The following is a 57671-nucleotide window of genomic DNA, read 5'->3' as shown; positions in this document are numbered from 1 at the left end:
AGGTGGGCAGTGGCGACAAGGTGATTGCTCTGCGCGCGGACATTGATGCATTACCGATTGAAGAGGCGGTCGACGTGCCTTATGCCTCGCGCAATAAAGGGGTGATGCATGCCTGCGGCCATGACATCCATACCAGTGTCATGCTCGGCGCGGCACTGTTGCTAAAAGAGAAAGAATCCGCTTTACCGGGACGCGTGCGGCTGATCTTCCAGCCTGCGGAAGAGAATTTCGGCGGCGCAAAGCGGCTCATTCAGGCGGGCTTGCTAAACGGTGTCAGCGCTATTTTTGGCATGCACAATGAGCCTGGCCTGCCCGTGGGCACGTTCGCCACGCGCGGCGGCCCGTTTTATGCCAACGTTGACCGCTTTGTCGTGCAGGTCGGCGGTAAAGGGGCGCACGCCGCGCGTCCCCATGAAGGTAATGACGCCATCCTGCTCGCCAGCCAGCTTGTGGTCGCGCTACAAACCATCGCCAGCCGGAATGTGGATACCCTGGATTCGGTGGTACTGAGTGTTACCCGGATGCAGGGCGGTAATACCTGGAATGTGCTGCCGGAGCAGGTCGAACTGGAAGGCACGCTGCGTACCCACCGCAATGAGGTGCGTGAGAAAGTGAAGGTGCGCGTCAATGATATCGCTGCCGGACTGGCCCGCGCCTTTGATGCAGAGATCACCGTGCGCTGGTTCGAAGGCCCATCGGCGCTGGTTAACGATGAACGCTGGGCCGCCTTTACCCGCGACGTTGCGGACTGGCACGGCTATGACACGCAGGTCGCACAGTTGCATATGGGCGGGGAAGATTTTGCCGTCTATCTCGAACATATTCCCGGTGCGTTTGTCAGTATTGGCAGCGCCAGTGAATATGGCTTGCACCATCCGTCGTTTAATCCTGATGAAGCATTAATTGAAGACGCCGCACGCTATTTCGCGTTGCTGGCTGAAAAAGCCTTACTCCAGCCATAACGGAATAAAACAACCTGGGGCAACAGCTCCGGGGAACCTGTTGCCTGAAAATGAGGATGGATTATGTCACAAGCTCGTCAACTGCGCCTGGGCACCATATTGCATGGCGCATCCGGAAATATGTCCGCGTGGCGACACCCGGCAGCCAAAGCCGACGCCAGTATTAATTTTGCTTTTGTTCAGGAAACGGCATTAAAAGCCGAAGAGGGAAAACTCGATTTTTTATTTGTCGCCGATGGCTTATATATTAATGAAAAATCCATTCCTCATTTTCTAAACCGTTTTGAACCCATCACCGTATTATCGGCACTGGCGAGCGTCACCCGCCATTTAGGGCTGGTTGGCACGTTGTCGACCTCCTATAGCGAACCTTTTACCGTGGCGCGTCAGTTTGCCAGCCTCGACCATTTAAGCAACGGGCGCGCGGGCTGGAACGTCGTCACCTCGCCGCTGGAGGGCTCGGCAAAAAACTTTTCTCGCCAGCAGCACCCGGAACATGCGCTGCGTTATCGCATCGCCGATGAATATCTGGACGTGGTGAAAGGACTTTGGGACTCCTGGGAAGAGGATGCTTTTATTCGCGATAAAGCGACAGGGCAATTCTTTGACCCGCAAAAACTGCATACGCTTAATCATCGTGGCGATTTTTTCCAGGTCGCCGGGCCACTGAATATTGGCCGCACGCCACAAGGACGGCCCATTATATTTCAGGCGGGCGCATCTGATGATGGCAAGAAATTAGCGGCACGACACGCCGATGCGATTTTCACCCACCACGAGACGCTCGACGAGGCCAAACATTTTTATCGCGATGTCAAAGCGCAACTGATTAAAAATGGCCGTCGCGAAGATGAATTACATATCTTCCAGGGCGTCAGCGTGATTGTTGGTGATAATGCGCAGGACGTTGAGCAGCAATATCAGACCACCGCAGCGCTGGTCTCCATTCAGGATGCGCTCAATTACCTTGGCCGTTATTTCGAACACCATGATTTTAGTCAGTACCCGCTGGATGAACCTTTCCCGGACATTGGCACTCTGGGGCAAAACAGTTTTCGCAGTACCACCGATGAAATCAAACGTCATGCCCGTGAGCGCCACTTAACGCTGCGTCAGGTGGCGCTGGAGGCGGCCTCACCGCGCCCGCGTTTTTCCGGCACCCCGGAGCAGGTGGCAGACGGCCTGCAACAGTGGTTCGACGAGCGGGCAGCCGACGGTTTTATCATCCAGGGCGGTACGCCGGATACTTTCCCACGCTTTGTCGACACCGTGGTGCCGATTTTGCAGGCTCGCGGTCTGTTCCGTAAGGCCTATCCCGGCACGACCCTGCGCGAAAGTCTTGGTTTACAACAACCTGCGAATCAATTCACAAAACAATAAAGAGAATACGCTATGCAGAAATCATCGCTCCTCCTCGCAGTGACACTGGCGTTCGCGCCGCTGGTCTGGGCCAATGACGTCACGATTAACGGCACCGGCGTTAGCCTTGAAGCTAACAAAACGCCCATTAACACGCCGCGCAATGCCGACGCGGTGGCCCGCTTGCCGAAAGATTATCATCTGGCGGTACCGGGAAAATTTACGGTGGCGGTGGCCGCCCTTAACTCGCCGCCGCTGACGGTCTTTTCTGATGACAACAAAACCCTGCTCGGCAGTGAGGTAGATATCGCCCGTCTGGTTGCCGACAGCCTCGGTCTGGAACTGAACGTGGTGCCGACCTCCTGGGAGGACTGGCCGCTCGGGGTCACCTCCGGCAAATATGATGCGGCAATCAGCAATATCACCGTCACCAAAGCGCGCAAAGAGAAGTTTGATTTCGCCACCTACCGCAAAGATTCCCTCGGCTTTTACGTGAAATCCAGTAGCCCGATCAAAGCCATTGAGAAGGCAGAGGACATCGCCGGGCTGCGTATTATCGTCGGCTCCGGCACCAATCAGGAGGCCATTCTGCTGGCGTGGAATGCGGAAAACGAAAAGAAAGGGCTTAAACCGTTCACCCCGGTCTACACCAAAGATGATGCCGCCCAGACGCTGGCACTGCAGTCCGGTCGTGCGGATGCCTTCTTTGGCCCGAATGTGATTGGCGCCTGGAAAGCCGCGCTGACCAATAAAACCCGTCTGGTAGGCAGCGTGGACGGCGGCTGGCCGAAAGCGGCGCATATCGCGGTCACGCTGAAAAAAGGCAGCGGCCTGGTGGAGCCGGTACAGATTGCGCTTAATGGCGTCATTAAAAATGGCGACTACGAAAAAGTGCTCAATCGCTGGGGTGAGGGCGTTGAGAAGATCCCGACCTCAGAAATCAACCCCGCCGGATTGGGCGACTAAGGAGGCGCAGATGAGCGAACGTTTCCGTGATATCTCCCCCGACGCACCGGAATTGCAGCCCGTGATAGCCGGTCTGTTTGGCGAATATGCCGCCCGTTATGGCGATTATTTTTCTAAAGATGCCGAGGTGGAACTGACGGAGTGGTATCTGCCGCCGCAGGGGCTATTCATTGTGCTGGAGCGTGACGGGGCGATTATCGCCACCGGCGCGTACAAACCGAAAGATGCCCACACGGCGGAAATCAAACGCATCTGGACACAACACACCCTGCGCAAGCAGGGGCTGGCCAGTAGAGTGGTGGCCGAACTGGAACGGCGCGCGGTGCTGGCGGGCTACAGCCGCATCTTTCTGACCACCGGCTTTCGTCAGCCGGAAGCGGTGCAGCTCTATCTTCGCCAAGGGTATGAAGCGCAGTTCGATCTGACGCGCGACCCGGAGGAGTACAGCCAGCCACCGTTCGATGGCCGCCTGCGGTTTACCAAGACCTTAGCGGTCGACACGCTCAGTAAAACTGCCTGAGGGATAAACATGAAAACGACAGAGTCTATCAAAGTTGTCCCGGCACGCTACCCAATGCGGATCGTCGGGGCTGTTATCGCGTTGATCGTACTGGCGATTGTAGTCCAGTCCGTCGCCTTTAACCCACGCTGGGAGTGGCGCGTTTTTGCCCGCTGGTTCTTTGATCCCGTGATCCTGGAAGGTCTGGGTCAGACGCTGTTATTAACGCTACTCGGTACGGCATTAAGCGTTATCTTTGGCGGCGTGCTGGCGCTGGCGCGGTTGTCCAGCTCCTGGCTATTGAGCAGCCTGGCGTGGAGCTATATCTGGCTGTTTCGTTCACTGCCGCTGATTGTGGTACTGATTATTCTCTACAACTTCTCTTATCTCTATGACACGCTGACGATTGGCATTCCGTTTACGCAACTGAGCTGGGCGCACTACGAAACGGTGAATGTGCTGGGGCAATTTTCCACGGCGGTGGTTGGCCTGACGCTGGTGCAAAGCGCCTATACGGCGGAAATCATTCGTGGTGGTTTTTTAGGGGTCGATCACGGGCAGTATGAGGCCGCCGCCGCATTAGGGCTTCCTGCCTGGCGACGCACCTTGCGCATTATTCTGCCGCAGGCGCTGCGGACCATTTTGCCGTCCGGTTTTAATGAAATTATCAGCCTCGCTAAGGGAACGGCGATGGTCTATGTGCTGGCGATGCCGGAGCTGTTCTACACCATTCAGATGATCTACAACCGTACCCAGGAGGTGATCCCGTTACTGATGGTGGGTGCCGTGTGGTATCTGGTGATCACCAGCGTGCTGTCGGTGATTCAGCATCTGGTTGAACGCTGGCTGGCGCGCAGCGAACGTCGCTCCGCCGTCAATTCCCGCCGGGTGCGGGCTACGACACCTGCCCGTGTCGCGCAACCACAGGAGCCGATTCATGCCAGCCTCTCTTAATGGTCATATTTCGATTACCGGGGTCAGCAAATATTTTGGTCGCCATAAGGCGCTGGATGATGTGTCGCTTGAGATCCCGCCAGGCACCGTGACCGTGATTCTCGGACCTTCCGGCTCCGGCAAATCGACGCTTTTGCGCACCATTAATCATCTGGAGCGTGTCGATGAAGGCTTTATTCAGATTGATGGCGACTATATTGGCTATCGCCGCAAAGGGGATAAGCTCTATGAACTGAAAGAGCGCGAGATCCTGCGCCAGCGGGTAAACGTGGGCTATGTGTTTCAGAACTTCAATCTGTTCCCGCACCTCACGGTACTGGAAAACCTGATTGAAGCGCCGATAGCCCATCAGCGGCTCAGTCGCAAAGAGGCCATTGAGCAGGCGTATCAGTTGCTCGATGTGGTAGGGCTGCGCAATAAAGCGGATGCCTGGTCACGCCATCTTTCCGGTGGGCAGCAGCAGCGTATTGCCATTGCCCGCGCGCTGGCGCTGCGCCCACGGGTAATGCTGTTCGATGAACCCACCTCTGCGCTGGATCCGGAACTGGTTGGCGAAGTGCTGGATGTCATCAAAAAGCTGGCCCGTTCCGGTACAACCCTGGTGGTGGTTACGCACGAGATCGGTTTTGCCCGCGAAGTCGCGGATCAGGTGGTGTTTATGGTAGATGGCAAAATTGTGGAGCAGGGCGACAGCGACACGGTGCTCAACCATCCTCAGCATCCAAGGACAAGGCAGTTTTTATCGAAGGTGTTGTGAGAGACGAAAATGCTGCTTCGCCGGATGCGAAGCAGCGTACGTTCATTTTCAGGCGGCGGAAGGCGTAAGTTGAATACGCTCCAGCGAACCGACAATAAACAGATAAGAGAACAGGCCAATTAAGCCCATCGACCCCACATACAAAATGGCGTAATCAAACGACTGGGTACTGGAGAGAATCACCCCAATAACCAGAGGCGTAATAATACTGGCCAGATTGCCGCACATATTAAAGACGCCACCCGCAATGCCCAGCACTTCTTTCGGCGAGGTATCGCTCAGTACGCACCAGCCTAAATTACCGAAGCCTTTGGCGAAGAAGGCCAGGCTCATGGCGGCAATGACCACCACTTCTGACTGGGTGTAGTTTGCCACCACAATCACACAGGAGAGCAACATGCCGCAGATAACCGGGAATTTGCGCGCAGTGGTCAGGCTGTAACCGCGTTTTAATAACCAGTCAGAAAACACGCCGCCCATCAGGCCGCCAATAAACCCGGCGATCGCCGGAATACTGGCAATAAACCCGACCTTGAGAATCGACATCCCTTTTGCCTGATATAAATAGGTCGGAAACCAGGTCAGGAAGAACCAGGTGATAGACGTTACGCAGAACTGACCGATATACACGCCGATCATCATGCGATTCACACAGACGCTTTTGATCTGGGCAAGGGAAATCTTTTCCGATTTCTTCGCATTACCCAGCTCCGGTTCGCCGCCGCCTTCGCGGATATAATCCAGCTCCTGCTGGTTGATTTTCTTGTGCTGTAGCGGGTCGCGAATCTTTGCCAGCCAGACAATTCCCAGCACCACGCCGATAGCGCCGATGTAATAGAACACGTAGTGCCAGCTCATGTTATGCAGGATAAGTGTCATCAGCGGCGTGACAATCCCGAGCGAGATGTACTGTGCGGCCTGATAAACCGCTGTCACGAAACCGCGCTCTTTATTGGGGAACCACTGTACGCTCAGGCGGCTGTTCGCCGGAAAGGCCGGTGCTTCAATCGCCCCCATTAGCAGGCGCAAAATAACCAATACAATTAACGGACTGGCAAAAAGATAAATTGTTCCCTGAAACATGGTGACGATTGACCAGCCAATTAACGCGCAGCCATAAACAAGGCGCGAGCCATATTTATCCAGCAGCCATCCGCCGGGGATTTGCATAATGACATACGAAATGCCGAATGCCGAAAAGGCCAGTCCGAGTGCTTCTGGATCAAAGCCTAATTCTTTACTCATGATAGGGGCGACCACTGAAAGGGTCGCGCGGTCAGCATAGTTAAATACCGTAGCCAGAAATAAGAAAATAAGAATACCGTGGCGCACGCTGGTGCGCTTAATAACATTACTCATAATCGATTCCTCGACGAGGTTTCCCCCGACGTGTGTATTAAACGGGAATGGCTCCGTCGGTTATTTACTTCGTGGCGTTGACCGAACGGACAAGCAGGCCGGCCAGCGGCAGCACGCGGTTGCTATGGCAGAGTGGGTACGTTGTCTCTCGGCATAAGATGGCGCCAGTACAGGCACTCAAAGTCATGGAACACTCCTTTTCTTTATGTATGTTTGCGCTAACATTTATATAAAAATACCCAGAGCGGATCCATAATAAATGTATAAATGTGCCCTCACGATCACATATATTCTGCAATTGCATTATTTATGTGGGAAATTAAAAGATCTTAATCGGCTGCTGTTTTTTAAAGGTAAATGGGTAAGCGTAATAAATATATTTAAAAGTGACGGGCAGGGATAATGCCAGGATGTTGACGCAACCTGTGACTGTAACGGGTTATTTATATTGCGTGCGCGAGAAATAAAAAACGCTGCTCCGTCGGGAGTACAATAATATGGCGAAACAGCGGGGCATAACTATGCCAGTCTTCATGCTGCAATAAATAAAGACGGGAATATTTCCCGTCTTTATGACCTGTTACGGACGTTTGCCAAATTCACAGCTTAGCTGAGTCCAGGCGCGCGCTTGTTCACTCAGCGTGAAGCCCAGTCCATGACGGTCGGAGACGTACATGCGGCCATCGCGCAGTTCAAGCTGCTCATTAAACAGCGGGTTCAGCCATTCGAAGTGCTCCAGCCACGGCTCAAGCGGGTAGGCGGCAGAGAGGTGCAGGTGCACTTCCATGGCAAAGTGCGGGGCCAGTTTACGGCCATGCTTCGCGGCCAGATCCATGATTTTCAGGAACGGAGAGATACCGCCAACGCGTGGGGCATCCGGCTGAACGAAGTCGCTGGCGTTGCCCAGAATAAGCTGTTCGTGTTCGCGGAAACTGGTCAGCATTTCACCGGTCGCGATGGGCGTATCCAGTGCGGCGGCCAGTTGGGCGTGGCCTTCCACGTCGTAGGCGTCCAGCGGCTCTTCAATCCAGATCAGATTGAACTGCTCCATTTTACGCCCCATGCGAATGGCGGTCTCGCGGTCCCATTGCTGGTTCGCGTCAACCATCAGCGGGAAATCATCGCCCAGTGCTTCACGCACGGCGGTCAGACGACGGATATCCTCTTTGGTGTCCGGCTGACCGACTTTCAGTTTGATACCCCCGATGCCATTTTCACGGGAGATCACCACGTTTTTCAGAACCTGATCCAACGGTGTGTGCAGGAAGCCGCCTGAGGTGTTGTAGCACTGTACGGAATCACGGTGCGCACCAAGCAGTTTTGCCAGCGGCAGACCGGCACGTTTTGCTTTCATATCCCAAAGCGCGATGTCGATAGGGGAGATGGCCTGTACGGCCATACCGCTACGGCCTACGGATGCGCCAGCCCACAGCAGTTTGCTGTAAATTTTGTCGATATCGTTCGGGTCTTCGCCCAGCAGATTATCGGCAATTTCTTTGGCGTGAGCATAAATACCCTGGCCGCCTGCACGTTTCGAGTAGCTGAAACCGACGCCTTCGAAACCGTCACGGCTGCGAATTTCCGCGATGATAATGGCAACTTCGATCAGCGGTTTCTGACGACCGGTCAGCACTTTCGCATCACTTACGGGGGTAGCCAGCGGCAGGAACGCGAGGGAGAGTTTTACCCACTCGATACGGTCGCCGGTTTCGGCGGCAGTTTTAACACCCTGCGCTTTGGCATAGGTTACAGCAGCGGAATTCGCACTTACGGTCATGATTGACTCCTGTGAACGGTAATAATGTTTGCGCTAACATTTTTAATTCAGTTGAGAATAGACCGCCAGCATTTTGCCGTCAATATGTACAATTGATCACAATAAGAGACGTCAAAGAGAGGTTTTATTTGTGCTGGTTCACACTTCAAAACAGTTTGTGAAATTGTCCAACTCTAAATGATATCGCTAACATTACGGTGTGATTCTGTTTTTAATCTACTGATTTTAAAGCTGATTAAAATAATGAGAGAGAAGCGAATTAAGCTAACAAATCGCTTATAATCCCAGTCACAAAAAGAAGCCGTTGTGAGTTTACATGTCGAAAACCTCTCGTCCTGTGCCCCCCAGGGCCCCCACATTAGAAGATGTCGCCCGCGCGGCGGGGTTGTCATCAATGACCGTCAGCCGGGCACTGAACACCCCGCAACTGGTGCGTCCTAAAACCGTGGAAAAAGTGCTCGCGGCGGTCAAGGCCACCGGCTACATCCCCAACGCGCTGGCGGGGGGGCTGGCGTCCCGGCGCAGCAAACTGATTGCCGTTGTGGTCCCGCAAATCAATAACAGCATGTTTGTCGATACCATTCAGTCGATAAGCGATGAGCTGGCGGTACGCGGTTATCATATGCTGCTGTGTGTGGCGGGTTACGCCCAGCAAACGGAAGCAGAGCTGGTGGCTACGCTCTTATCACGTCGTCCGGACGGTATTGTCCTCACAGGGATCCACCACTCAACGGAATTAAAGCGTGTGATCCTCAATGCCAGCGTACCGGTGGTAGAAATCTGGGATCTCACCCCCACACCATTGGATATGCTGGTGGGCTTTTCCCATGAAAAAGTGGGGGAGGCAACGGCGGATTATTTGCTGCATAAAGGCTATAAACGCCCCGGCTTGCTGTGGACGGTAGATAATCGTGCGGCGCTGCGTAAAAGCGGACTGTGCGAGGCGCTGGCGCGTAATGATATTCGCGAGCCCGCTTTTGTGGATGTCTCGCTCCCGGCGCGTTTTGCCTCGGGGCGGCAGGGGCTTCGCGATTTGCTGAAAAAGGGTAGCTTCGATGTGATTGTTTGCAGTTCGGATACCCTTGCTCAGGGGGCGATTGTTGAAGCACAGGCCAGCGGATTACGGGTGCCACAGGATCTGGCGGTGATTGGCTTTGGCGATCTGGATTTTGCCGCCGATACCCATCCCTCCATCACAACGGTCAGCGTCGACCGGCAGGTTATCGGTCAACGTGCCGCTACGCTGCTGGCGGATCGCATCGAAGGGCTGCCTCAGCAAGAAACCATTGTGGATATTGGATTTCATTTTGTAGAAAGAGATTCGGCATAACGCTATGAAAATTAATGTGATCGGCACTAGTGGTAGCGGTAAAAGCACGCTTTCGCGGCGGCTGGCCGCGCAACTTAATGTGCCGTATATCGAAATGGACAGGCTTTACTGGCTGCCGGAGTGGCAAGGGCGCAGTGATGAGGACTTCTACGCATTGTTAGAAGAGACGCTGAATGCCACGCCAGGCTGGGTACTGGACGGCAATTACAACCGATCGCGGCCGATCAAATGGCGGGATGTCGATCTGGTTATCTGGCTGGATTACGGTTTCTGGCGTACCCTGCGCCAGGCGGTGCTTCGGGTGATTCGCCGGGCATGGCAGGGAAAAGAGCTGTGGCCTGGCACCGGCAATACGGAAAGTTTCCGCCGCGCATTCTTAAGCCGCGAGTCAATCCTCATCTGGACATTAAAAACCTGGCGCCATAACCGGGTACGTTACGCGGCCGATATGGCCAACCCGCAGTATCAACACATCCGCTTTGTGCGTCTTACCAGCCCACAGCAGGTCGACACCTTTCTTGCCAGTTTGACGTAGACTTACTGTTCACTCGCAAGAAAGGAGGTCATATGATCACCGTTTATGGCGCACCCGGCTGGGGTTCAGCCATCAGTGAGCTGATGCTGACGCTGGCGGATATCCCTTATCAGTTTGAGAATGTTGAAGGGTTCGATTCGCCGGGGCATAACCAGGAAAAATTGCTGAAACTCAACCCGCTTTGCCAGGTGCCTACGCTGCAACTTGACGATGGCAGCATCATGACGGAATCGGCTGCCATTGCGTTAATGATCCTCGATGAACACCCGCATCTGGCGCCGCCGACGGGCACGCCTGAACGTAATCAGTTCTGGCGGCTGTTGGTCTGGCTGGTGGCAAATGTTTACCCGACATTCACCTATGCCGACTATCCCGAACGCTTCGTTCCCGGTGCGGCGCAAGAACTGCGCGACCACTGTATCGCGTATCGTAAATCACTCTATATCTGGCTGGAACAGCAATTACACGCCACGCCGTACGCGTTTGGCGAACAGCTAACGTTGTTGGATATCTATATCTGTGTAATCAGAACCTGGGGGCCACGGCATGACTGGTTTAAGGAAAACACGCCGAAAATCAGCGCGATTGCCGATGCGGTTTGCGCGCAACCCAGGCTGCAGTCCGTTTTGCGCCGTAACGACATTATTTGATAACTGACGTTTTTTCAGTGTGGTAGGTTGGTTGTCCCACTATAAGGAGCACACCATGCCACATGTTGATATCAAATGTTTTCCCCGTGACCTGAACGATGAGCAAAAAACCGCGCTGGCGGCCGATATCGCCGATGTGATCACACGTCATTTAAGCAGCAAAGACAGTTCCATCAGCGTCGCGTTAACCGAAATCGACCCGGATGCGTGGAAAAGCGAAGTATGGGATACGGAAATCGGGCCGCAGATGGACACACTCATTAAGAAGCCCGGTTATCAGATGTAATGGCTTGCGGGGAAATGTCTGCGCACGCTTTTCCCCTCACCCCAACCCTCTCCCCAAAAGGGGCCGGGGGGGGTATCGGCGGGCACCGTGCCCGCCTTTGTTTTAGAACCAAATCTCCGTTTGCACCCCAAAGTTCCAGGTTCCGCCTGCCGTAAAGCCTTTGCTACCAAAGTCATCGTTGACTGCATAGCGGTCAAGCGCTTTATCCCAGTTCATCCATGTCGCGAAAAAGCGAATTTCCGGACGTGCTTTGATATCGAAAATATCACCGACTTTAAATGTCGGCGCGAAGGTCAGTTTGTAGAAGTCGCCTTTCACTTTCTGGTAGCGGTACAGCGTATCGTCGGAGCGGTAGGTGCGTCCGTTCGGGTCGAGGTCCATATACTGCCAGGACGCTTCATAGAGCAGGGCGAAGTTGCGCGTAATGGCCTGTGACGCACGCAGGTTAAAGGAAACCCAGTCATAACGGTCGCCGTCACGATAGCGATCCTCGCTGTGTTGGGCGATAACCGATGGGGCGATTTCCCAGTTTTTTGCCACAGGTAGAATACCGTACGAGGCAAAACGCACCGAGGTGGCGTTATCCGTCAGGTCGCCATCGCTACCCGGCTGGCGTGCTTCTGCGCCAAGGCCGCCACCGTACTGTAACGCCGTTTCCGACACCCCTGGCGCCAGCCCGTAGAATTGCTGCTTGTCATGCCAGGCCAGCATCGTGTAATAGCCGTTTTTAGCGGTATTGTCGCTGCGAAGCGCATAACTTCCGGTGGTCGATGTCCGGTCTTTCAGCGTGTCGTTGCCCTGGGCGGTCATGCCGGTGAGCATCAGTTGCAGGTGGTCACCAAAGAAGTGGTTAGCGGTAAACATCACGTTCTGGACGTCATTGTCGGCGTAATGATCGCTACCCAGATCGCCGAAGTTACGCGCATAGACCGAATAATCGCCGCGTACGTTTTCCCCCCATTGAACGTCATTGATCCCACCGCCGGTCCCGCCGAGGAACATGATATCGCTGTCGGTAAAGTGAATATCGAAGTTATCCCGGTCAAAGCGTTTACCTGCCCAGATAGAGGCATTTTTGACGGGACCGGAGAAATCAGCAAAATTACCCATCTCTACATATAGCTGACGCACGTTGATATGGTGGCTGTCGTTGTCCTGAACCCAGGGATCCGGGTTATTCGCACCGTCGGCAATCATGGTTTTAAAATGCGCCCATGAGCCATCATCAAAAGTCATTTTCTTGCCGAGACTCAGCTCGACATAGTTATCCTTTTCATTGCCCAGACGCCCGACATGCGCATCGCCGTTTAACGAGCTGGCAGGGGAGACGCCAGGGCCGCCTCGCCCACCTTTACCGTGGTTGTTCACCAGCATGCCGGAGCGGGCATAGGCATTAAATTCTACGCCGTCACCGAGCGTACTTTTGCTTGCCTGCGCGTTTACTTTGTTCTCCGTCGCCTGCATTTTTTGCTCACTGACGGTGGTGCGCGCGTTAAGAGCGTGTAATTGTTGCTCTGCGTTTTTGGCCCGGTTCTCGGCGCTGATGGTTCGCTGTTCTGCCGCTTTAGCTCTGGCATTCGCCTCGCTGGCCTGATTGACCGCGTCATTAAGCCGCGATTCCAGCAATGCCAGCCGCTGTTCAACCGTCAGAGCGGCGGCTTGCGCCGTATTTACCCCAAAAAAGGCGCAGCAAACCGCTGCGCTAATCAGTGTGATACGCATAAAAGTCCTTAAAAGTCAGAGGTTTTTTATATTTGAGTGTGGTTATATCGCCGTACGTTCACCCTGTAAGGCGGGTTTATCCGCAGGCGCGTGTTTTCCGGCATCCAGGTCGGCGCGGATGGCTTCGTAATGATCGTCCAGTCGATAAAAACGACCAATCCAGATCATCGAGGCGATGATGAGCGCGGCTGGAATGTAGAGATAGCAGGATTTAATGGCGAGCAGCGCCGTTTCATTCTGGGTGTGGTTGGCAACATAGCCGCCGGAGGAGAGCAGGATACCGGTGATCGCCCCGGCACCGGCCATCGCAACTTTGCCCAGGAAACCGTTGATGGAGGTTAAAATTCCGGCGGTATTGATGCCCGTTTTCCACACGCCGTAATCCACCGGGTCAGCCTGCATCGAAAAGTAGATTGCTGTACGCTGGCCTGCGCCGAGTGAGAGGATGACCGCACCAATCATCAGCCCCAGCGTCTGTACACCAGAGACAATCATCACCGCCATACCAATCAGATTGATGGAACTGGCCACCAGATAGACGTGCCGTTTTTTCATGCGGCTGGCAAGCGCGGGCACCGTTAAGGTTCCGAGCAGGGGAACGAAGGTGGAGATCCCGGCAATAATTGCGGTGAGTTCGACATTACCCACGTAGTAGTGGAAAAAATAGACCAGTGCGCCGGTCTGGAAAAAGAACGCACCCCACATCAGGAAGATATTCAGGGCAAAGACAAACCACGGTTGATTGGATTTCAGGCCCGTCCACGCGCGTTTTAAGGTCATCCGCTCCTGGGTAATGCTGATTTTCTCTTCCACATTGCGAAAGCTGATGAGCAAAAAGAAAGTCGCAATTACGCCAAACACAATCGCCGTGTAGAAAAAACCTTGTGTCTGATTGCCTTTGCCCAGTGTATTGACCAGCGGCAAGGTTGCCACGGCCACAATCGTTGAACCTAATGAGCCCAGCAAAATGCGCACCGTCGACAACGTCGTACGCTCGCGCGAATCATTGGTAATAAAGGGCAGCATCGCGCAGAACGGAATATTGACGATGGTATATAAAAACGACAAACACAGGTACGTTAAAAAGGCATAGATTAATTTACCGGTGGTGCCAAAATCCGGCACATAAAACGCCAGTACACAGAGTAAACCAAAGGGAACCGCGCCGATTAATAAATATGGACGGCAACGCCCCCAGCGCGTTGTCGTATTGTCGATGACCAGCCCCATTAATACATCAGCAACGCCATCGACCAGGCGAGTCACTAAAAACATAATCCCCACGTAATAAGCAGGTAGCTCCATTACATCGGTATAAAAAAACATCAAATAAAGCGAGATTAATTGCCACACAAGGTTACAGGAGAGGTCAGCGATGCCATAACCAACGCGCTGCCGCCACAGGGTAGATGTTATTTCAGCCATAGAAAAACTCACTGTTGTTGTGATTAAAGTCCGTACTGGCGAATAAACCAGGCCGGGGTACAACTCCACGCGTGGCAGTAGCTATTAATTATTTTACTGCCATACGGAGAATACTCAGGACGTTGCGGGTCATACAATTCCCAGAAGGTGTCCGCACCGTGCTTCACCATCGCCCCCCAGTACGCTTTAATTTCGGCCACCGCCTGTTGTTGCAGGCCCGTTTTGAGCAGGGCAGCAATAAAGTGATGACGCAGATAGGGGGTGTTCATGCCGATTTCCGGCGGCTGTGCCAGCAGGCGTTTCATAATCTGACGTTGCTGTTCAGCGCTGCCAACATCGGCCAGGACCAGCCAGACTTGCGAAGCGCAGGAGATCTGCCGATGTGCGCCGCTAACGTAGAAACCGCACGTCTCATCCCAGAATGCGCGGTAAGCCTCGGCTTTCAGGCGCTCCAGCGTTTTTGTCAGTAACGCCGCCTTGCTAACGTCGTAGTCTTTGGCCAGCGACAGGGCGCGCTCAAGGCAGAAGATCAGTACGCCTTGCGAGGCCGCCTGTTTATTCAGCTCGTCATGCCAGTCGATAAACGACCACCAGGTCTCATCGTCACGGACAATTCCACTGGTATCGCAACGCTCAAGCGCCAGCTCAACCTGACGCCAGGCTGTGGGCCACAGTTCTTGTGCGGTCTGCTTGTCGCCAGTGCTGCTGAGGTAGTTAAACAGCACATCGATAAAGAACAGGGCATAGTCGAAAAGAAAGGTGTCGTCGGCAATGACCTCAGGCTGGACGAAGATATTGGCAGACAGCATGCCATCTTCACGGGTGTTACCGGCAAACAGATAGAGGCAGCGGCGTACCAGATCGTGCCGGGCAAAGGTCACGTCGTTAACCAACGCCTGCAGGCGTAAATCTCCCAGCCACAAACGGCGGTCACGTTTGGGACCATCTTCAAAAACGTCCTGCATACAGTTGCGCAGGGTGAGTACCGAGACCGCATCGATTTGCCGCAGTAGCGGATCCGCTGAGTGACAGCGTAGACACTCAGCCGGCGCTGAACTGACGGTGGTGAGAGTCACATTGTCGACGCACAGGCGATATTTACGCGATACCGCCACCACCTCGATTTTCAGGTAGCGCAGGCAGTAGCGACGTGACAGTTCCAGCGTGGCGGGCAACAGATCGATAAATTCATCGTGCTGTTGTAACCAACTGCGACACAGCCACCCCTCATATTCGCTAAACGGTTCGGTGACTTCGCTGAGGGTTTCACCAAACGTCAGGCGGATGTGGGCCGGCGCATCCGGTGGGCTACCCACCGCATGACAGCGTAACGACAAATGCCCCACGCAGTGGGTCCCAAAATCAAGGATCACGCTATCGCCGGAATTCAGTTCCCGTCCATAGAATTCCTCCAGAGTACCGCTGTCTTCGGCGCGCCAGCCGTGAATGGCCTCCACATCAGGCAGGGCAATAACTTGTTGGCGCGGCTGTAACATTGCGCGGTGAAGTTGTGGCTTTAACGCCTCGGCCGTCGCCAGAAAATCGGCGTGGCGCACCATAGTGATACTGGGGTTTTGTTGTAGCGCTTGAGACATGCTGCATCCTCTGTTTTCATTGTGGAGGCAGGATAGAATGTGCAGTGCGCGGCGGGCCACTCCCGGAATGCCAAAGTAGATGCGACAATGGCAATGACAGTGTGGTGATATCGCCTGCGATCACAATTTATTAAACAGGGCTCGTTGTCCCTCCGGCTTTGCATTATTGTGCAGGAAGAGCGTTCCTCATTTTCGGTATCCTGAATGAATAAACTGACAGTTGAGTATTATTTTCCGACGGTAACAACCAAACTTGCGCGTTATTCCAGCGATCCGGAAGACAATGGCTGTGAGCATTGTCATGAGTTTGATGAGTTGGTTATTGTGGAAGAGGGGCACGGTTTGCACGTTATTAATGGCAAGCCTATGTATATTCAGCAAGGAGATGTATTTTTCGTACGCGGCCCTGATTTTCATTTTTACGATGAGCTGGGTACGCTTAAGTTGATTAATATCCTGATTAACCCGATGGTTAATTTCCATTATTTAACAGATATAACCCCATTATTGCTTTCGCTTTCCGGTCAGGAGGCGGCCCGTTATGGCTGGTTAGCCCCCGATACGCGCGCCCAGTGTAAGCTCATTATCGAGAAAATATTCGCATCTGCTATGCAGTCTGAGGATAAATGCGCGCTGCGCGAATCCTGTTTTTTTCAACTGCTCACTACCATTTTGCATGCGCAATCGGAGGCGGAATACAGCAACACCAAATATAAGCTGCATAAGCTTCTACATTACCTTCAGGAAAACTGTTTTCAGGAACATGACTGGTCGCTACTGCCCGAGCAGTTTCACCTGACCAGTCGTACAGCATTTCGTCATATCAAAGAGGCTACCGGCTTAACGCCCGACAGCTATATTAAGCGGCTGCGTTTGGTTTCTGCGCGGGTTAAATTGCGTGAGACTGACGCGACCATCACCGATATTGCCTATCTGTGCGGCTTTGCTAACAGCAACCATTTCACCACGTTGTATAAAAAAGTGTTCGGTATTACGCCGAGTGAAGAGCGACGCCGGATTTCTCGCATCTGATGGTGAAGGGCGGCTCGCCGTTAAGAAGGTCTTAGAGCGGGGGGATTGTCCCCGGTGGCGCTGCGCTTACCGGGGCGAGTTTCAGGTTAACCCGGAACTTTTATCGATTTGCCGCTGGTGACGAAATTGCCGCCACCCAGATGGTGAATGGTGTTCAACTGATCATCATCAAACTGCCAGTGGCCGTTGCTAAAGGCGCGTTCATCCGCAGCGGCGGAGACCACCTCACCAAACAAGGTGTCATACTTTTCCATTGCGGCAGTAGGCGGCAACAGGCGGCATTCCATCCACGCCAGACATTTTTCCTCTACGACCGGCAGCCCCAGTACCGGGCCAGCGATGGCCGGAATACCGTAACAGTTGAATTTATCCTCTTCGCGACCGCTAATGCTGCCCACCGCCCAGGTCCAGCGGGTGGCCGCCACGCCCGGCACCACAATGCCGAACATACCGCTGCGTTCAATTAGCTCACGCGACCAGGCGCTTTTGTCCACCACGATCGCGATGCGGGCGGGGGAAAATTCAACGGGCATTGACCAGGCCGCCGCCATAACATTGCGACGGTCGATACTCTCATCACGGCTGGTAATCAGTATGGTCGGGCCGTGATTCAGCAAGCGGCTGGCGTGATCCAGCGCCACCGGACGGAAAAAACTCATAAGCCACTCCTTCGTTCTGTCGTGCAGGAATTAAAGCACAGATGCCCGGTACTAACACTGTGCATTGCATGTTTATCCCGCACAGAAACAATCTTCAGGTCATTATTCTCTGTGCCCGTACAGTTATTGACCTCAGGCAAGCTCACATGCAGCATGGAAATGCAGACAACAACATAATAAATGGAGAATTATCAATGGATACAGGGCTTCGTCTTCATCCCCAGCGCTTACACCATTTTATCGAGAAAATCCTGCACTATACGGGCAGCGAACCACAGGAAGCTCGCCTGGTTGCGGACCATTTGCTGGCGGCAAACCTTGCCGGACACGATTCTCATGGCGTAGGGATGATCCCGAGCTATGTTCGCTCCCTTGAACAGGGCTACCTGCAACTTAACCGCCATGCCAGCGTGGTGAAAGATATGGGCGCGGTGGTCACCCTGAACGGCAATCAGGCTTTTGGTCAGGTCGCTGCGCATGAGGCTATCTCACTGGGCATTGAAAAGGCCCGACAACATGGCCTTGCCGCCGTTGCGCTTCACAATTCCCATCATATTGGACGTATTGGTTACTGGGCCGAACAGTGTGCCGCAGCCGGTTTTATCTCCATCCATTTTGTCAACGTCGTCGGCGATCCGATGGTGGCCCCGTTTGGCGGAAAAGACAGTCGGTTCGGAACAAATCCTTTTTGCGTAGTTTTCCCCCGGGAAGGGCAATCGCCCCTGTTGCTGGACTACGCAACCAGCGCCATTGCATTAGGAAAAACGCGCGTGGCTTACCACAAAGGCGAGCCGGTGCCCGATGGTTGTCTCATTGACGCGCAGGGGCTTCCCACTAACGACCCGGCGGTTATGCATCGTTCGCCGCTGGGGTCACTGGTGACGTTTGCGCAACATAAAGGCTATGCGCTGGCGGCACTGTGCGAAATTATGGGGGGAGCCTTATCCGGCGGACAGACCACCCATCAGGGCTCTTTGCAGGCCAGCGTCGATGCTATTTTCAACTGTATGACCACCATTATTTTAAACCCGGACATGTTTGCCGCGCCGGATATGCAGCAACAAACGCAGGCTTTCGTTGAATGGGTGAAACAGTCGCCGCATAGTAATGACGAGCCGATTCTGGTGCCAGGCGAGTGGGAAGAGAACAACCGCCGTCTGCGTAAGGCGCAGGGGATTCCGTTGGATCCAGGGAGCTGGCAGGGGATTTGTGCGGCGGCAGTGCGCGCCGGGATGCCGCAGGACGAGGCCGATCGCTTGCAGGCAGACTGTGAGCAAGTGACACTGTAACGAAATGGCTGCGCGCACTGCCGCGCAGCCGACATATCAGGAGGAAAGGTGCGTCTGCGGTGCGTTGGCGTTACGGGCGACCACAATCTGGCCGCGCCCCTGTTCTTTCGCCATATAAAGCGCAAGGTCTGCCGCCCGGATCAGATTTGCCGCCCGCGCATGCTGCGGCCAGGTAGCCAGACCGATCGAGATTGAAACCTGCCCGATATCATGCGACTCATAAAATATGCGATGGTCCAGTACGCTTTGCAGTAACCGTTCAGCCAGTTTTTTGGCATCGGTCTCGCTGGTATCCGGCAAAATAATCAGAAACTCCTCGCCACCGTAGCGGAAGGCAATCCCGTTATCGCCCACCGTATCCTGTAACAACCGGGCAATGTCGCGCAGCACTTTGTCACCCGCTTCGTGTCCATGGCTATCATTAAGCTTTTTAAAGTAGTCGATATCGATCATCAGGCAACTCAGCGAGGTTCCGTTTGCCATCGACTGATCAACCAGGCTGCGAAGGGTCTCATCCAGATTATGGCGATTACGCAACCCGGTCAGCGAATCATGGGTCGCTTTTTCTGTCAGGGTATCGCGCAATATCTGGTTTGCCAGCGCAAGCGCGATGGTCTCTGCCATCAGTTCCAGATAGGCGTAGGTCGGCTCTTTCTGCTGCTCATTATCGAAGGTGAGCAGGCCAATAATCTTGTTTTGCGCGATTAACGGAACACAGATGGCCCGTGCGGCCACCTCCGCCACAAGATGTTCGCAGGGCATATCTACCGAATCGTGCGACGGACAGTGCAGTTGTCCACGTTTTAATGCCCAACAGGCATCGGGGGTAAAGGGGGCATCCTCGCCGGGGGGCAGGAGCCAGCGGGCCGCGCATTTCATGCGGTTTGTCCGCGAATCCAGAATGTAGAGTCGCCCTCCCATGTCGGGGATGATTTTCGGCGCGAAACGGCCGACGACCCTGACAATGCCCGCATGGGAATCACAGCCCTGTAGACGTTGCGTCATCCTCGCCAGCAGTGTGCGCGAAGCCCACTCGGCATCACGTTCTTGCTCCAGACGCTGTCGGGCCAGACCGTTCTCACGAAAAATATGGATGGCCTGCGCCATATCGCCAATTTCATCTACCTGCGCCAGTACCGGTGTTTCCACCGCATAATCTTGTGTCGCCAGCCGGTTCACCACGTCGCTCAGCGTGACCACCGGGCGCAAGATGCGGTGTTTGATAATAAACCCAAGCACAAACAAGAAAAGCAGGGCGGTTATCGCCACCATCACCTCAGACACCGTGCGTAGCCGTTGCGATAGCGCCGTCGCCTCGGCAATGACGCTCGCAGTGCGTTGATCCGCCAGGCTGCGAAAATGGGCAAAACGGTATTCGGCCTGAGCAAGCTGGTCTTCATACTGCTGACCAAAGATGATATTCATGCCTTCATTAATATTGCCCGCTTCCACAGCGGCTATGGCAGCACGCTGCTCATCTTCAAGTTGATCAAAGACTTTAAGGCCATCCCGGAGGATCAATATTTCTGCTGACGTTGCGCCGTTATCATGTAAACCCAGCAGATGGTTTTCGAACTGGACATCGGTCTCCAGCATTTGTCGCCAGGCCTTGATGTTCTCCGGCTGCCGCTTCACCACTGCCTCACGCGCAAGGTCACTCAACGCATAAGCTTCTCGTTCAAGATCATCGGTCAGCGTATCGAAAAGGCGAATCTGGGCGACGGCTTCCCGTTCGGCCCGGTCCGCACCGGATGCGCTGAACAACGCAAAGCCGGAAGAGAGTGTCAGAACAACGGTTGCGATGTATGCAAAATTTGTGATCGTTGCGATACGCACGTAATCACCTTTTTATATTAGGGAAAATCAGGAGAGATCTTCTAAGGGTTTACTATTCTTCTATATAAATCAAGACGCAACATTACCGTAATTTATACGTCACATTTCCTGCCTATAGTCAGCCGCATCAAATCCCAAAGAGGATAACAATATGTATGCTCCCCTGACGTTCGTGCAGGTGGACGCGGCCCGTTGGATGAAGACCACGGGTATCAGACGCTTTCTCATTGTGGGAGAGCGCTAATGGACGCGTTCACAGAAATCCGCCTGGAAGGTGTGTCGTATGCCTTTGGCAGCAACACCGTTCTCAATCAGCTAGATCTCCTTATTCCCGCAGGCACTATCGTGGCATTGCTCGGCCCCTCAGGCTGCGGCAAAAGTACGCTCTTGCGTTTACTTGCCGGATTAACACAACCTGCTGACGGCACCATTACCTTCGGTTCGCGTCTGGTGGCGAAGGCCGGATGGGCGTTGCCGCCGGAGTCCCGTGATATTGGCATGGTTTTTCAGGACTATGCGCTGTGGCCGCATATGACGGTGGAAGAGAATATCGCTTTCCCGTTAAAGATGCGTAATGTCCCGCTCGGTGAACGTGAAGACCGTGTCCTGCAAGCGCTGGCGCGCGTTGGCCTTAGCGAGTTTGCTAAGCGCAAACCCTCCGGGCTCTCGGGTGGCCAGCAGCAGCGAGTGGCGCTGGCACGGGCCATTGTCGCCGAGCCGCGCGTGTTGTTGTTTGATGAACCCCTTTCCAATCTCGACAGTGAGCTGCGCGAATCTTTGTGCCGTGAGATGGCCTCTCTGCTTCGCCAGCTCGGTATAACCGCCGTTTATGTCACCCACGATCGCCGTGAAGCCGAGATCCTCGCTGACCGTATTGTTCATTTGTCTGCCGGTCGTGTAGACGCCATTCGTTCTATTACAACAACCTCAGGGGAAATTGCATGAAAATATCTTTGAAACAAGGAGTTGCTTTAGCCATGGTGTTATCGTCCGCTATGATGTCCAGCGCTCATGCGCTCACCGTTTATACCGCCGGTCCGGGCTCGCTGGCGAAAGGCCTTGCCAGCGGATTTGAGAAAAAAACCGGGGTGAAAGTGGATATCTTCCAGGCCACAACCGGCAAAGTCATGGCGCGCCTTGAAGCTGAGCAGGCCAACCCGCAGGCGGACATTCTGATTTCCGCCTCCTGGGACACCGCAGAAGATCTGCATAACCGTGGCTGGTTGCTGCCTTACCAAAGCGCCAACGCCGAAAAGGTGCCTGAGATGCTCAAAAGTACGGATTATGTCGCCCAGGGCGTTTCCGCGCTGGGTATCGTCTGGAATACCAAAAGCGGTACGCCAGAGCCGAAAGAGTGGAAAGATCTGACGGCGGCTGCGTTTAAAGACAAAGTCACTACCCCGGATCCGGCCCTGTCTGGCGCATCACTGGACCTGCTGATCGGTCTGCAAAACGGCATGGGCGAAGGCGCCTGGACACTGTTTGATGAACTCAAGAAAAACGGCATGGTGGTTAGCGGTCCGAACGCCCAGGCGGTCACACCGGTGATGCAAGGTGCAAAAGCAGCGGTGTTTGGCGCGGTTGACTATGTTACCTATGGCAACATTGAGCAGGGTGAATCACTGAAAGTCATCTTCCCGGCCAGTGGTACCGTGATTGCACCACGTCCCATGATGATCCTCAAATCCACCCAACATGAAGCTGACGCTAAAGCGTTTGTGGACTATGTGCTGTCGCCGGAAGGACAGAAACTGGTGGCCGATGCCTGGCTGATGCCAGCGCGTACCGATGTGCAGGCCAAACGTCCTCTCTTTAACGAGCTGAAAATTCTGCCGACCAAAAACGACGGCACCAGCGAGCGCGGCGCCGTGCTCAAGCGCTTCAACACACTTTTCGCTCAGTAATCATCATCTGACGGGGGCAACCCCGTCTTCTGGATACTCGCCGTGAACCAACGATTAATCTCGCTTGTGACCGTGGCCGTGCTGATGGTTCTGGTCGCGTTGCCGTTGCTGTTTATTGTTCTGCAGGCCGTTTTCCCGCAGTTTAGCGCTGGCTCCTTGCAGGGCGCGTTTTCCGGGTTACGCCCGCTGTTTTCTGAACCTCAACTCCCGGCAATGTTTGCCGGAACGCTGCAAATTGCCGCAGGCGTTGCGCTGCTGAGCGCCTGTATTGGCCTGCCGCTGGGGGTGGCGCGTGGACTGTTCGATTTACCCTGTCCACGGATGTGGGATCTTCTGTTTCTGATCCCGTTTCTGACGCCGCCCTATATTGCGGCGCTCTCCTGGATGCTGGTTTTGCAAACCAATGGCTATCTTGCCCAGTTACTGGGGTTCGATCTCAATGCATTGCTATTCAGCAAAAGCGGGATCGTGCTGGTCATGACACTCAATATTTTTCCGGTCGTTTACTTCGCGGTATCCCGTAGCCTGCTTGCCAGCGGGCAGCGTCTGGCGCTGGTTGCCCGCGTGCATGGCGCAACGCCCTGGCGTGCCTTTTGGCATGTCACGCTGCCTATGCTATCGCCTTCGCTGGCGGCAGGCATGCTGCTGGCCTTCACCCTGGCGATTGAAGAGTATGGCGTACCTGCCGCGTTGGGCACCCGTTCCGGCGTGGTGATGCTGACCGTTGGTATTGAAAAAAAACTGGCCGACTGGCCCATCGACTTGCCGGGCGCCTCCATGCTTTCGCTGATTCTGATCGTGATTGCGCTCAGCGCCTGGTGGTTACAGGGCAAGTTGACCGGTGGAAAGGACGTGACCAGCGTGACGGGTAAACCCACGGAAAATATGGGGGCGAAACTGGGTATCGCGACCGTGCCGGTGGTAGGGGCGATGGCATTTGTCGGCTTTCTGGCAGTGCTGGTGCCGGGGCTGTCCATGGCGATCACCGGCGTGATGTCGACCCTGTCGGGCGGCTTATCACTGGCAAACGCCACGACTGCCCATTATGCCGCGCTGTTTGCTCAGCAGGGCGATGCCTTAACAGCCCTGGGGACCAGTTTGTCACTGGCTTTTGCGTCGGCTTTGATCACCGGTTTTGTCGGGCTGCTTGCCGCCTGGCTTGTGGTGGTTCAGCGCATCAAAGGGCGCAGTGTTATAGACGCCCTGTCGTTGATGCCCGCCGCGCTACCGGGTATTGTGGTCGGGGTAGGGCTGATTCTCTTGTGGAACCGCACGTTCTGGCCCGTCTCGCCGTACAACACCTGGGCTATTTTGCTGCTCTCGTACTGTTGCCTGTTGCTGCCCTGGCCGGTGCGCTATGTCGGGAGTGCGCTGCGTCAGTTAGGCGGGAATCTGGAGCCAGCCGCCCGTGTTCATGGCGCCAGCCCCCTGCAGGCATTGCGTTTTATTGTTCTGCCACTGGTCTTTCCGGCCATGCTGGCGGCGATGCTGATGGTTTTTGCTATCGCGTCGCGTGAGCTGGTGACATCGCTGCTGCTGGCCCCGGCAGGAACGCAAACGGTGGCGGTCTTTATCTGGCGGCAGTTTGAACAGGGATCGGTTGGGCAAGGCATGGCGATGGCGACGCTGACGCTCATTACCGGGCTCGCATTGATGCTGACCGCGCTGGCGATTATGCAGCGGAGCACACAACGATAAATCCACGGCACAAAATCCCCTGTGCCCTGAAAAAAATGAGATATAACAGAAGGACATCTATTGCAGGAGCTTCTTATGACCTCGTTTTTGGACGACTATTTCGCCCGTATTGGCTATACCGCTGTCCCCGCTGTGAATCTGGAAACATTGCGTACATTGCATCTGCAGCATAACAGCAGCATTCCGTTTGAAAATATTGAGGTCGTTCTGCCTCGTGAAATCGAACTGAGCGATGAGGCCATCTTTAATAAACTGGTGATTGCCCGTCGTGGCGGCTACTGCTTTGAACAAAATGGCCTGTTTGAGCGCGTATTGCGCGAAATCGGCTTTGAGGTGCGCAGCCTGCTGGGGCGCGTGGTGCTGGCAAATCCGCCGCAGATGCCGCCGCGCACGCACCGTGTCGTGCTGGTGACGTTAGGGGATGAGCAGTGGATTGCGGATGTCGGCTTTGGCGGGCTCACGCTCACTGCGCCTGTACGCCTCAAGGCGGATATTGAGCAGGCGACGCCGCATGGTCTGTACCGCCTTCAACAGGCCGGGCCGGACTGGATTTTGCAGTTTCGCCACCACGATCGCTGGCAGTCTATTTACCAATTTGAGATGTGGCAGCAGTATCAGGCCGATTTTGTGATGGGGAATTTCCACTCGGCGCACTGGCCACAATCGCACTTTCGCCACCATTTGCTAATGTGCCTGCATCAGCCGGACGGCGGGAAATTGACGCTGACTAACTATCACTTCACCCACTGGCGCAACGGGCATGCGGTGGAGGAGAGGACCTTACCGGATACCCAGGCGTTGTATGACATCATGCAGCAACGATTCGGCCTGGGTACGGATGATCCGCATTATGGGTTCAGCGTTGAAGCGCTCGACACCGTGATGTCGCGTTTCGATCTTCACGGGGAAGGGGCGTAAAACAACTCGCGATGAATCATGGCATCCAGGTGTCGATCAAACGCCGCATCGTCGACATCTGGCATGCCAAGCATAGAGATGCCGTCAAGCCCGCAGACCAGGGCAATTAAGCGCCAGGCGATGTTTTCCGTCGAATCATGGCGGATAAACTCACCCGCTTTCACGCCCGCATCAATAATATCGACCACCTTTTCATGCCACATTTCCATCGTCAGCACATAAGCGCCTTTTAACTCGTGCTCTTTGCTTGCCAGCAGTTGGGCTTCCCGCCACAGACGGATATAGGGATCGAAGCCATCTTCATTGCTGCCAAGCATGACATGCAACCGTTCGCGCCAGCTTGCGGATTCGGGTAACAGATCCACATCCAGCAGTTCGCCCATCACCCGCACAAACGCCTGCGCTTTTAGCTCTGCGCCCGAGCTGAAATGGTGATGTACCTGGCCCGTGGCGACACCGGCTTCGCTGGCTATCCTGCGCACGGTCATTCCGGCAAATCCGTCGCTTAAGGCAACGCGTATCGCCGCCTGCAGGATCAATTCCCGGCGCTCATCCCGACTCAAATAGCCCATATATCCCCCTAAACGTGAAGGAAACGGAGTCTAACAAAAAGCTGGACAGTTGTTCAACTTTCCGTAGGATCGCCATTCTGGACGCGTGTCCAACATAAGTTATGAGGAAATTATGGTTCGTCAGTGGTTAACATTGGTCATTATCGTGCTGGTTTATATTCCGGTCGCTATTGATGCCACCGTCTTGCACGTGGCATCACCGACATTGAGTGCAGAGCTGGCAGCCAGCGGTAATGAGTTATTGTGGATCATCGATATCTATTCTCTGGTGATGGCGGGCATGGTGTTGCCCATGGGGGCACTGGGAGACCGCATCGGTTTTAAACGCCTGTTGCTGACGGGCAGCGGTCTTTTTGGGCTGGCCTCCTTTCTGGCGGCCATGTCTGCCAGCGCGGAGCAGTTGATTGCCTCGCGCGCCATTCTCGCCATCGGCGCGGCGATGATTGTTCCGGCGACACTTGCCGGTATCCGCAACACATTTTCAAAAACAGAACATCGCAATATGGCGCTTGGCGTCTGGGCCGCGGTGGGCTCCGGCGGCGCCGCGTTTGGCCCATTGATTGGCGGCTGGTTGCTGGCTCATTTCAACTGGGGCGCCGTGTTTCTGGTCAATGTGCCGATCGTGATGGTGGTGATGGCGTTGACCGCGCGTTATGTGCCTCGCCAGCCGGGGCGGCGTCAGCAACCGCTCAATCTCAGCCAGGCGGTGATGCTGATTGCGGCCATTCTCATGCTGGTATGGAGCGCCAAAACGGCGCTCAAAGGTAGCGTTGCCGCCTGGGGGGTGGTCGCGGTGTTCTTCGTAGGAGCGACACTGCTGGCCGGATTTGTGCGTCGGCAACTGGCGGCGCCTGTCCCGATGATCGATCTGCGCCTGTTCACGCATCGCATCATTCTGAGCGGGGTGTTAATGGCCGTGACAGCCATGGTTGCTCTGGTCGGTTTTGAGCTGCTGATGGCGCAGGAGTTACAGTTTGTTCACGGCTTTACGCCGTTTGCCGCCGGACTGTTTATGCTGCCGGTGATGCTCGCAAGCGGGTTCAGTGGTCCGATAGCCGGTATGCTGGTCTCCCGCCTCGGCTTACGCCAGGTGGCATCCGGCGGCATGGCGCTGAGTGCCTTTAGCTTTTTGGGACTGTCGGTAACGAACTTTTCCACCCAACAAACCCAGGCCTGGATCCTGATGGCGCTGCTGGGGTTTAGCGCGGCCAGTGCGTTACTTTCTTCTACAGCGGCCATCATGGCTGCAGCCCCGAAAGAGAAAGCGGCCGCCGCAGGGGCTATTGAAACCATGGCATATGAACTGGGGGCAGGGCTTGGCATCGCGCTGTTTGGTCTGATTCTCACCCGCAGCTTCTCGTCTTCGATTACGCTACCCGCGGGGTTAAATGACACGCAGGCAGCGCTGGCGTCGTCATCAATTGGTGAGGCATTCCAGTTGGCGAAAGAGGTCTCACCCCCCCAGGCGGAAGGGATTATGCATGCGGCCAGAAGCGCGTTCGTTTCGTCGCATAGCGTGGCATTAAGTACCGCCGGCATCATGCTGATGGTGCTGGCGGTCGGCGTGTGGCTGAGCCTTAAAGGTGTTGACAGACAGGCTAGCAAGGACGGCTAAGACGGGGATCCAGCATAAAGGGTTCGGACTTTACGCTTTTGAGGACTTTCGCCGCCTGTGGGTGTTCGGGGTTAAACAGCGCGTTCCATTCGCCGGTGATGGTACTGGGGACGCGCAGTACCAGCCCGTTTTGCTTTGATGCCAGCCACTCATCGCCGATGTGTTGCGTGGAAACAGGCGGCGGGTCAGCTTTCCAGTCTTCGGGCAGGGCGGTCAAATCCAGCGTCGCGATAAGATTACGCGGTACATCGAGCGTTAAGAAACAGTAGCCCTGGGCGATATCTTCAATCTCAAGATGTACCAGTGTTTCCAGCACGCAGAGAGCTTTTGATTCACCCAGGTAGACGCATTCATGCCCCGGTGAATTCCAGCGTCCGCCAAAGGTTCGCGCGCCGTAACCGTCGAAGGCGGTCAGCGCATAGCGTTCTTTGACCAGACGCCAGAAGGTGACAGTTTCCATTAGCCGATCACACCGTGCTCAAGGCGACCAATCAATGTCAGTACCGCTTCCGCACCGGCAGGGGTCGAGAGAAGCTCTGCGGGTTTTTTACCGCCAAGGCCTTTCGCGGGTTTATTGAGCCAGGTGGCCATACGCTCGCTGTCACCTTCAAATAACTCACGAGCGGCGCTGATCACTCGTGCGAGCGTGTAGACGCGCGCACTCTGTTCTGGTGAAAAGCGTTTTTCCGCGCTGTTAAGCCTGCGGCTATAGGTATTACGATCAATGCCAGCCATTCGGCACAGCGTGATTTCATCAAGAGAGACGGCGCCAGCGATATCACGCAACACACCTGCACTCAGACCGGCATTAATGCTGTCATGAGCGGCAATCGCCGTGGCGGGCAGCCCCAGGATGCTGAGCAGGTCGTGCGGGATCGCGCGTACGCCCGGTGTATAGAGTTGCATTTTTCTGCTCCATCTGTTCATTTGATATTAATTTTAGTTCAAATGAACAGGGGGTGCAATGATCACTACTGACGCCGTGTCGCCCACCAACAAAGCAGGGATCCGCCGCACACCATAAACGCGCCCTGCCAGAAGGAAAAGGAGAGCGGGGCGCTCAACACGGCGGCTGCCAGCGCCGAGGAGAGTACCGGTGTGAAGTACGACGCGGCAGCGAGTACGGCAACGTGGCCGTGTAAAATGCCGGTATTCCAGGCCGCGTAGCCGAAGCCCAGCGCGACGGCGGTCATTGCCAGTTTGATCACCACAGGAAGTGTAAAATGCATGGCGGGTTGATCGGTCAGGGCAAATTTTATCCATAAGGTTGCCGCCGTCAGCAAAATAAAGAGCGTAATGCCATTTGACCCTTTGGCATATTTACTGGTGACGGTACAGTAAGCTGCCCAGATAAATGCACCGGCAAAAGCAAGAGAATAACTTAACGGGCTTGAGAGAATATTTTGTGTAATATCGTGAAGATTCAATCCCTGTTCGCCGCCCAATACCCAGCTCACCCCTATGACAGCCAGAATGAGTCCCGGAATGACCCACAGAGTAGCTTTTTGTCCATTAAACAGGATCGCAAATAGAATGGTTAAGCTCGGCCATAAATAGTTAACCATGCCGACTTCTATCGCCTGCTGGCGTGTTGCGGCAAACCCCAGTGACAGGGCGAGGCAGAGTTCATAGCTGACAAATAAAACGCTGCCCATCAGTAAATAGCCGCGAGGGAAACGGCGAATATCTGGAAAACCGACCGTGAGAATAAGTAAAATGCCGCTCAGGGTATAAATCATCGCCGCACCGCCGACCGGACCTAAGCCTTCGCTGACTGCGCGAATCAGCCCCACCATCGTACTCCACAACACGATGGCTAACAGCCCGGTCAACGTGGCTCTCTTCTTATTCATGTAACTCTATTCCCTTAAAAAACAGCAAAGAGGGAATTTATAGCACTTTACTTAGCATGCCTACTAATAAATCACGATGCAATATCACCCCTTTAGGGGTAATTAAATGCGTCAGAAAAGACTATTAAGAAGTTGCTGCGTTGCAATATTGATTTGCCGCAAATTACGCAGGGATATAGCTGTTAGTTTTCCTCGCCAGTACACCCGTCATATTTCAAGTTGCCGATGTGTTGGCTGCGTTCGCTTTTCGTAAGCATCAGGGAATCCGTTCTCTTGCCGCCTTTGCGCAACTCGAATTATTCAGGGTCTCTCTTCATATAACGAGGAACACAATGGACGTCAGCCGCAGGCAGTTTTTTAAAATCTGCGCGGGTGGTATGGCCGGGACAACCGTTGCTGCGTTGGGATTTGCCCCCAAAGCGGCACTGGCGCAGGCGCGAAATTATAAGCTCCTGCGTGCGAAAGAGGTTCGAAATACCTGCACATACTGCTCCGTAGGTTGCGGGCTATTAATGTATAGCCTGGGTGATGGGGCGAAAAATGCCCGTGAATCGATTTACCACATTGAAGGTGACCCGGATCATCCGGTTAGCCGCGGCGCGCTGTGCCCGAAAGGGGCGGGCCTGCTCGATTATGTTCACAGTGACAACCGTCTGCGCTACCCGGAATACCGCGCCCCGGGGTCTGACAAATGGCAGCGCATCTCCTGGCATGACGCCTTCGAACGTATTGCCAGACTGATGAAAGATGATCGTGACGCCAACTTTGTAGAGAAGAATGCGCAAGGTGTAACGGTCAATCGCTGGCTCTCCACCGGGATGCTGTGCGCCTCGGCAGCCAGCAATGAAACCGGCATGCTGACGCAAAAATTTGTGCGCTCTCTCGGCATGCTGGCGGTAGACAACCAGGCGCGCGTCTGACACGGACCAACGGTAGCAAGTCTTGCTCCAACATTTGGTCGCGGTGCGATGACCAACCACTGGGTTGATATCAAAAACGCGAACGTCGTGATGGTGATGGGCGGTAACGCCGCTGAGGCACATCCTGTGGGATTCCGCTGGGCGATGGAAGCAAAAAACAGTAACGATGCGACGCTGATTGTCGTCGACCCGCGCTTTACGCGTACGGCGTCGGTGGCGGATATCTATGCGCCAATCCGTTCCGGTACCGACATCACTTTCCTGTCGGGCGTACTGCTGTACCTGATCGAAAAGAACAAAATCAATGCCGAATACGTCAAGCACTACACCAACGCCAGCCTGCTGGTGCGGGACGATTTTGCCTTTGATGACGGCTTGTTCAGCGGCTATGACGCGCAAAAACGCCAGTACGATAAATCCTCCTGGCACTATCAGTTCGATGAAAACGGCTATGCCAGACGGGATGAAACGCTGACCCATCCGCGCTGCGTGTGGAACCTGCTAAAAACGCACGTTTCCCGCTATACGCCGGAGGTGGTGGAAAATATCTGCGGTACGCCAAAAGAAGACTTCCTGAAAGTCTGCGAAGTGCTGGCCTCCACCAGCGCGGCAGACCGGACCACCACCTTCCTGTATGCGCTGGGCTGGACGCAGCACACCGTGGGCGCGCAGAACATCCGCACTATGGCGATGATCCAACTTCTGCTCGGCAATATGGGCATGGCTGGCGGCGGCGTTAACGCGCTGCGCGGTCACTCCAATATTCAGGGCTTAACAGACTTAGGGTTGCTGTCGACCAGTCTGCCGGGCTATCTGACGCTGCCGTCAGAAAAACAGGCAGATCTGCAATCTTATCTCACGGCAAATACACCGAAAGCCATGCTGCCCGATCAGGTGAACTACTGGGGTAACTATCCGAAGTTCTTCGTCAGTCTGATGAAATCTTTCTATGGCGATGCCGCGCAGAAGGAGAACAACTGGGGCTTTGACTGGCTGCCGAAGTGGGACCAGGCCTATGACGTTATCAAGTATTTCAACATGATGGATAAAGGCAATGTCACAGGCTACCTCTGCCAGGGCTTTAACCCGGTGGCGTCTTTCCCGGACAAAAACAAAGTGGTGCGCAGCCTGAGCAAGCTGAAATACATGGTGGTTATCGATCCGCTGGTCACGGAAACCTCTAATTTCTGGCAGAACCACGGCGAAATGAATGATGTGGATCCGATGGCCATCCAGACCGAAGTTTTCCGTCTGCCATCGACCTGTTTTGCCGAAGAGGAGGGTTCAATTGCCAACTCCGGGCGCTGGCTACAGTGGCACTGGAAGGGGCAGGATGCGCCGGGTGAAGCGCGCAATGACGGTGAAATTCTGGCCGGGATTTACCATCGCCTGCGCGAGATGTATCGAAGCGAAGGCGGCAAAGGTATTGAACCGCTGCTCAAAATGCGCTGGGCGTATAAGCAACCTGAAAGCCCCGAGCCTGAGGAAATAGCAAAAGAGAACAACGGCATTGCGCTGGCGGATCTCTACGACCCGGCGGGGGCGTTGATTGCGAAGAAAGGGGAGTTACTGAGCGGTTTTGCGCTGTTGCGAGACGACGGAACCACCGCGTCTTCCTGCTGGATTTATACCGGTAGCTGGACCGGGCAAGGCAACCAGATGGCTAACCGCGATAACGCTGACCCGTCAGGGCTTGGCAATACGCTGGGCTGGTCCTGGGCGTGGCCAATGAACCGCCGCGTGCTTTACAACCGCGCTTCGGCGGATATCAACGGTCAACCCTGGGATCCGAAACGCATGCTGATCCAGTGGAACGGCAGTAAATGGGCGGGTAACGATATCCCGGACTTCAACACCGCACCGCCGGGCAGCGCGACCAATCCGTTCATCATGCAGCCGGAAGGGCTGGGACGCCTGTTTGCGCTTGATAAGCTGGCAGAAGGGCCGTTCCCGGAACACTACGAGCCGATGGAAACGCCGCTCGGCACGAACCCGCTGCACCCGAACGTGATCTCCAGTCCGGTCGTCCGTCTGTACGAAGACGATGCCGCCCGTCTTGGCAAGAAAGACAGGTTTCCGTATGTCGGCACCACTTACCGTCTGACGGAGCATTTCCACACATGGACCAAACATGCGCGCCTGAACGCTATCGCGCAGCCGGAACAGTTTGTCGAGATAAGCGAAGGGCTGGCGAAAGCCAAAGGCATTGCCAACGGCGACCGCGTGAAGGTCAGCAGCAAGCGTGGCTTTATTCGCGCAGTGGCGGTGGTTACGCGTCGTCTGCGCACGCTGCACGTTGACGGCCAGCAGGTGGAAACCATTGGCATTCCGCTGCACTGGGGATTTGAAGGGGTGGCGCAGAAAGGCTACATCGCCAATACCCTGACACCCAACGTCGGCGATGCGAACTCGCAAACGCCGGAGTACAAGGCGTTTCTGGTCAACATCGAGAAAGCGTAAGGAGCGACGATATGGCAATGGAAACACAGGACATTCTCAAGCGCTCCGCGACAAATCCCATCACCCCCGCGCCACGTGCGCGGGATTATAAAGATGAAGTGGCCAAGCTGATTGATGTCTCTTCCTGCGTGGGCTGCAAAGCCTGCCAGGTGGCCTGCTCTGAGTGGAATGATATCCGCGATGAAGTCGGGCACTGCGTCGGGGTGTACGACAACCCGGCGGATCTGAGCGCCAAATCCTGGACGGTGATGCGCTTTAGCGAAACCGAGCAGAACGGCAAGCTGGAGTGGCTGATTCGCAAAGACGGCTGCATGCACTGTGAGGATCCGGGTTGTCTGAAAGCTTGCCCATCCGCCGGGGCCATCATCCAGTACGCCAATGGGATTGTTGATTTCCAGCAGGAAAATTGTATCGGCTGCGGCTACTGCATCGCCGGGTGCCCCTTTAACGTCCCGCGCCTCAATAAAGAGGATAACCGGGTCTATAAATGCACCTTGTGTGTGGATCGCGTGAGTGTCGGCCAGGAGCCGGCCTGCGTGAAAACCTGCCCAACCGGGGCCATTCACTTTGGTACCAAAAAGGAGATGCTGGACGTCGCGCAGGCGCGTGTGGAGAAACTCAAAAAACGCGGCTATCCGAATGCGGGGGTCTACAACCCGCAAGGCGTTGGCGGCACACATGTGATGTATGTGCTGCACCATAATGACCAACCGGCGTTGTACCACAACCTGCCGAAGGATCCGGCCATCGACACGACCATCAGCCTGTGGAAAGGGGCGCTGAAACCGCTGGCTGCCGCCGGCTTTATCGCCTCGTTTGCCGGGTTGATTTACCACTACATCGGCATTGGGCCGAATAAAGAAGTCGATGACGACGAGGAGCATCATGAGTGATTCGAAAATAATTGTGCGCACCCGGTTTATTGATCGCGCCTGTCACTGGACGATGGTTATCCTCTTCTTCCTGGTGTCGCTGTCGGGGATCTCGTTTTTCTTTCCGACGCTACAATGGCTGACGGAGACCTTTGGTACACCGCAGATGGGGCGCATCCTGCACCCGTTCTTTGGCGTTGCGGTCTTCCTGCTGCTGATGGTGATGTTTGTGCGCTTTGTGCATCACAACATCCCGGACAGGCAGGATATTCCCTGGCTGAAAGGGATTGTGGAGGTACTGAAAGGCAACGAGCACAAGGTCGCGAAAGTCGGCAAATATAACGCCGGGCAAAAGATGATGTTCTGGACCATCATGAGTATGATTTTTATCTTACTTGTATCCGGTATCATCATCTGGCGCCCCTGGTTTGCCCCATATTTTCCGATTCAGGTGATCCGCTATAGCCTGCTGATTCACGCAACCTCTGCCATTATCCTTCTTCACGCCATCCTGATTCATATGTATATGGCGTTCTGGGTGAAAGGCTCAATTAAAGGGATGATCGAAGGGAAAGTGAGCCGCCGCTGGGCACGCAAACATCATCCGCGTTGGTACCGTGAGGTCGAAAGACAGGAAGCCAAAGAAGAGAACATGCACGGGCTCAGATAGCGTTCGCCGGGTATGCCAACTGCGTATTTACCCGCTTACCCGGCCTGGCGCGTTCACAGGCGTCAGGCTGGGGAGGGTGATGGTCAGACATTGGTGATCAACGCGTCGATGGCATTGACGACGTCTCGCCTGGCCGACCTGAGGTTACAAATAAAATCTTTATGATGAATCCGCGACGTTTCCAGATTTGTCAGCATCGGTGAATAAAGCGTTAGCGATTCAAACTCGACATTAATTTTGGGTGCGACATTGAGATGCCATAAAGGCAGCTTTGGGTTTCGCATAAGAGGAATGATGACTCGGGTAGAAAAATCATCATAACAATCGTCCTGAACAATCATATAATATGGCAATACTTTATTGGTTTGCGAAGAAGGATTTCGATATACATTAAATTGTCTCAGCATTAAAGCACCCTAAAATATTCGTCATCCGTAATAGTTCCATGTTCTGCAACAAACTCATTCATCGCTCGAATAAATTCCTTTTCATTTTCAGATAGCTTCGTACCATTAGGCTTTCCTTTTGGTTTCGCCTGTGGCGCGTTGCTTCTGGCATGTGAACGAGGCGCCTCACTATGTACGGAATAATTTTTCATCAGTTCATCTCCCTTGTGTTTATGTAAACATTATCAATCCCCCCGCACAAAAAACAATACTGAACCCCCTGGTAATTCCCTTTCTGCGAGAACAATTCCAGAAAAAAAGAAACACGTGAAATAAAGGCAACTGCATCGGCAGCGGTAACCGATGCAGGAAGACACTTATTCAGAACGGTTCGGGAATAATACGGAAAGGATAATGGGTGGGTTTAACTTTACCTATTTTGCGTTTCGGGAACTCCACAGGATCGTCCGGAATATCCTCATAAGGGATCTGCGTTAGCAGGTGGGTAATGATATTCAGCCGTACACGTTTTTTGTCTTCGGAGCGGGCGACAAACCACGGTGCCCATGAGGTATCGGAGGCTTCGAACATCGCGTCTCGCGCAACAGTGTAATCATCCCAGCGGTCGAAGGATTTGATATCCATGGGGGATAGCTTCCAGGTCTTGCGGCCATCGTTCACGCGGTCGCGCAGACGGCGTTCTTGCTCTTCCGGCGTCACCTCAAGCCAGTATTTCAACAAGATAATGCCGGACTCAACCATAGCGCGCTCCATCATTGGGATGCTTTCCAGAAATTTATCTACTTGTTCCATTGTGCAAAAACCCATCACGCGTTCAACCCCGGCGCGGTTGTACCAGCTACGGTCAAAGATAACAATTTCACCTGCCGCCGGCAGATAGGGAACGTAACGCTGCAGATAAAGCTGGCTTTTTTCGCGCTCAGTGGGGGCGGGCAGGGCGACAACGCGGAAGATACGTGGACTGACGCGTTCAGTAATGGCTTTGATGGTGCCGCCTTTGCCCGCGCCATCACGCCCCTCAAAGACGATGCAGACTTTGAGCCCTTTGCTGACAACCCAGCGCTGAAGTTTTACCAGTTCAACGTGAAGCCGGCGTAACTCTTTCTCATATTCCTTGTTTTTAAGCGGCGCCGCAGGAGGTGCGTCAGCGATGGTGCTGATGTTTTTCTTCTTTCCCATGACTCTCTTCCTCTTTCAAATAAATAACGAGACGCCTAAGAAGTGTAATGGTCGGTTCAGGTGCGCGCGAAAATTACTCGTGTCATTGTATTTCAGGGGGTTCCGATATATCGCACAGGGTATGAAAACATTCACAGCCTGAGCTGAATGTATGGATGAATATGCCAGCAGGAGAGTTTGAACTGGTTCACACTTAACGAATGGTCGATAATGCTTGTTGCATTCTATTAACATGTGGTTGTGGTATGAAAAAGACGATTTTTTCGTTAGCACTGGGCACTTTTGGCCTTGGCATGGCGGAATTTGGCATTATGGGTGTGCTGACCGAACTGGCGAAAGATGTAGGGATCTCCATTCCGTCGGCGGGCAATATGATCTCCTTTTATGCTTTTGGCGTGGTGATCGGCGCGCCGATTATCGCCGTGTTCTCCAGCCGTTTTTCCTTGAAAACCATTCTGTTGTTCCTGGTCGCCATGTGCGCGGTGGGGAATACAATTTTTACCTTTTCATCGTCATATACCATGCTGGCCATCGGCAGGCTGGTGTCGGGGTTCCCTCATGGCGCGTTCTTCGGCGTTGGGGCAATTATTCTGTCTAAAATCGCTCCTCCGGGAAAAGTGACACTGGCCGTTGCGGGTATGGTCGCCGGGATGACGGTAGCTAACCTTGCGGGTGTACCGCTGGGAACCTGGCTTGGTCATGCCTTTAGCTGGCGCTACACCTTTATGCTGATTGCGCTATTTAATTTGCTGGTGCTCGTTTCCATTCTCCTCTGGGTTCCCCAACTTTTTGATAAATCCGAAACCCGTTTTACCGAACAGTTTCGCTTTCTGAAAAAGCCAGAGCCGTGGTTTATCTTCGCCGCCACCATGTTTGGCAACGCGGGCGTCTTCGCCTGGTTCAGCTTTGTGAAGCCATTTATGCTGAACGTTTCCGGCTTTTCGGAAATGTTCATGACAGTCATCATGATGCTGATGGGGCTGGGAATGGTCTTGGGTAATCTGTTAAGCGGCAGATTGTCGGGACGATATAGTCCGCTGCGTATCGCAGCCACCACCGATCTGGTGATAGTCCTGTCTTTGCTGCTGCTGTTTGCTTTCGGCGAAAACAAAGTCGCCTCTTTAACGATGGGGTTTATCTGCTGCGCGGGTCTGTTCGCTCTGGCGGCACCGCTACAAATTCTGCTGTTACAGAATGCCAAAGGTGGTGAATTACTGGGGGCGGCAGGAGGGCAAATTGCCTTTAACCTCGGCAGTGCCATCGGCGCTTATTTTGGCGGCCTGATGATCACGCTCGGTCTGAGTTGGGATTACGTCACCTTGCCCGCCGCAATCCTTTCGTTCTCGGCCATGTCAGCGCTGCTTATGTACGGGCGCGTAAAGGCGAAGCGGGTTCGGGCTGACGTTAGCGCACTGGCCTGAAAAAAACGCTCTCAAGGGAGCGTTTTTCGTCACATCACAATTAATCGCGCAGCCACGGCGTAATGCTTAAGCCCACCAGAATGCCTTCCGGGCTGAGAAAGCGGGTGATGCTTTGTCCCCAGGGCTCAAGGCGGTTATCCACGAGCAGGGCGTAGCCTTCCTCGCGCAGCACACGGGTTGCGCTGTCAAGATCGGCGACTTCGAACTCAATCCAGCTTTGCGGCGCGGGAATATCGGCAGGCCATACTTCTGTGCCAAAGCAGGACTGTGCCGCCTGATGCAACGGCCAGAGTGCAAAATGTTTTGCGCCGTCCAGCGCGCCATGTTCGGCTAACAGGTAATCTTCATTGCCCTCCATGGGCTTAATGGGAAGACCTAACGTCTCCTGGTAAAGTGCTTTACTGTCGCCCACGTTGCGTGGGACTGGGCCAAAACCTGCAATAAACAACACATCCAGGCCACGGGTCGAAATATCCATATCTGTTTCACCTCAGTCGGTATGCGGAAAAATATCAATAAGACAGCGCACGTATAACGGCATGCAAAAAAATATGCGGTTATGCGGGGCCATTTTTAGCGCTTACATTGCTTTTTACAACAGATAACGCCTCTCTCGCCATGAGAAAAAACAGGCGCAAAAGCGCCTGTTTAAGTAGGTGTCTTACATCAGTAACCGGTTGATTCTGGCTATCTCCTCTCGCCACTGCGCCTGTAGCAACGGTTTTTGATGCGCCGGTTTACGCGCCAGATCCTGCTCAAGGCGGGTTTCCAGCGCAATTAACTGCTCCAGTAACGCATCGCTTTCATCAACCAACTCCGTTGATGCCGCTTTTGCTGTCACCGGCGTCTCATCTCCCTGTTGTTGCTGGCGCAGACGTTCGTAGACCACCTCGACGTCGTGCCATTCGCTAAACTGCCCCTGTTCAACCAGCCAGAAACGGTTACAACTCTGACCAATCAGCTCACGATCGTGGCTGACCAGCAGTACACCGCCCGAGAACTGTTGCAGCGTTTGCATCAGTGCCTCTTTACCGCTCATATCCAGATGGTTAGTCGGTTCATCGAGCATCAGCAGGTTGTAGCGTGCCAGCGACAGGCCAACAAATAGCAGCCGGGAGCGCTCGCCGCCGCTGAGCGTTGCCACTTTTTGTCCGTGACGAGCCCAGGCAAACCCGGCGCTGATTAACGTCATTTTGCGCAATTCCGCCGACGGCGCGAACGGCTCCAGCGCGTCCAGAAGCGTCGCGTCATCGGGCAGTTGCTCCAGCGTCTGATCATAGTACCCGGCATGCAGACGTGGATGAACCGCCATCCCAGGAGCCGCGATATCACTGGTCAGTTGACGCCAGATAAGCCGAAGCAGGGAGGACTTCCCACAGCCGTTTTGCCCGATAATGGCAATCCGGTCGCCGGTTTTCACCCGCGCCAGCGGCACGGAAAAGAGCGGTGGTAAACCCGGCGCGGCGCTGACGGGAAGATGTTCCATCTCCAGCAAACGGTCGGCAACCAGCGGTTCGCCCTGGAGTGTTAAACGCCACAGACTTCCTGCCGTCAGTTGCGTCTGGCTCTCTTTGAGGCGTTCTACCTGCTTTTCCATTTGCTTTGCTTTGCGCGACAGATCTTCATTGTCGTAAACACGCCCCCAGGTCGCCAGCCGTTTGGCGCTGCTGGTAACCCGGTCGATCTCTTTTTGCTCTGCTTTGTGGCGCAATGCATCGCTGGCATCCCGCTCCTGCAGCGCCTGACGCGCGGCAGAGCAGGGAAGAGCGAAGTAATGCAGCCGGTTATCGCGAAGGATCCAGGTGCCATTGGTCACGGCATCCAGTAGCGCCCGGTCGTGAGAAACCAGCACAAAGCTACCAGACCAGCGCTGCAGGAATCGCTCCAGCCAGAGCATGGTTGGCAGATCGAGATGGTTACTGGGCTCATCCAAGAGCAATAAATCAGGATCGGTGATTAACGCGCGGGCCAACAATAGCCGGGTATGTTGCCCGCCACTGAGGGTTGCCGCAGGTAGGGCTATCTCATGTTCACTGAGTCCCATTCCGGCTAACAGCGCTTGCGCACGCCAGCGCTGAACGTCACGTTCGCCCGGCGCAAGTCGGGCCAGAACAGCGTCAAGCAGGGTGAGATCCAGCAGCGTGTCGGGCAGATGTTGCTCAACGCGCGCCATCAGGCAGTGATTCGCCACTGAAACGCTGCCCGCAGAAGGCAAAAGGGTGCCATCAAGAACTTTCAATAGCGTACTTTTGCCGCAGCCGTTGTCGCCAATGAGACCAAGCCGGTCGCCTTGTTTCAGGGTAAAGGAGATATCAGAAAATAACGGACCAAATGCCGTTTCAACACGTAATGATTGTGCAGACAGTAATGTGCTCATTGCTTACTCAAGAGTTACAGGCATAGGCATGCCTCGTCAAACATCGCTGACGATAACCCGGTAAGCCCGAGGAAGGGTGTTAGTTAGCTTCGCTCAAGCCGAAGTTATCGCAGCACGATACCGATAACGCTTGAGCTGGTGCGATCACCAAAGGCATGTGAAACGAGAAAACGTTCACAGTACGACATAATTATCCTCCTTTTATTTATCCGGTTAATGGGTAGCAGCAGTGTAGCGAGGTTTTACCGAGGATGCCAGCATCGGCGTCATGGGCATTTACAGTTTTTTTATGCCGGTAAACCTGCGCTCAGGAGCCCAGTCATCATGCACAATGATTACTATCGACTGGCCGGCGCCGATGCTAATCCCTATCTGGTTATGGCGACAATCCTGACCGGTATGCTGTATGGTCTGGAACAGGTTAACGATACCGAACTGCCGGATATTCTCGATAACGCGCCAGTGCTACCGCTTTTTCAACAGGACGCCCTCACTCTCTTCGCCCAATGCGACTACCTCAAGGCGGCGCTGGGCGCTGAATTTTCCCGTTACTGGATCCATAGCCGATTGATGGAATTAAGCGCTTTCGAAGGCATCGTGACGGCCGAAGAAACGCATTTCCCGTCATGACTCAGAGCATTCTTGTGAACAGGTCGTAGTGAAGAGGCCTGACCGGAAAAAACAAAAATAGCGGCGGATAAAAGGAAAGAAACCCGGCAACATGGCGCTGCCGGGTGAGTCATTAGATAGAGGTACGACGATAGTTGCGATATTCCGGCAACCAGAAGTTATCGTCAATCGCCTGCAACAGCGCCTCTTCGGACGTTTTCACAGCAACACCTTCTTGTTGGGCGACTTTTGCCACCGCGAAGGCAATTGCGCGGGAAACGATATGGATATCTTTCAGCTCCGGTAAGACCAATCCTTCACCGTTAATGACCAGCGGAGAGTATTTCGCCAGTGTCTCACTGGCGGACATCAGCATATCGTCGGTAATGCGCGATGCGCCGGAGGCAATCACACCCAGACCAATACCCGGGAAGATATAGGAGTTGTTGCACTGTGCAATAGGCCAGGTTTTCTCGTTCCAGGTTACCGGCGTGAATGGGCTACCTGTGGCGACCAGCGCCATACCGTTCGTCCAACTGATAATGTCCTGCGGTGTCGCCTCAACGCGCGAGGTCGGGTTTGACAACGGCATGACGATCGGACGCGGGCAATGCTTGTGCATTTCACGGATGATCTCTTCCGTAAACAGCCCCGGCTGGCCGGAAACGCCAATCAGAATATCCGGCTTAACGTTACGCACTACGTCGAGCAGCGACAGCGCATCGGTCTGCGCATCCCAGTTCTGCAGATTTTCGCGCTTTTGTACCAGCTTGTTCTGGAACGGCAGCAGGTTCGGCATCTGGTCGGTGAGCAGGCCAAAACGGTCCACCATGTAGACTTTCTGACGGGCATCGGCTTCACTTAACCCTTCACGCTGGGTCTGAGCAATAATCTGCTCGGCAATACCGCACCCGGCAGAGCCCGCGCCGAGGAAGACAATCTTCTGGTTGCTGAGCTGGCTACCCGCCGCGCGGCTGGCTGCGATCAGCGTACCGACCGTCACGGCGGCGGTTCCCTGAATATCATCATTGAAGCAGCAGATTTCATTGCGGTAGCGATTAAGCAATGGCATCGCGTTTTTCTGGGCAAAATCTTCGAATTGCAGCAGCACATTCGGCCAGCGTTGTTTCACCGCCTGGATAAATTCATCAACAAACGCGGTGTACTCATCGCCGGTAATGCGCGGATGGCGCGAGCCCATATATAGCGGGTCGTTAAGCAACTGTTGATTGTTGGTACCGACATCCAGGACCACGGGCAGGGTGTAGGCCGGACTGATACCACCACACGAGGTATAAAGGGAGAGTTTACCAATAGGAATGCCCATACCGCCGATACCCTGGTCACCCAGACCGAGAATACGTTCACCGTCAGTGACCACAATCACTTTGATGTTATGGTTCGGCACATTTTGCAGTATGTCATCCATACTGCCGCGGTCTTGCAATGAGATGAACACACCGCGCGCGCGACGGTAGATTTCCGAGAAACGTTCACACGCCCAGCCTACGGTCGGGGTATAAATGACCGGCATCATCTCATCGAGATGGTTCTCGACCAGACGATAAAAGAGAGTTTCGTTAGTGTCCTGGATATTTCGCAGGTAGATGTGCTTGTCGATATCCGTCTTAAAGCCCTGGTACTGTAACCAGGCGCGTTCAGCCTGTTCTTCAATGGTTTCCACCACGGCTGGCAACAGCCCCAGCAGGTTGAAGTGGCTTCTCTCTTCTACACTAAATGCGCTGCCTTTATTGAGTAGCGGGAACTCAAGTAATACAGGCCCGGCATAGGGAATATACAGCGATCGGTTTTTATTATGCTTCGTATGCATTTTACAGCTCCTAAGTCGACGATTCCGGCGCGAATGCCTGTTCGCGCGGGTACAGCGGCGCGCGCCAGTATAAAGCATACATATGGTAAATACTTCTTGTTCACGCGATTTGGGAGATGAATTTTACGAGGTGTAATGCCACCCCGGGCGGGGCGGCATGAAAGGGGAAATGTACGTTATTCAACGCGACGATGACGACCAGAACGGTGCGTCACGGTCACTTCCTGATCGTCCTTATTTACCACTTTCCTGATATTAGAGACTTTGTAATCCAGCCCCATAATATGACGTGCCTGACGGTTCGATTTCATGCTTACTCCTTAATCCAGTTGATGTTTCAAGGACAAGCCCGGCGCGATGACCGGGCGAAATATAACCTGATCCAGTGCGACTACAGGGTAGCCGCAAAAGTGATGGTCCCCTAATCCGCCAGCGAGTGCAATGACCGATGCCCGCTTTCGGAACAGTCCGGCTGCGGTTAATGGGCGGCAAAAAGCCAGCTCAGATCGCCGCCCAGCCGGGTACTGTGCAGCGGGCGCAGGGCGGAAATTCGCTGATTTGTCCGGGCATCGCAGGTTTGCAGCGCACACCAGCCCTCAAGCCAGGCAATGCTGGAGGCCTGCTGAGTAAAAGCGCTGTCCTGGGGGATACCGGTCTTACGGGTGAACACATCCGGATTGTCGAACCCGGACAAAATGCGCCGGGCCAGTCGCTGCAACGCGTTATCATTTTCCGCCGTCACCTCAACACCATTACTGCGCGCGAACAGGGCAATCATCACCAGCGGCTGAATGGCATAGTTGTGATAGGAAAAAGCGCGCTGCTTGCGGCGCAGTTCATTGGGTAAGAAACCCTCGCTATCCACCTGGTTTGCGGCGGTGCGGTACATCGCCAGCGACTGGTCAAAGAGATCGCGTCGGTCGGTGACAATCGCCGTCGCCATAATCGCCCAGGCCGCCCAGTAGCTGTGGTTGTTAACGCGTTTTAATGGCAGGTCACGCCACTCCGCCACTGTCAAATCGGCCAGATGACTGAGCCAGTGTTCAACGTCGGCTGCTTTTTGCTGCTGTCGGTCTAACGGATGCGTAGGGGAGAATTTCAACTGCAGCCAGGACGAAGAGAGCGTTGCCAGTGCCCACTTTCGCATCGATTTCCCGGTGTGGTTTTTGGCAACAGCGGTTAATGCGCCGGCACGTGCCCAGGCATCCAGGCCATTGACCACGCAATCTGCCCGCGCCGGGTTGCCATCGCGGGCGAATCCCGTCACGACCTGGCTGACCACTTTTTCCAGTTCAGTGATCGCCTTTGTCTGCTCATGGAATGCATGGTCGGCTTGTGGATTCAGCGTGGCGCGGGCGCTGTCCGACCCCTCATATTTACTGGTGAAATCTAATGCCCCGGTAAAGGGGGCCGGAAAGGAAGGGCAGGTAAAACGGGAAGCCGCATGGTGTTGCGGCGGTTGCTGGTAACCTGCCGGGGGTTGCAAACTGGCCCCGGCAGATGTCGCCGTGACGGCGGCAATAACCAAACACAACCTTCTGACCAAAGCGAACATGGGTAACCTTGCGCGTCAGCATAGTGAGACACTGACTATAGCATGGTCATGAAATAATTAGCCTTCGCTACTCCCGAACACATGCACGGCGCGATGCAGACGCGCTGCGCGCTCAGAGAGATTTTCTGCCGCACTGGTCACGTTTTCCACCATACTGGTGTTGTTGTGCGTCATCACCCCGACGCGGGAAACGGATTTATTGATAAGCTCCAGGGCCTGCGTCTGTTCATGCGTTGCGGTGCCAATCTCTTTGATCATCGTCGACATCGTCATGACGTTATCAATCATCGCCGTCAGGTGGGTTTCGGTGTTTTCCACCATCTCAACGCCGTTTTTGACATTCGCCACGTTCTGTTCGATAAGTGCCTGAATCTCCCGCGCTGCCGAGGCTGAGTGCTGTGCCAGGTTGCGAACTTCCGCCGCAACAACCGCAAAACCACGCCCTGATTCGCCTGCTCGCGCCGCTTCTACCGCGGCGTTCAGCGCCAGAATATTCGTCTGGAAGGCGATGCTGTCAATCACGCCGATGATATCGACGATTTTGCTGTTATCCTGGGAAACGGCCTGCATCATCGAGATTGTTTTCTTCATGATGGCGCCGCTGTTTGTCGCACTGACGCTGGTTTCATCTGCGCGGGTCATCGCCTCAGCGGCGGTTTCAGCGGTCTGCCTTACCGCGCTGGCAATCTCCTCAACGGCGGCGGCAGTCTGGTGCAGGTCCGCAGAGGTTTCTTCTGTGCGTTTTTGCAGGGACTCGCCTTCTTCGCTAATGCGCAGGCTAATGTCACGAATGCCATTGATCTGCGCGGAGACATCACCGACCAGTGAATTGAGGTTAAGGCCTGACTGATTGACCAGGCGCATCAGTAAACCAATTTCATCCACGCGATTAAAATGGCGATAATCGGCTTTACGCCCGGAGACCACTTTTTGCATCTGGGAGAGGATAACTTTCAACGGACGACAAATTTGCGCCTGTAAATAAACCGACAACAGGGCCATTATTCCGATTGTCGTACCGACTTTTTCCACCAGATTAAAGGGGGCAAATTGCATCGCCACGAATAATGCGGCAGCGATAAAAAGGCCAAAGTTAGCCCGCCGCGTTACACTCATGCGCTGGAAAATGGATAAAAAAGAGAGCAGGCCACGTCGTACTACCAGGCCTTTATAAAAACGATGTCCGCCTAATTTATTATCATTGACTAACTGGTAAAGTTTTTCACTGGCGGTAATTTCCTCGCGCGCTGGAATATTACGCACTGAAATATAACCAGTAAGTTGCCCTTGTTGATAAACAGGAGTGACGTTTGCACGAACCCAATAATGGTCGCCATTCTGACGGCGGTTTTTCACCATGCCGGTCCAGCTATCGCCTTGCTGAATGGTAAACCACAGATCGCCAAACGCGGCGGGGGGCATATCCGGGTGACGAATAAGATTGTGAGGTTCACCGACAAGTTGGTCCTCAGTAAATCCGCTGGCGTCTATAAATGCTGTGTTTGCATAAGTTATATGGCTATGCGTATTCGTTGTCGAAAGCAGTGTCGTACCTTCGTTAAGCAAATACTCTCTCTGTGTAACAGGAGTGTTACGCTTCATAAATAACCCCACAATGAACTGCGTACAATAAACAGGATTTTTTCTGTCGGTGAAGGTGTTTTTTTTATTAACCCGACAGAGAGTTTTTTGTTATTACCTGCACATTTTCCACGAACAGCCATACAACTGAAAGTAGCTGCGATAAATATTTTTTAAGCCATGCTTACGGTAATTTATTTAAATATTGTTATGATTTTGCAAAAGAAAAATGTCATGATGTTTTTCACCAGGATGAAAAACAAGACTTAATGCAAATTAAAGGCGGGAAATACAGGAAAGCATAGAAAATAAGCGATCAAAAATAGAAACATTAACATAGCAGACTAATATATTCGCAAAACTGTAATATTTTTGTCATTATCAGATCAAAATCTTCTGGTGGATATATAGTACATACTAAAGTGTAGCTAAAAGTCTGCTGGTGAGCGGTTAAAATGTTTATCTGTAGGTTAGGCAGTTTCTCAAGGTGGGTGGGCTAGTCCACGATAACAGGCACAGAAAAGGCTTTAATCAGTGAACGGAATTTGAGCTTCCTTGTTACACTATTACCATTGCGTCTATTCATGCAGTTTTTGTGTGGATATTTTTTTGAGGGAAGTACTCAGTGTTAGCGACTTTGATCTATCGTAGCCGGCTTAATTATGCGTTGGATCCTTCGCAACTGGCTGGGCTTGTACAGCAGGCAAGCCTACGGAATACGGCACTGCAGGTGACGGGTGTGTTGCTGTTTGATGGCAGACAGTTTTTACAGGTACTGGAAGGCCCCATCTCTGCAGTCAACGCGGTTTTTGAACGTATCAACAAAGATGTTCGTCATGCACACGTCGTAGAGCTGATGCGTGATTTTGCGCCACATCGCCGCTTCCTTGACCAGGGGCTGGTACTGTTTGACCTGAGAAATACCAGACCGAGCGCAGTACTGCGCATGGTGATTAAATTTGGCAGATTAAAATACCACCTTGCGCGCAATGATCGCGTCTATAAATTTATTCGCAATTTTGTCGCGTCACCGCTTCCGTCAAAACACGTTTTAAATTACCCCGCTGAACGCTGGCGATTGAATACCACACTTCCGCCGTTTGAGCTGGCGAACGTTCCCATACTACATAATCAACCCTGTCAGTTTGCGTTTCAGCCCATTGTTGACCCCGCGCGCGGCAATATATCCTCACTCGAAGCGTTAATCCGTGGGCCGGATGGTGGAAGCCCGCAGGACTATTTTTCAACCATTCCCGAACATAAATTGCACGAGGCAGACCTGGCGTCAAAAGGCTGGGCACTGGCGATGGCGCGGCGTCTGGGGATTGGAAATCACAAGGTGGCCATCAACTTGTTGCCGATGTCACTGGTAAAGATACCCGGCGCCGTGAACATTTTGTTGGATCACATTAAACGCAATCAACTCGATCCTGAGCAGGTCATTGTTGAAGTGACAGAAGATGAGATGATTTCCAGCTATGACGAATTTACCTCAGCTATTCGTCAGTTACGTGCGGCGGGAATTGGTCTGGCGATCGACGATTTTGGTTCCGGGTTTGCGGGGTTGTCTCTGCTTGCCAAGTTTCAGCCGGACAAACTCAAGATTGACCGCAGCATCGTCACCGATATCCATATGCACGGCCCGAAGCAGGCTATCGTCAAAGCGATTATCGATTGCTGTGCTGAGATGCAAATTACCGTAGTGGCCGAAGGCGTCGAGAAAGTGGAAGAGTGGTGCTGGCTGGAAGCCGCCGGGATTGAGCGTTTTCAGGGTTTCCTGTTTGCCCGCCCGATACTCAACGGTGTCTCATCTATTAACTGGCCGCAGCGCATAAAACGTTAAGCAGGGGCGACATAAAGAGACGGGAGAATACGATCAGGTCATTCTCGTTTTTATGTCGCCAGTGTCATCTTAATGGCTGAATAGCCAACGCGAAGCAGCGCCGGATATATCCTTTTAATAACGTCATCTAACAGGTTTTATTTCATTATAAGAAGACACTTCACTCGCTGATGATAGCGCGAGACATCTCAGTTCATCCTTAGCGCAACATGATTTTGCTTATAAATCATCGTATTTTCATGCTTAACTTAAAGAACGGGATGTGAAGCACGGGGAAAAAATGAACATCAATAAACATATTTCAGGCGCACTGGCTCTGGATTCCTCCCTTGGACGTAGCATCACTTTTTTCATGACCGCATTATTACTGGCGGGGGTGATGACCAGTAGCTGGACGCTGACCCGCTCCTGGAATCGTGCCGTCGAGGATATGGAACGTAATGCTATCAACTTGTCCGTTTCCCAGGCGCGTCAGGCAGAAGATACCGTTTTACAAACAGAGCTGGCGCTGCGTGATATTCGCCGGACCATACCGGCAGACAGTATTTCGACATTGGATGCCGGTCGCTTCGATGTGCTGTTAGCTGAGCTGAAAGAGCGCTTGCCGCAACTGCACGGATTGTTCATCTATGATGCGCAGGGAAATATGAAAGCCACGGCGCTTGGCCGGCTCCCGATGGTCACCAACAGCAGCGACCGCGAATATTTTAACTATCATCAGCGTAACGGGCATAACAACATTCATATCGGACGGGTAATTTCGAGCCGTTCAACAGGCGATCTGGTGATTCCCGTATCCATGCGCATCAGCGATTCCGCAGGCGGTTTTGCTGGCGTAGTGCTCGCCACCATCCGGGTAGATTACTTCCGTCACTTTTATAGCTATTTCGAACTGGAAAACCGGGATCTGCTGGCCTTAATGATCACTGACGGTACGGCGCTGTATGTCCGTCCTTTCCCGGATGATGTCATTAACCGCAACCTTTCAGCGAGCCCGCTCTTTACCCGTGAACTGGCGAAAAAAGATCGCGGTAATGCAACCTGGGTTTCAGCGCTGGATCACGTCGAGCGCATCTATGGCTTTGCGCGCCTTGAACGTTATCCGCTGGTCGTGGCCGCCGGTTATGACAAACCGGCACTCTGGTCACGCTGGCTGAAGGACAGTTTGCCGGACCTGGTGCTTAATGCCATGTTGCTGCTCGGCACCTTACTCATGGGAATTATCGTTTTTCGCCAGGTGCGAATGAATGTGCGTAATCAGACCGAACTGGCGGAACTGCGTGATGAGCTGACCAGCATCAACCACACGTTGCAACTGATGGCGCTGGCCGACGGTTTAACCGGGCTTGCCAACCGCCGTCAGTTCGATCTGTTTTTGAGCCAAAGCCTGAAAGCCTCTTCATTGAGTAAAAAGCCGGTTTCACTGGTGATGCTCGATATCGACTTTTTTAAACGCTATAACGACTTCTATGGCCATGTGGCGGGCGATAACTGCCTGCGCGCGGTGGGCGAAGTCATCCAGAAGCTCAAACTGCGTAATTCCGATTTGATTGCCCGATACGGAGGCGAAGAGTTTGCGATCATTTTGCCGGATACCGGGCCAGAAGCCGCGCTGTTTGTTGCTCGTCAGGCGGTGACGGCGGTGCGCAGCGCAAGAATTCCGCACGTCGAATCGGGGGCGACAAACAAAGTCGTCACCATCAGTGCGGGCTGTTTTTCCCTGATCGGCAGCGGTAATGAAGATGACGCGAATCGCCTGAAAGAGGGGGCTGATAAGGCGCTGTATATGGCAAAAATTCAGGGCAGGGACCGGGCGCTTGCCAACCCGGAGGCCCTCTAAAGATTACAGGCTGGCCAGCGTCTTGGTGAGGTAATGGCGCTGGATGCCTTTTTCCGGAAAGTCATCCAGCGTCATCTGCAGTACATAACCCTGCTTTTGGTAAAACGCTAATGCCTGGAAGCTGAACGTATCCACCAGTGATTGCTGGCAACCCTGTTTTACCGCTTCTTTCTCTGCGGCCTTTATCAGTTCTGTACCCAGCCCGCTACCGCGCAGGGTTTCGCTAACCCATAAATAGCTGATACACAGCCATTCGCTTTTACACGTGCCAATCAATCCGCCGGTCATTTTACCGTTTACATCACGACAAAAGACGCCAACAGGTCCCCATTCACGATTGCGGAGAAAGGGACGATTAAACTCCCGTAAACCGTCCAGTAACTCGTTTTGTTCTTGCTCAGTGACTTCCGTCGTTACGCGTAAAAACATAAGGCATCCTTTTTAGGGTGTTACCAGTTGGGGCCGTATTGTAGAGCGCCGCCATTCTCTCAGAAACGGCGGCGCTTAAAAAATCAATTGTTATACAAGATATCCTTTAGTGCGGGCTGGGCCTTGCCCGGTACAACCAACGTCCCACAACTGTCCGGTCGCGGTTTACCCGCCAGCACCGCCTGAACAAAGGTGAGTTCATCTGCAAACGCGGTATTCACAATGCCGTTATGGGTGATGCCCTGATAAGTTTTCCATTCAAGCGGGTTACCTGCCGCGCACAGTGCCGCCACGGCGGCATACTGGTGATAGGGCGACAGCGTGCGATCCGCCAGACCGGTCGCCAGAAACAGCGGCGCGGTAAAGCGTGCTGATGGCATATCCGTGACGGGTTTTAACACAGAGGTGATACGCTCGCTGCCGCCAATAAACGCATTGTTGGCATTCAGGTGCAGGCGGCGTTGAACATGCCCGAGTTCAGGCATGCAGGAAACCCTGGCCCGTGCCAGCAGCTTTGCCCCGTTGTTTGTCACCAGCGATTCAGACGCTGGCGCATCATCCGCCAGCGAACCTCCGATCAGGCGTAACATTTCCTGGCGGGGTGGTGTGCCATGAATTCGCCCGTCACCCGCCGCAACGGGGCCGTCAGGGAATGTCGCCACCAGACCGGTGGCAATGGTCGCCAGTAGTTTGAGTTCCGGCGCGTAGCCCGGGGCAATATAGCTTGCACCCAGTGAGGCCCCCGAGCCTTGTGATTGCCCGGTTATCACAAGGCGATTAGCGAGCTGCTGCGGGTGGGCCTGCAACGCCGCGCGGACGCTATCAAGCACAGAGCGTCCTTCGGCTTGCCAAATCAGATAAGGGTGCGGCCCCGGCCCGCCAAGCCCCTGATAATCCGTTGCGACGACGGCAAACCCCTGTTGTAACCATTTATTGATGTAGCTCGCGTCGCGCGGTGCATGTCCTGTCCAGGAGGGGGCGCAGGTGTCAGCGACACCCAATGTGCCGTGTGCCCAGGCAACCAGCGGCCAGCCGCCTGATGGCGCTCTGCCTTGCGGAAAATAGAGCGTCCCGCTCACGGGGACAATACCGGCATCCCAGCGCACGTCGCGGGAGGTATAGAGGATGCGCCGCGATTGTGCCGCAGCGATCTCCGGCTGGTGTTTCATGGGCTCTTCACGCAGCATAACGCCGGGTTTATCGGGGAGCGCACTATTCCAGCGGTAAAACGGGGATAAATCCTGGTCGCCGACCTGCGGCCCGACGGGTAAAGCGGCAAGGCTAACCACTGGCACCAGTATGCTTAACACAAGCGCAAGTCGCAAAAGGGGATAATATCTCACGTGATGTTCTCCAGACCCGGCATCAGAAGGGCGACATAATCATCGAGCAATATTGCGCCATTATTAACAGTATGCCGTAATCGTTAATGCACGCCGCGATAAAAAAATGAAAGATAGGGTAAAAATCTGTCGCTTAATCAAGGATGTCACTGATGACGAACACCACGCAAATTAACCAGTACGGTCAGCAGGTCGGTTTTGCGCTGCCAGACTGGCAACCCGTTGCCAAACCTGCACGCGTCGCGCTTACCGGCCAGTACTGCCAGTTAGCGCCCCTCGACTCAAACCATTGCGATGCGCTTTTCCAGGCTTTTTCGCTGGCAGAAGATGATCGGGACTGGACATGGCTGGGCGCAAATAAACCACAGACGCGCGAAGAGACGGCTGCCTGGATCGCTCACAAAATTGCGGATGACAGCCTGGTGCCATATGCCGTCATCAACTGCACCGATAATCGTGCCTGCGGCGTGGTGTGCTGGAGTGCGATTGATACCGTTAACGGGGCCATTGAAATCGGCCATGTGACCTGGTCCCCGCTGATGCAATGCAACGTGATGGGTACAGAAGCGCTCTATTTATTGCTGAGCCAGGCCTTCGCGCTGGGTTATCGCCGGGTGGCATGGCGCTGCGACTCAACGAATATCGCTTCACGACGCGCCGCTGAGCGCATCGGGTTCACGTTTGAAGGCCGTTTTCGCCAGGTGATGACCCGCAAGCAGCGCAATCGCGATACCGACTGGCTATCCATTATCGACAGTGAATGGCCTCCGCTGCGTGCAGCGCTCGAAGCCTGGCTTAACCGGAAGAATTTCGATAGCAAAGGGAAGCAAAAACGTGCGCTTGAGAGTTTTAAATAGACGGAAGCCCCGTGCAGGGCTGCCATAAATCATGCTATGTTTTCGCCAGTCAAATAAAATAACTTACTGATAATTAAATTTAATTAATGATTTTAGCGGGAAGGAAATGAAAAACATTTTGATGCTCGTCGTCCTGGCGGGTGCGGTTGCCGGGTGTACACCGTTTCATCCGGATAACTGCCATAAAACGATCGCGCTGAGCGACTGCGATTCCGGACGTTATACCGACCCGGATGAATACGGAAGACAGGCACTTGCCATAAAAGATGCTATTGAATCCCAGTTAGCCGACCGCCACGCCTGGAAGAATAAAAAATGCCGACTGCACATGGATTTTGCTTACGATGGCAAGCTTCACAATGTCGAGTCGCGTGATGGGAATAAAGCCTACTGTGAGGCGCTGATCAGTGCGGCAAAAAAAGCCACTTTCCCGCCATTCCCTAATCAGCATGTCTATGAGGCTTTTGCCAGCTCGCGGTTTGTTATTATGGGTGAGTAGGGTAAAAATGCCGTTCAGCCTCTTCTGCGAACGGCATTTCAGATCTGACTTACATTACGGGCCGGGTTTTTAAACGACTGACGCTCACCACGATCGCCAGCAGCGTCGCGCCCGCCGCCAGCCACAACCCCAGACGTACCGCGAACGCCTCCTGGGGCAGCGTGCCTGACGGCGCGTAAACTGACAAAATCACGCCAATAAAAGCCGCCCCCAGACACTGACCAAACGTGCGCATGATAGCGAGAATACCCGACGCATAGCTGCTGTGTTCCCGGGAGGCGCTGGCAAGCATCTCCCGGTTATTGGGGCTTTGAAAACAACCAAACCCTATCCCACACACCAGACCACGCAGGCTGATATCCCACACCGGCGCGTTTTCCGGCAACAGCGCTAACAACAGGAGCCCGACGCCAAAGAGGCATAATCCAACAGTGGAGATAACGGCCGGGGCATAGCGATCGGCCAGCCGTCCGGCGTGGGGAGCAACCAGCACAATCCCGACGGGCCAGGCGGTAAAAAGCAGTGCTGAGGTAAACGCGCTGTAGCCATAAACGCTCTGAAACAGAAACGGCAGCGCAACGAAGGTCATCCCCTGGCTGACGAACGACGCGAGCGAAGTTAAGGCGGCCAGAGAGAAGCGGGCAGAGGCAAAAAGCGTAAGTGGCAGTAAAGGTTGTGCCGCCCGGCGCTGACGGTAAACAAAAGCGATACCCGAGACAACGGCAACAAGCCCGTAGATCGCCGGGGTTAATAGCGAGCCCCCGGCTTCACCGGGCCGCGAGAAGGCGTTTGAGGCCATGATCACGGCACCCAGCATGATGGCTGAAAAGAGGGCGCCGGCAACATCAAAGCGCCCGCGAATGATAACGCGATGGACAGGCACCACGCGCAGCGTCAGTAACAGGGCGATGACACCAAAAGGGAGATTTATCGCGAACAACCATTGCCAGCCGAGGGAGGAGAGTAAGGCACCGCCGATCACCGGGGCGATGGCCGTATTGGCGGCGATGAGCAGGGCGTGGATCCCCAGGATCCGCCCCAGTAAACGGCCAGGGAAAATGGAGCGCAAAATGGCAGGCGCAATACTTAATGTCGCGGCACCGCCAATGCCCTGCAACAGTCGCATCGCCACCAGCATCTCCAGTGAGGTCGACAGCGCACAGCCCAGAGACGCCAGCGTAAAAAGGCTTATCCCGGCGGCAAAGAGGGCACGAAAGCCCGTCCGGGGAGCCAGTGCGGCGAAAATGGCCAGCGTCATGGCGGCGGATAACAGATAGCCATTGGCAACCCACACCGCATCGCCGGAGGAAACCTCAAGCACACGGGCAATTTGTGGCAGGGCGATATTGACCATCGAGCCGTCAAAAACAGCCATCGTGGTACTGGTCATTACCGCCACCATCGCCAGACGGCGTTCGTGTCCCGGCAGTCCTTCATCACCCGGCTGGTCAGAGAACAAATGCATAAAAAACCTCTGCGAAATAGATGCGAGAGGTCACTATAATGACTGGATATACAGGGCGGAAGACGCAGCATTTGCACTTATAACCTGCACCAAACGCCTTATCTCAATACAGGACATATGATGACCGAACCCGATCTGAACCTTCTGTTTGCACTGGACGTTCTGCTTGCTGAAAAAAGTGTTGCGGGTGCGGCACGCCATCTGGGGCTAAGTGCCTCGGCGATGAGCCGCACGCTCGGCCGCCTGCGGGAGACCACCGGCGATCCCTTACTGGTGCGGGCGGGGCGCAACATGGTGTTAACGCCCTATGCCGAAGGGATCCGCGCGCGTACGCAAAACGCGGTTTTCGAAACCCACGCGTTACTGCGCCCGGCACAGACCGAGCTGAACATCAGCACCCATGAACAGCTTTTTACCCTGCGTGCCAACGACGGCTTTGTGGAAGTGTTCGGCCCGGCACTGGTTGCCGAAGCCGCGGCCATTGCACCGGGTATCACTCTGCGTTTTGCCGCAAAGCCGGAGAAAACGCCGCATCCTTTACGTGAAGGGCTGGTGGATCTTGAGATTGGCGTGCTCGGTGAGATGGGGCCGGAGATCCGCGTCCAGGCGCTGTTTCGCGACAGGTTCGTCGGCGTGGTGCGAAAAGGGCATCCGCTGGCCCAGCTTAAAGAAGTGACAATGTCACATTACAGTGAATGGAAGCATGTCGTGGCCTCGCGCCGGGGAACACTTTCCGGCCCGGTGGATGACGCACTGGCAGAGGTTGGCCTTACGCGCAAAGTGGCAGCCCTCGTTCCCGGTTTTCCCGCTGCGCTGGCTGTGGCCCGGGCGACGGATTTGGTGGCGCTGGTTCCGGCTTCGTTTCTCATTCATCGGTCAGCGGTCGCCGATCTTTCGGTATTCGAACTGCCGGTGAAAACACGCGGGATCACCGTATCGCTACTGTGGCACCCCCGAACAGAAGGCGACCCGGCACACCGTTGGTTACGGACGTTTGTACGTGACGTATGCCAACGCCTGCTACCGGAAAACTGAACTGTCTTGCAGGGAAAAACAGGCGTACTATCGCTCCTCGCATGATATTTCAAAAGGATAAAAAATGGACGTGGAAGTACGCGAGGCCAGACCCGACGATTATGCTATGTGGTCAGTGCTGTGGCAGGGCTATCTTGATTTTGCAGGCAGCACGCTAAGTGATGCCGTTACGCGCGCCACCTGGGCGCGCATTCATTCCCCCGAATCCACACTGTTATGCCGTGTCGCCGTTATGGATGGACAACTGGTGGGTTTTGCCCTGTGCGTCATGCATGAAGGTACCTGGGTCACGAAGCCCATCTGTTATCTGGAAGACCTTTATGTGGATGCACAACTGCGCGGTCGCGGTGCGGGACGAGCGCTGATTGAGGCAATTCGTCAGGAGGGTGAAAAAAGCGGCTGGACAAAACTCTACTGGGTGACCCGGACAAACAACCCAGCCCGAAAACTGTATGATCAGGTTGCGGAACTGGGCGATGTCGTCCGTTACAGCATCAGTCTGTGACTACAGGCCGAAAAAATAGCGCAGGCCAGAGTAGGCTACCATCCCGGCAATAACGGTGGCAAAAAGCCCACGCGTGATAATCCCGGTAATGGCGGCGATCGCAGCCGCCAGTAACGATATGCTTATTCCGTTGCTGGTCAGGGCCGGTTTTTCGATAAGTTCCGCCGCAATAATGGCAGCCATAATGGCGGCGGGAATAAACCCCAGCCACTGCTGAACAACCGGAGCCAGACGAAAGCGGGAAAGCAGTAAAATCGGCACCGTGCGCATCAGCGCCGTCACCAGGGCCGCGATCGCAATCGTCAGTAAAATATTTCGCTCCATCTTATTTCGCTCCTTTCTGCGTCACGCGTAACAATACCGTAGCCAGTGTTGCCGACAGAGAAGCGGCGACAATCACAATGACACTTAACTCCATATGACCGGCGGCAAAGAGCGTAACGAGTACCGCTATTGCCACGCTGAACGTTTCGAGTTTTTTCTGCCGACTGGCGAACCAAATCATCAGCACCAGACCGATAAACATCGATACCAGACTGAAACTTAATCCTTCCATTAATGCAGGTGGCAGCGCCGAGGCCAGGCATCCACCCACCACACAGGCGAGGATCCAGTTCAGCCACGCGGCCAGGTTAAGTCCAAACATCCAGGCAAAGGGCACCGTTCCCTGATGGCCGCCGCGCTGAACCGCCACGCCGAAGGTTTCATCGGTCAACAGTAAGCCACTCACGATTTTCTGCAGCGTTGTCTGCTCGCGAAAGAACACGCTCATTGCCGAGCTCATCAGCAGGTAGCGTAGATTCACCAGGAACACGCTCAGCACCACCGAAGCCATTTCTGCCCCCGCAGCCCAGAGTGAGTAAAACAAAAACTGGGCCGAACCGGTATAGAGCGCGGTCGCCAGAAACGCCGTTTGCCAGACGGTAAACCCGGACAACGTGCCGATAGCACCGGCGGCGAAACCGATACTCCAGTAGCCGGGGATGGTTGGCAGGCAAGCGGCAACACCGCCACGAAACAGGGCTGTAGGGTCATCCTTGCGCATGGCGTCACTCTTCATCAACATCACTTTTCCCTTTCTTTCTTGTCCGAATGTGCAATCTTAAGGATCCTGAAAAATCGCGATAGTAAAATCCTGCGCATTTATAAAAAATGGCGGTAGAGCGGGCTGGAGAACGAAGACGTGACGCAAAACAGACGGGATGACATCAAGTTGTGGCGTGATAATGAACTGCACGGAGGAATGGAGATCCTGCGGGCCTCATGTTATGAGCACAGTTATCCGCCTCATTTCCATGACGAGTTTGTGATTGCGGCATTTGCCCGTGGCGCCCAGCGCACCCGAATATGCCGACAAAAAGGGATCGCGGCGGCGGGAACGGTAATGGTGATTATGCCGGGCGAAGTGCACACCGGCGAGGCGGTGCAGCGCGATGAAGGCTGGGATTATTGCGCGTTTTATCCGTCGCAAAGCCTGATCAATGACGTCGCAGAAACCGTGCTGAAAGGGCGAGGAGACGTCAATTTTGGTACCGAGGGCATGCGACACGACCCGCGGATTGCCCGACGAATGCTGCATGCCGCCCAGGTGCTCAATGCCAGTGATGACCCGCTGGAAAAAGCGTGCGTGATGTACCATATACTCAATATTCTCATCGGCAATTATGGTGAACGGACAGTCAAAGGTGCACGTCAGGATGTGATGCGCGCCGACATCCGCAAAGCCATTGAATTTCTGCATAGCAGTTACGCGCAAACGCTGACCGTGAAAGAGATTGCGACCGTCGCGGGCTTAAGCGAGTTCTATTTTATGCGTACCTTCCAGGCCATGACCGGTTTGTCAGTGCACCAGTATCTGACGCAGATTCGCCTGGTCAGAGCAAAAGGGCTGCTTTCCCGTGGTATAAGCGCATCGCAGGTCGCCAGCGATGTCGGTTTCTTCGATCAAAGCCATCTGATAAAACACTTCCGCGCACACTTTGGCACCACGCCGGGCTTATTCGCTGCGGCCTCGGCCTGACGTGCTCACCTATCCAGGCACAAACAGATGATAAACAGAGAGTATTTTGACGTTCCCTTTGCCGGACACACCCTGCGTGGCGACTCCTCTTATGGCAGCAATGGTCACATATTAATGATCCACGGCGGTTCGAAAGACCGGGAGGTCTTCGCCCATTACCGCCAGCTACTCGATGAAATGGGCTACGGGACCACCGCCTTTGACTGCCTCGGACATGGCGCATCGACAGGTTCGATGAGTGAGTCCTCGCTGGAAAGCCGCACCCGGCAGGCGCTGGCGGTCATCGCGCACCTCAATGTGCCGCTCACCGGCTGTCTTGGCTCCAGTATGGGTGCGTACAATGCCATACAGCTCAGTGCGCGGGTGGATTTTCGCTCGCTTATTCTTCTCGTGCCCGGTGT

At 54.2% G+C, this 57671-nt stretch carries 53 protein-coding genes and 1 pseudogene (2 of these 54 running past the window's edge); 29 read left to right on the top strand and 25 right to left on the bottom strand.

Translation table 11 applies throughout. From position 1 onward, the window contains the following. From C5523_RS13715 to C5523_RS13690, 5 genes and pseudogenes are all read left to right on the top strand, one after another. Positions 1 to 962 carry the 3' portion of an amidohydrolase gene (locus C5523_RS13715; RefSeq protein ID WP_108701340.1) on the top strand. Its footprint begins 160 nt before the window's first position, so 962 of the gene's 1122 nt are visible here — the last part of the coding sequence; its start codon lies off the left edge, out of view; its stop codon occupies positions 960 to 962. 63 nt (positions 963 to 1025) lie between these two features. Continuing rightward, positions 1026 to 3287: pseudogene (locus C5523_RS27425) on the top strand (NtaA/DmoA family FMN-dependent monooxygenase). A gap of 10 nt (positions 3288 to 3297) precedes the next feature. After that, the gene (locus C5523_RS13700) at positions 3298 to 3807 is read left to right on the top strand and encodes a GNAT family N-acetyltransferase (RefSeq protein WP_107223090.1); all 510 of its coding nucleotides are present in this window, start codon (positions 3298 to 3300) and stop codon (positions 3805 to 3807) included. A 9-nt stretch (positions 3808 to 3816) separates the two neighbouring features. After that, positions 3817 to 4740, top strand: a complete 924-nt coding sequence (locus C5523_RS13695) for an amino acid ABC transporter permease (protein WP_079497464.1) — start codon at positions 3817 to 3819, stop codon at positions 4738 to 4740. After that, positions 4724 to 5497, top strand: coding sequence for an amino acid ABC transporter ATP-binding protein (locus tag C5523_RS13690; protein ID WP_079497463.1), 774 nt, complete (start codon positions 4724 to 4726; stop codon positions 5495 to 5497). Before C5523_RS13695 ends, C5523_RS13690 begins: the two co-directional genes overlap by 17 nt. Before the next feature lie 48 nt (positions 5498 to 5545). Here the strand turns inward: C5523_RS13690 and C5523_RS13685 are convergent, their stop codons facing one another. After that, positions 5546 to 6856: an MFS transporter gene (locus C5523_RS13685; RefSeq protein ID WP_071194157.1), complete on the bottom strand. Its 1311-nt coding sequence runs from the start codon at positions 6854 to 6856 to the stop codon at positions 5546 to 5548. A 580-nt stretch (positions 6857 to 7436) separates the two neighbouring features. Then, positions 7437 to 8633: an L-talarate/galactarate dehydratase gene (locus C5523_RS13680; RefSeq protein ID WP_108701338.1), complete on the bottom strand. Its 1197-nt coding sequence runs from the start codon at positions 8631 to 8633 to the stop codon at positions 7437 to 7439. 316 nt (positions 8634 to 8949) lie between these two features. Here C5523_RS13680 and C5523_RS13675 point away from each other — a divergent pair, with 316 nt between their 5' ends. From C5523_RS13675 to pptA, 4 genes are read left to right on the top strand one after another with little or no spacing between them, the layout of a single operon-like run. Further along, on the top strand, positions 8950 to 9963 hold the full coding sequence (locus tag C5523_RS13675; RefSeq protein ID WP_108701337.1) for a LacI family DNA-binding transcriptional regulator: 1014 nt from the start codon (positions 8950 to 8952) through the stop codon (positions 9961 to 9963). Between the two features lie 4 nt (positions 9964 to 9967). Continuing rightward, positions 9968 to 10498 carry an AAA family ATPase gene (locus tag C5523_RS13670; protein WP_039079071.1) on the top strand — a complete coding sequence of 177 codons (531 nt, stop codon included), beginning with the start codon at positions 9968 to 9970 and terminating at the stop codon, positions 10496 to 10498. A 32-nt stretch (positions 10499 to 10530) separates the two neighbouring features. Next, positions 10531 to 11148, top strand: coding sequence for a glutathione S-transferase family protein (locus tag C5523_RS13665; RefSeq protein ID WP_107223093.1), 618 nt, complete (start codon positions 10531 to 10533; stop codon positions 11146 to 11148). Positions 11149 to 11203: 55 nt separating this feature from the next. Continuing rightward, positions 11204 to 11434 (top strand): tautomerase PptA, encoded by a 231-nt coding sequence (gene pptA, locus C5523_RS13660; RefSeq protein WP_039079069.1) that lies wholly within the window; start codon positions 11204 to 11206, stop codon positions 11432 to 11434. Between the two features lie 102 nt (positions 11435 to 11536). Here pptA and C5523_RS13655 read toward each other — a convergent pair whose 3' ends face one another. Genes C5523_RS13655 through C5523_RS13645 form a run of 3 tightly spaced genes read right to left on the bottom strand, consistent with a single transcriptional unit; the run spans position 11537 to position 16176 of the window. After that, positions 11537 to 13156, bottom strand: coding sequence for a carbohydrate porin (locus C5523_RS13655; RefSeq protein ID WP_108701336.1), 1620 nt, complete (start codon positions 13154 to 13156; stop codon positions 11537 to 11539). A 42-nt stretch (positions 13157 to 13198) separates the two neighbouring features. Next, positions 13199 to 14581, bottom strand: coding sequence for a glycoside-pentoside-hexuronide (GPH):cation symporter (locus tag C5523_RS13650; RefSeq protein WP_108701335.1), 1383 nt, complete (start codon positions 14579 to 14581; stop codon positions 13199 to 13201). A gap of 23 nt (positions 14582 to 14604) precedes the next feature. Next, positions 14605 to 16176: a family 78 glycoside hydrolase catalytic domain gene (locus C5523_RS13645; RefSeq protein WP_108701334.1), complete on the bottom strand. Its 1572-nt coding sequence runs from the start codon at positions 16174 to 16176 to the stop codon at positions 14605 to 14607. Between the two features lie 204 nt (positions 16177 to 16380). Here C5523_RS13645 and C5523_RS13640 point away from each other — a divergent pair, with 204 nt between their 5' ends. Further along, positions 16381 to 17208: a helix-turn-helix domain-containing protein gene (locus C5523_RS13640; protein WP_108701333.1), complete on the top strand. Its 828-nt coding sequence runs from the start codon at positions 16381 to 16383 to the stop codon at positions 17206 to 17208. An 86-nt stretch (positions 17209 to 17294) separates the two neighbouring features. On the opposite strand, the gene C5523_RS13635 is transcribed toward C5523_RS13640, so the two are convergent. Continuing rightward, positions 17295 to 17867, bottom strand: coding sequence for a flavin reductase family protein (locus C5523_RS13635; protein WP_039079068.1), 573 nt, complete (start codon positions 17865 to 17867; stop codon positions 17295 to 17297). 194 nt (positions 17868 to 18061) lie between these two features. Between C5523_RS13635 and C5523_RS13630 the strand changes: the two genes are divergently transcribed. Beyond that, entirely contained in the window at positions 18062 to 19156 is a 1095-nt protein-coding gene (locus tag C5523_RS13630) for a malate/lactate/ureidoglycolate dehydrogenase (protein ID WP_108701332.1), read from the top strand. Between the two features lie 36 nt (positions 19157 to 19192). Here C5523_RS13630 and C5523_RS13625 read toward each other — a convergent pair whose 3' ends face one another. Next, on the bottom strand, positions 19193 to 20992 hold the full coding sequence (locus C5523_RS13625) for a diguanylate cyclase (protein ID WP_108701331.1): 1800 nt from the start codon (positions 20990 to 20992) through the stop codon (positions 19193 to 19195). A 243-nt stretch (positions 20993 to 21235) separates the two neighbouring features. Between C5523_RS13625 and C5523_RS13620 the strand changes: the two genes are divergently transcribed. From C5523_RS13620 to C5523_RS13605, 4 genes are all read left to right on the top strand, one after another. Then, positions 21236 to 21937: an ABC transporter ATP-binding protein gene (locus C5523_RS13620; RefSeq protein ID WP_108701330.1), complete on the top strand. Its 702-nt coding sequence runs from the start codon at positions 21236 to 21238 to the stop codon at positions 21935 to 21937. After that, positions 21934 to 22896: an ABC transporter substrate-binding protein gene (locus C5523_RS13615; RefSeq protein ID WP_079497456.1), complete on the top strand. Its 963-nt coding sequence runs from the start codon at positions 21934 to 21936 to the stop codon at positions 22894 to 22896. The genes C5523_RS13620 and C5523_RS13615 overlap by 4 nt, the downstream gene beginning before the upstream one ends. 42 nt (positions 22897 to 22938) lie before the next feature. Continuing rightward, positions 22939 to 24594, top strand: coding sequence for an iron ABC transporter permease (locus C5523_RS13610; RefSeq protein WP_108701329.1), 1656 nt, complete (start codon positions 22939 to 22941; stop codon positions 24592 to 24594). A gap of 75 nt (positions 24595 to 24669) precedes the next feature. Next, on the top strand, positions 24670 to 25512 hold the full coding sequence (locus tag C5523_RS13605; protein WP_108701328.1) for an arylamine N-acetyltransferase: 843 nt from the start codon (positions 24670 to 24672) through the stop codon (positions 25510 to 25512). Here the strand turns inward: C5523_RS13605 and C5523_RS13600 are convergent. Further along, positions 25494 to 26084 carry a TetR family transcriptional regulator gene (locus C5523_RS13600; RefSeq protein WP_108701327.1) on the bottom strand — a complete coding sequence of 197 codons (591 nt, stop codon included), beginning with the start codon at positions 26082 to 26084 and terminating at the stop codon, positions 25494 to 25496. The two genes, C5523_RS13605 and C5523_RS13600, sit on opposite strands and share 19 nt — an antisense overlap. 112 nt (positions 26085 to 26196) lie before the next feature. Here C5523_RS13600 and C5523_RS13595 point away from each other — a divergent pair, with 112 nt between their 5' ends. Next, positions 26197 to 27699 carry an MFS transporter gene (locus C5523_RS13595; protein WP_108701326.1) on the top strand — a complete coding sequence of 501 codons (1503 nt, stop codon included), beginning with the start codon at positions 26197 to 26199 and terminating at the stop codon, positions 27697 to 27699. Here the strand turns inward: C5523_RS13595 and C5523_RS13590 are convergent. The 3 genes from C5523_RS13590 to yddG form a co-directional block, all read right to left on the bottom strand. Next, positions 27683 to 28159: an RES family NAD+ phosphorylase gene (locus C5523_RS13590; RefSeq protein ID WP_039079059.1), complete on the bottom strand. Its 477-nt coding sequence runs from the start codon at positions 28157 to 28159 to the stop codon at positions 27683 to 27685. The two genes, C5523_RS13595 and C5523_RS13590, sit on opposite strands and share 17 nt — an antisense overlap. Beyond that, a complete protein-coding gene (locus C5523_RS13585; RefSeq protein ID WP_071194172.1) occupies positions 28159 to 28605 on the bottom strand; it encodes an antitoxin Xre/MbcA/ParS toxin-binding domain-containing protein in 447 nt (148 codons plus the stop codon). The genes C5523_RS13590 and C5523_RS13585 overlap by 1 nt, the downstream gene beginning before the upstream one ends. 65 nt (positions 28606 to 28670) lie before the next feature. Then, on the bottom strand, positions 28671 to 29552 hold the full coding sequence (gene yddG, locus C5523_RS13580) for an aromatic amino acid DMT transporter YddG (RefSeq protein WP_079497452.1): 882 nt from the start codon (positions 29550 to 29552) through the stop codon (positions 28671 to 28673). 332 nt (positions 29553 to 29884) lie between these two features. Between yddG and fdnG the strand changes: the two genes are divergently transcribed. The 3 genes from fdnG to fdnI are packed head-to-tail and all read left to right on the top strand — an operon-like array spanning position 29885 to position 34474. Continuing rightward, positions 29885 to 32932, top strand: a complete 3048-nt coding sequence (gene fdnG, locus C5523_RS13575; RefSeq protein ID WP_103245619.1) for a formate dehydrogenase-N subunit alpha — start codon at positions 29885 to 29887, stop codon at positions 32930 to 32932. An 11-nt stretch (positions 32933 to 32943) separates the two neighbouring features. Beyond that, positions 32944 to 33825, top strand: a complete 882-nt coding sequence (fdxH, locus tag C5523_RS13570; protein ID WP_071194176.1) for a formate dehydrogenase subunit beta — start codon at positions 32944 to 32946, stop codon at positions 33823 to 33825. Next, positions 33818 to 34474, top strand: a complete 657-nt coding sequence (fdnI, locus tag C5523_RS13565; RefSeq protein ID WP_108701325.1) for a formate dehydrogenase-N subunit gamma — start codon at positions 33818 to 33820, stop codon at positions 34472 to 34474. Before fdxH ends, fdnI begins: the two co-directional genes overlap by 8 nt. 83 nt (positions 34475 to 34557) lie before the next feature. Here the strand turns inward: fdnI and C5523_RS13560 are convergent, their stop codons facing one another. The 3 genes from C5523_RS13560 to ppk2 all read right to left on the bottom strand — a co-directional run bounded on the left by C5523_RS13560 (position 34558) and on the right by ppk2 (position 36060). Continuing rightward, complete coding sequence (locus C5523_RS13560) at positions 34558 to 34881, bottom strand: CcdB family protein (protein WP_071194178.1); 324 nt, start codon at positions 34879 to 34881, stop codon at positions 34558 to 34560. Further along, entirely contained in the window at positions 34881 to 35072 is a 192-nt protein-coding gene (locus C5523_RS13555; protein WP_108701324.1) for a hypothetical protein, read from the bottom strand. Before C5523_RS13555 ends, C5523_RS13560 begins: the two co-directional genes overlap by 1 nt. A gap of 169 nt (positions 35073 to 35241) precedes the next feature. Further along, a complete protein-coding gene (gene ppk2 / locus C5523_RS13550; protein WP_039079050.1) occupies positions 35242 to 36060 on the bottom strand; it encodes a polyphosphate kinase 2 in 819 nt (272 codons plus the stop codon). A gap of 245 nt (positions 36061 to 36305) precedes the next feature. Between ppk2 and araJ the strand changes: the two genes are divergently transcribed. Beyond that, positions 36306 to 37481: an MFS transporter AraJ gene (gene araJ, locus C5523_RS13545; protein WP_039079049.1), complete on the top strand. Its 1176-nt coding sequence runs from the start codon at positions 36306 to 36308 to the stop codon at positions 37479 to 37481. A 40-nt stretch (positions 37482 to 37521) separates the two neighbouring features. On the opposite strand, the gene C5523_RS13540 is transcribed toward araJ, so the two are convergent. Both C5523_RS13540 and C5523_RS13535 read right to left on the bottom strand, forming a co-directional pair. Further along, positions 37522 to 37959, bottom strand: coding sequence for a VOC family protein (locus C5523_RS13540; RefSeq protein WP_108701323.1), 438 nt, complete (start codon positions 37957 to 37959; stop codon positions 37522 to 37524). Between the two features lie 183 nt (positions 37960 to 38142). Beyond that, complete coding sequence (locus C5523_RS13535; protein ID WP_108701322.1) at positions 38143 to 39858, bottom strand: ABC-F family ATP-binding cassette domain-containing protein; 1716 nt, start codon at positions 39856 to 39858, stop codon at positions 38143 to 38145. 324 nt (positions 39859 to 40182) lie between these two features. On the opposite strand from C5523_RS13535, the gene C5523_RS13530 reads away from it, so the two are divergent. Next, complete coding sequence (locus tag C5523_RS13530; protein ID WP_223878792.1) at positions 40183 to 40488, top strand: glutamine synthetase; 306 nt, start codon at positions 40183 to 40185, stop codon at positions 40486 to 40488. Positions 40489 to 40600: 112 nt separating this feature from the next. Here the strand turns inward: C5523_RS13530 and C5523_RS13525 are convergent, their stop codons facing one another. The 4 genes from C5523_RS13525 to C5523_RS13510 form a co-directional block, all read right to left on the bottom strand. After that, entirely contained in the window at positions 40601 to 42298 is a 1698-nt protein-coding gene (locus C5523_RS13525) for an NAD-dependent malic enzyme (protein WP_107223109.1), read from the bottom strand. Between the two features lie 176 nt (positions 42299 to 42474). Beyond that, on the bottom strand, positions 42475 to 42609 hold the full coding sequence (gene sra, locus C5523_RS13520) for a stationary-phase-induced ribosome-associated protein (protein WP_039079045.1): 135 nt from the start codon (positions 42607 to 42609) through the stop codon (positions 42475 to 42477). 167 nt (positions 42610 to 42776) lie between these two features. Then, positions 42777 to 43826 (bottom strand): mannuronate-specific alginate lyase, encoded by a 1050-nt coding sequence (locus C5523_RS13515; protein ID WP_223878791.1) that lies wholly within the window; start codon positions 43824 to 43826, stop codon positions 42777 to 42779. Between the two features lie 84 nt (positions 43827 to 43910). Continuing rightward, complete coding sequence (locus C5523_RS13510; protein ID WP_039079154.1) at positions 43911 to 45455, bottom strand: PAS domain-containing methyl-accepting chemotaxis protein; 1545 nt, start codon at positions 45453 to 45455, stop codon at positions 43911 to 43913. A 604-nt stretch (positions 45456 to 46059) separates the two neighbouring features. On the opposite strand from C5523_RS13510, the gene C5523_RS13505 reads away from it, so the two are divergent. Further along, a complete protein-coding gene (locus C5523_RS13505) occupies positions 46060 to 47277 on the top strand; it encodes a diguanylate phosphodiesterase (RefSeq protein WP_039079043.1) in 1218 nt (405 codons plus the stop codon). Between the two features lie 280 nt (positions 47278 to 47557). Next, complete coding sequence (locus C5523_RS13500; RefSeq protein ID WP_103245617.1) at positions 47558 to 49117, top strand: sensor domain-containing diguanylate cyclase; 1560 nt, start codon at positions 47558 to 47560, stop codon at positions 49115 to 49117. Between the two features lie 3 nt (positions 49118 to 49120). On the opposite strand, the gene C5523_RS13495 is transcribed toward C5523_RS13500, so the two are convergent. After that, positions 49121 to 49546: a GNAT family N-acetyltransferase gene (locus C5523_RS13495; RefSeq protein WP_071194184.1), complete on the bottom strand. Its 426-nt coding sequence runs from the start codon at positions 49544 to 49546 to the stop codon at positions 49121 to 49123. Between the two features lie 83 nt (positions 49547 to 49629). Beyond that, on the bottom strand, positions 49630 to 50889 hold the full coding sequence (locus C5523_RS13490) for a lipase family protein (RefSeq protein ID WP_223878790.1): 1260 nt from the start codon (positions 50887 to 50889) through the stop codon (positions 49630 to 49632). 152 nt (positions 50890 to 51041) lie between these two features. Here C5523_RS13490 and C5523_RS13485 point away from each other — a divergent pair, with 152 nt between their 5' ends. Together C5523_RS13485 and C5523_RS13480 are read left to right on the top strand one after the other, a co-directional pair. Beyond that, a complete protein-coding gene (locus C5523_RS13485) occupies positions 51042 to 51746 on the top strand; it encodes a GNAT family N-acetyltransferase (protein WP_108701320.1) in 705 nt (234 codons plus the stop codon). 106 nt (positions 51747 to 51852) lie between these two features. After that, on the top strand, positions 51853 to 52245 hold the full coding sequence (locus C5523_RS13480; RefSeq protein WP_108701319.1) for a cell envelope integrity TolA C-terminal domain-containing protein: 393 nt from the start codon (positions 51853 to 51855) through the stop codon (positions 52243 to 52245). Positions 52246 to 52294: 49 nt separating this feature from the next. Here C5523_RS13480 and C5523_RS13475 read toward each other — a convergent pair whose 3' ends face one another. Beyond that, entirely contained in the window at positions 52295 to 53710 is a 1416-nt protein-coding gene (locus tag C5523_RS13475) for an MFS transporter (RefSeq protein ID WP_108701318.1), read from the bottom strand. Between the two features lie 120 nt (positions 53711 to 53830). Here C5523_RS13475 and C5523_RS13470 point away from each other — a divergent pair, with 120 nt between their 5' ends. Continuing rightward, a complete protein-coding gene (locus C5523_RS13470; protein ID WP_108701317.1) occupies positions 53831 to 54745 on the top strand; it encodes a LysR family transcriptional regulator in 915 nt (304 codons plus the stop codon). A gap of 64 nt (positions 54746 to 54809) precedes the next feature. Then, complete coding sequence (locus C5523_RS13465; RefSeq protein WP_108701316.1) at positions 54810 to 55250, top strand: GNAT family N-acetyltransferase; 441 nt, start codon at positions 54810 to 54812, stop codon at positions 55248 to 55250. Here the strand turns inward: C5523_RS13465 and C5523_RS13460 are convergent, their stop codons facing one another. Continuing rightward, the gene (locus C5523_RS13460; RefSeq protein WP_039079035.1) at positions 55251 to 55574 is read right to left on the bottom strand and encodes an AzlD domain-containing protein; all 324 of its coding nucleotides are present in this window, start codon (positions 55572 to 55574) and stop codon (positions 55251 to 55253) included. 1 nt (position 55575) lies between these two features. Next, positions 55576 to 56316, bottom strand: a complete 741-nt coding sequence (locus C5523_RS13455) for an AzlC family ABC transporter permease (RefSeq protein ID WP_052249251.1) — start codon at positions 56314 to 56316, stop codon at positions 55576 to 55578. Positions 56317 to 56433: 117 nt separating this feature from the next. On the opposite strand from C5523_RS13455, the gene C5523_RS13450 reads away from it, so the two are divergent. Both C5523_RS13450 and C5523_RS13445 read left to right on the top strand, forming a co-directional pair. Then, positions 56434 to 57270: an AraC family transcriptional regulator gene (locus C5523_RS13450; RefSeq protein ID WP_223878789.1), complete on the top strand. Its 837-nt coding sequence runs from the start codon at positions 56434 to 56436 to the stop codon at positions 57268 to 57270. Positions 57271 to 57297: 27 nt separating this feature from the next. After that, positions 57298 to 57671 carry the 5' portion of an alpha/beta fold hydrolase gene (locus C5523_RS13445; RefSeq protein ID WP_108701314.1) on the top strand. The gene runs 334 nt beyond the window's last position, so the window shows 374 of its 708 coding nt (coding positions 1–374); it begins with the start codon at positions 57298 to 57300; the stop codon falls past the right edge of the window.

Origin of the sequence: Phytobacter sp. SCO41 (assembly GCF_003073275.1) — a bacterium.
Taxonomy (GTDB): Bacteria; Pseudomonadota; Gammaproteobacteria; order Enterobacterales; family Enterobacteriaceae; genus Phytobacter; species Phytobacter diazotrophicus.
Note: the sequence above shows the minus strand (reverse complement) of the source record. Positions and strands in the feature narration are given on the sequence as shown.

What these genes read in the sequence shown, in the direction of transcription:
- C5523_RS13585 (WP_071194172.1), bottom strand. Translation starts at nt 28,605, where the DNA reads ATGCAACTCTATACACCGGGCGTACGCGCGATCCCGCACGACCTGCTC.
- C5523_RS13540 (WP_108701323.1), bottom strand. Translation starts at nt 37,959, where the DNA reads ATGGATATTTCGACCCGTGGCCTGGATGTGTTGTTTATTGCAGGTTTT.
- C5523_RS13605 (WP_108701328.1), top strand. Translation starts at nt 24,670, where the DNA reads ATGACCTCGTTTTTGGACGACTATTTCGCCCGTATTGGCTATACCGCT.
- C5523_RS13645 (WP_108701334.1), bottom strand. Translation starts at nt 16,176, where the DNA reads ATGTCTCAAGCGCTACAACAAAACCCCAGTATCACTATGGTGCGCCAC.
- C5523_RS13700 (WP_107223090.1), top strand. Translation starts at nt 3,298, where the DNA reads ATGAGCGAACGTTTCCGTGATATCTCCCCCGACGCACCGGAATTGCAG.
- fdxH (WP_071194176.1), top strand. Translation starts at nt 32,944, where the DNA reads ATGGCAATGGAAACACAGGACATTCTCAAGCGCTCCGCGACAAATCCC.
- C5523_RS13690 (WP_079497463.1), top strand. Translation starts at nt 4,724, where the DNA reads ATGCCAGCCTCTCTTAATGGTCATATTTCGATTACCGGGGTCAGCAAA.
- C5523_RS13635 (WP_039079068.1), bottom strand. Translation starts at nt 17,867, where the DNA reads ATGAGTTTTTTCCGTCCGGTGGCGCTGGATCACGCCAGCCGCTTGCTG.
- araJ (WP_039079049.1), top strand. Translation starts at nt 36,306, where the DNA reads ATGAAAAAGACGATTTTTTCGTTAGCACTGGGCACTTTTGGCCTTGGC.
- C5523_RS13600 (WP_108701327.1), bottom strand. Translation starts at nt 26,084, where the DNA reads ATGGGCTATTTGAGTCGGGATGAGCGCCGGGAATTGATCCTGCAGGCG.
- C5523_RS13560 (WP_071194178.1), bottom strand. Translation starts at nt 34,881, where the DNA reads ATGCTGAGACAATTTAATGTATATCGAAATCCTTCTTCGCAAACCAAT.
- C5523_RS13650 (WP_108701335.1), bottom strand. Translation starts at nt 14,581, where the DNA reads ATGGCTGAAATAACATCTACCCTGTGGCGGCAGCGCGTTGGTTATGGC.
- C5523_RS13675 (WP_108701337.1), top strand. Translation starts at nt 8,950, where the DNA reads ATGTCGAAAACCTCTCGTCCTGTGCCCCCCAGGGCCCCCACATTAGAA.
- C5523_RS13455 (WP_052249251.1), bottom strand. Translation starts at nt 56,316, where the DNA reads ATGTTGATGAAGAGTGACGCCATGCGCAAGGATGACCCTACAGCCCTG.
- C5523_RS13500 (WP_103245617.1), top strand. Translation starts at nt 47,558, where the DNA reads ATGAACATCAATAAACATATTTCAGGCGCACTGGCTCTGGATTCCTCC.
- yddG (WP_079497452.1), bottom strand. Translation starts at nt 29,552, where the DNA reads ATGAATAAGAAGAGAGCCACGTTGACCGGGCTGTTAGCCATCGTGTTG.
- sra (WP_039079045.1), bottom strand. Translation starts at nt 42,609, where the DNA reads ATGAAATCGAACCGTCAGGCACGTCATATTATGGGGCTGGATTACAAA.
- C5523_RS13680 (WP_108701338.1), bottom strand. Translation starts at nt 8,633, where the DNA reads ATGACCGTAAGTGCGAATTCCGCTGCTGTAACCTATGCCAAAGCGCAG.
- C5523_RS13665 (WP_107223093.1), top strand. Translation starts at nt 10,531, where the DNA reads ATGATCACCGTTTATGGCGCACCCGGCTGGGGTTCAGCCATCAGTGAG.
- C5523_RS13510 (WP_039079154.1), bottom strand. Translation starts at nt 45,455, where the DNA reads ATGAAGCGTAACACTCCTGTTACACAGAGAGAGTATTTGCTTAACGAA.
- C5523_RS13685 (WP_071194157.1), bottom strand. Translation starts at nt 6,856, where the DNA reads ATGAGTAATGTTATTAAGCGCACCAGCGTGCGCCACGGTATTCTTATT.
- C5523_RS13670 (WP_039079071.1), top strand. Translation starts at nt 9,968, where the DNA reads ATGAAAATTAATGTGATCGGCACTAGTGGTAGCGGTAAAAGCACGCTT.
- C5523_RS13590 (WP_039079059.1), bottom strand. Translation starts at nt 28,159, where the DNA reads ATGGAAACTGTCACCTTCTGGCGTCTGGTCAAAGAACGCTATGCGCTG.
- C5523_RS13530 (WP_223878792.1), top strand. Translation starts at nt 40,183, where the DNA reads ATGCACAATGATTACTATCGACTGGCCGGCGCCGATGCTAATCCCTAT.
- C5523_RS13495 (WP_071194184.1), bottom strand. Translation starts at nt 49,546, where the DNA reads ATGTTTTTACGCGTAACGACGGAAGTCACTGAGCAAGAACAAAACGAG.
- C5523_RS13475 (WP_108701318.1), bottom strand. Translation starts at nt 53,710, where the DNA reads ATGCATTTGTTCTCTGACCAGCCGGGTGATGAAGGACTGCCGGGACAC.
- C5523_RS13525 (WP_107223109.1), bottom strand. Translation starts at nt 42,298, where the DNA reads ATGCATACGAAGCATAATAAAAACCGATCGCTGTATATTCCCTATGCC.
- C5523_RS13620 (WP_108701330.1), top strand. Translation starts at nt 21,236, where the DNA reads ATGGACGCGTTCACAGAAATCCGCCTGGAAGGTGTGTCGTATGCCTTT.
- C5523_RS13485 (WP_108701320.1), top strand. Translation starts at nt 51,042, where the DNA reads ATGACGAACACCACGCAAATTAACCAGTACGGTCAGCAGGTCGGTTTT.
- ppk2 (WP_039079050.1), bottom strand. Translation starts at nt 36,060, where the DNA reads ATGGGAAAGAAGAAAAACATCAGCACCATCGCTGACGCACCTCCTGCG.
- C5523_RS13460 (WP_039079035.1), bottom strand. Translation starts at nt 55,574, where the DNA reads ATGGAGCGAAATATTTTACTGACGATTGCGATCGCGGCCCTGGTGACG.
- C5523_RS13465 (WP_108701316.1), top strand. Translation starts at nt 54,810, where the DNA reads ATGGACGTGGAAGTACGCGAGGCCAGACCCGACGATTATGCTATGTGG.
- C5523_RS13640 (WP_108701333.1), top strand. Translation starts at nt 16,381, where the DNA reads ATGAATAAACTGACAGTTGAGTATTATTTTCCGACGGTAACAACCAAA.
- pptA (WP_039079069.1), top strand. Translation starts at nt 11,204, where the DNA reads ATGCCACATGTTGATATCAAATGTTTTCCCCGTGACCTGAACGATGAG.
- C5523_RS13470 (WP_108701317.1), top strand. Translation starts at nt 53,831, where the DNA reads ATGACCGAACCCGATCTGAACCTTCTGTTTGCACTGGACGTTCTGCTT.
- C5523_RS13480 (WP_108701319.1), top strand. Translation starts at nt 51,853, where the DNA reads ATGAAAAACATTTTGATGCTCGTCGTCCTGGCGGGTGCGGTTGCCGGG.
- C5523_RS13535 (WP_108701322.1), bottom strand. Translation starts at nt 39,858, where the DNA reads ATGAGCACATTACTGTCTGCACAATCATTACGTGTTGAAACGGCATTT.
- C5523_RS13595 (WP_108701326.1), top strand. Translation starts at nt 26,197, where the DNA reads ATGGTTCGTCAGTGGTTAACATTGGTCATTATCGTGCTGGTTTATATT.
- C5523_RS13615 (WP_079497456.1), top strand. Translation starts at nt 21,934, where the DNA reads ATGAAAATATCTTTGAAACAAGGAGTTGCTTTAGCCATGGTGTTATCG.
- C5523_RS13630 (WP_108701332.1), top strand. Translation starts at nt 18,062, where the DNA reads ATGGATACAGGGCTTCGTCTTCATCCCCAGCGCTTACACCATTTTATC.
- C5523_RS13555 (WP_108701324.1), bottom strand. Translation starts at nt 35,072, where the DNA reads ATGAAAAATTATTCCGTACATAGTGAGGCGCCTCGTTCACATGCCAGA.
- C5523_RS13655 (WP_108701336.1), bottom strand. Translation starts at nt 13,156, where the DNA reads ATGCGTATCACACTGATTAGCGCAGCGGTTTGCTGCGCCTTTTTTGGG.
- C5523_RS13695 (WP_079497464.1), top strand. Translation starts at nt 3,817, where the DNA reads ATGAAAACGACAGAGTCTATCAAAGTTGTCCCGGCACGCTACCCAATG.
- fdnI (WP_108701325.1), top strand. Translation starts at nt 33,818, where the DNA reads ATGAGTGATTCGAAAATAATTGTGCGCACCCGGTTTATTGATCGCGCC.